Source organism: Modicisalibacter luteus DSM 23508 (genome assembly GCF_000378505.1).
Lineage (GTDB): Bacteria > Pseudomonadota > Gammaproteobacteria > Pseudomonadales > Halomonadaceae > Modicisalibacter > Modicisalibacter luteus.
The window spans coordinates 1-57,070 of record NZ_KB899998.1; the positions used below are offsets into that span (position 1 = coordinate 1).

Annotated in this window: 55 protein-coding genes, 1 tRNA gene and 1 rRNA gene (1 of these 57 cut by a window edge); 33 read left to right on the plus strand and 24 right to left on the minus strand. The window is 60.9% G+C overall.

Translation table 11 applies throughout. The features are described from left to right. Nucleotides 1-133: 133 nt before the first annotated feature. Nucleotides 134-249, plus strand: a 5S ribosomal RNA gene (gene rrf, locus F568_RS0114700). Nucleotides 250-397: 148 nt separating this feature from the next. On the opposite strand, the gene F568_RS0114705 is transcribed toward rrf, so the two are convergent. The 4 genes from F568_RS0114705 to F568_RS0114720 all read right to left on the minus strand — a co-directional run bounded on the left by F568_RS0114705 (nt 398) and on the right by F568_RS0114720 (nt 5,038). Beyond that, nucleotides 398-1,987 (minus strand): ABC-F family ATPase, encoded by a 1,590-nt coding sequence (locus F568_RS0114705; RefSeq protein WP_019019510.1) that lies wholly within the window; start codon nt 1,985-1,987, stop codon nt 398-400. Nucleotides 1,988-2,212: 225 nt separating this feature from the next. Beyond that, complete coding sequence (locus F568_RS0114710) at nt 2,213-3,037, minus strand: Tim44 domain-containing protein (protein ID WP_019019511.1); 825 nt, start codon at nt 3,035-3,037, stop codon at nt 2,213-2,215. A gap of 92 nt (nt 3,038-3,129) precedes the next feature. Then, complete coding sequence (gene yaaA / locus F568_RS0114715) at nt 3,130-3,912, minus strand: peroxide stress protein YaaA (protein WP_019019512.1); 783 nt, start codon at nt 3,910-3,912, stop codon at nt 3,130-3,132. A gap of 94 nt (nt 3,913-4,006) precedes the next feature. Next, complete coding sequence (locus F568_RS0114720; protein ID WP_019019513.1) at nt 4,007-5,038, minus strand: NADP(H)-dependent aldo-keto reductase; 1,032 nt, start codon at nt 5,036-5,038, stop codon at nt 4,007-4,009. Between the two features lie 223 nt (nt 5,039-5,261). Here F568_RS0114720 and F568_RS0114725 point away from each other — a divergent pair, with 223 nt between their 5' ends. Further along, entirely contained in the window at nt 5,262-5,765 is a 504-nt protein-coding gene (locus F568_RS0114725) for a tetratricopeptide repeat protein (RefSeq protein ID WP_019019514.1), read from the plus strand. Between the two features lie 130 nt (nt 5,766-5,895). Beyond that, the gene (locus F568_RS0114730) at nt 5,896-6,396 is read left to right on the plus strand and encodes a 3'-5' exonuclease family protein (protein WP_019019515.1); all 501 of its coding nucleotides are present in this window, start codon (nt 5,896-5,898) and stop codon (nt 6,394-6,396) included. Between the two features lie 14 nt (nt 6,397-6,410). On the opposite strand, the gene F568_RS0114735 is transcribed toward F568_RS0114730, so the two are convergent. The 8 genes from F568_RS0114735 to F568_RS0114770 all read right to left on the minus strand — a co-directional run bounded on the left by F568_RS0114735 (nt 6,411) and on the right by F568_RS0114770 (nt 11,163). Beyond that, the gene (locus tag F568_RS0114735) at nt 6,411-7,382 is read right to left on the minus strand and encodes an NAD(P)H-quinone oxidoreductase (RefSeq protein WP_019019516.1); all 972 of its coding nucleotides are present in this window, start codon (nt 7,380-7,382) and stop codon (nt 6,411-6,413) included. A 26-nt stretch (nt 7,383-7,408) separates the two neighbouring features. Next, nucleotides 7,409-7,960, minus strand: a complete 552-nt coding sequence (locus F568_RS0114740) for an LOG family protein (protein WP_019019517.1) — start codon at nt 7,958-7,960, stop codon at nt 7,409-7,411. 91 nt (nt 7,961-8,051) lie between these two features. After that, complete coding sequence (locus F568_RS0114745; RefSeq protein ID WP_019019518.1) at nt 8,052-8,573, minus strand: DUF501 domain-containing protein; 522 nt, start codon at nt 8,571-8,573, stop codon at nt 8,052-8,054. Further along, nucleotides 8,542-8,874 carry a hypothetical protein gene (locus F568_RS0114750; protein ID WP_019019519.1) on the minus strand — a complete coding sequence of 111 codons (333 nt, stop codon included), beginning with the start codon at nt 8,872-8,874 and terminating at the stop codon, nt 8,542-8,544. Before F568_RS0114750 ends, F568_RS0114745 begins: the two co-directional genes overlap by 32 nt. Nucleotides 8,875-8,930: 56 nt before the next feature. Then, nucleotides 8,931-9,398 carry a Cys-tRNA(Pro) deacylase gene (ybaK, locus tag F568_RS0114755; protein ID WP_019019520.1) on the minus strand — a complete coding sequence of 156 codons (468 nt, stop codon included), beginning with the start codon at nt 9,396-9,398 and terminating at the stop codon, nt 8,931-8,933. Then, nucleotides 9,395-9,805 (minus strand): acyl-CoA thioesterase, encoded by a 411-nt coding sequence (locus tag F568_RS0114760; protein WP_019019521.1) that lies wholly within the window; start codon nt 9,803-9,805, stop codon nt 9,395-9,397. Before F568_RS0114760 ends, ybaK begins: the two co-directional genes overlap by 4 nt. A gap of 52 nt (nt 9,806-9,857) precedes the next feature. After that, entirely contained in the window at nt 9,858-10,673 is an 816-nt protein-coding gene (locus tag F568_RS0114765; RefSeq protein ID WP_019019522.1) for a hypothetical protein, read from the minus strand. 64 nt (nt 10,674-10,737) lie between these two features. Next, the gene (locus F568_RS0114770; protein WP_019019523.1) at nt 10,738-11,163 is read right to left on the minus strand and encodes a hypothetical protein; all 426 of its coding nucleotides are present in this window, start codon (nt 11,161-11,163) and stop codon (nt 10,738-10,740) included. Between the two features lie 41 nt (nt 11,164-11,204). Here F568_RS0114770 and F568_RS0114775 point away from each other — a divergent pair, with 41 nt between their 5' ends. Next, a complete protein-coding gene (locus tag F568_RS0114775) occupies nt 11,205-12,356 on the plus strand; it encodes a MalY/PatB family protein (protein WP_019019524.1) in 1,152 nt (383 codons plus the stop codon). Between the two features lie 52 nt (nt 12,357-12,408). On the opposite strand, the gene F568_RS0114780 is transcribed toward F568_RS0114775, so the two are convergent. Continuing rightward, a complete protein-coding gene (locus tag F568_RS0114780; RefSeq protein WP_371827862.1) occupies nt 12,409-13,233 on the minus strand; it encodes a tetratricopeptide repeat protein in 825 nt (274 codons plus the stop codon). A gap of 197 nt (nt 13,234-13,430) precedes the next feature. Here F568_RS0114780 and F568_RS22970 point away from each other — a divergent pair, with 197 nt between their 5' ends. Further along, the gene (locus tag F568_RS22970) at nt 13,431-14,246 is read left to right on the plus strand and encodes a DUF3750 domain-containing protein (protein WP_019019526.1); all 816 of its coding nucleotides are present in this window, start codon (nt 13,431-13,433) and stop codon (nt 14,244-14,246) included. Between the two features lie 65 nt (nt 14,247-14,311). Here the strand turns inward: F568_RS22970 and F568_RS0114790 are convergent. Next, nucleotides 14,312-14,388 (minus strand) — tRNA-Met (locus F568_RS0114790). A 160-nt stretch (nt 14,389-14,548) separates the two neighbouring features. On the opposite strand from F568_RS0114790, the gene phbB reads away from it, so the two are divergent. After that, nucleotides 14,549-15,295, plus strand: coding sequence for an acetoacetyl-CoA reductase (gene phbB, locus F568_RS0114795; RefSeq protein WP_019019527.1), 747 nt, complete (start codon nt 14,549-14,551; stop codon nt 15,293-15,295). A gap of 63 nt (nt 15,296-15,358) precedes the next feature. On the opposite strand, the gene F568_RS0114800 is transcribed toward phbB, so the two are convergent. Beyond that, nucleotides 15,359-18,127, minus strand: coding sequence for a DUF349 domain-containing protein (locus F568_RS0114800; protein WP_019019528.1), 2,769 nt, complete (start codon nt 18,125-18,127; stop codon nt 15,359-15,361). A gap of 232 nt (nt 18,128-18,359) precedes the next feature. Here F568_RS0114800 and minC point away from each other — a divergent pair, with 232 nt between their 5' ends. From minC to sbcB, 4 genes are read left to right on the plus strand one after another with little or no spacing between them, the layout of a single operon-like run. Beyond that, nucleotides 18,360-19,097 carry a septum site-determining protein MinC gene (gene minC, locus F568_RS0114805; protein WP_019019529.1) on the plus strand — a complete coding sequence of 246 codons (738 nt, stop codon included), beginning with the start codon at nt 18,360-18,362 and terminating at the stop codon, nt 19,095-19,097. A gap of 45 nt (nt 19,098-19,142) precedes the next feature. Next, entirely contained in the window at nt 19,143-19,961 is an 819-nt protein-coding gene (gene minD, locus F568_RS0114810; protein WP_019019530.1) for a septum site-determining protein MinD, read from the plus strand. Continuing rightward, on the plus strand, nt 19,958-20,212 hold the full coding sequence (minE, locus tag F568_RS0114815) for a cell division topological specificity factor MinE (RefSeq protein WP_019019531.1): 255 nt from the start codon (nt 19,958-19,960) through the stop codon (nt 20,210-20,212). The genes minD and minE overlap by 4 nt, the downstream gene beginning before the upstream one ends. 55 nt (nt 20,213-20,267) lie before the next feature. After that, nucleotides 20,268-21,758, plus strand: a complete 1,491-nt coding sequence (gene sbcB, locus F568_RS0114820) for an exodeoxyribonuclease I (RefSeq protein WP_019019532.1) — start codon at nt 20,268-20,270, stop codon at nt 21,756-21,758. Between the two features lie 92 nt (nt 21,759-21,850). Here sbcB and F568_RS0114825 read toward each other — a convergent pair whose 3' ends face one another. After that, nucleotides 21,851-24,679, minus strand: a complete 2,829-nt coding sequence (locus F568_RS0114825) for an insulinase family protein (RefSeq protein WP_019019533.1) — start codon at nt 24,677-24,679, stop codon at nt 21,851-21,853. Then, entirely contained in the window at nt 24,679-25,365 is a 687-nt protein-coding gene (locus F568_RS0114830; RefSeq protein ID WP_019019534.1) for an SOS response-associated peptidase, read from the minus strand. The genes F568_RS0114825 and F568_RS0114830 overlap by 1 nt, the downstream gene beginning before the upstream one ends. Before the next feature lie 194 nt (nt 25,366-25,559). On the opposite strand from F568_RS0114830, the gene F568_RS0114835 reads away from it, so the two are divergent. Together F568_RS0114835 and F568_RS0114840 are read left to right on the plus strand one after the other, a co-directional pair. Then, a complete protein-coding gene (locus tag F568_RS0114835) occupies nt 25,560-26,177 on the plus strand; it encodes a TetR/AcrR family transcriptional regulator (RefSeq protein ID WP_019019535.1) in 618 nt (205 codons plus the stop codon). A 4-nt stretch (nt 26,178-26,181) separates the two neighbouring features. After that, nucleotides 26,182-28,053, plus strand: coding sequence for an MFS transporter (locus F568_RS0114840; RefSeq protein ID WP_019019536.1), 1,872 nt, complete (start codon nt 26,182-26,184; stop codon nt 28,051-28,053). A 38-nt stretch (nt 28,054-28,091) separates the two neighbouring features. On the opposite strand, the gene F568_RS0114845 is transcribed toward F568_RS0114840, so the two are convergent. Beyond that, nucleotides 28,092-29,372, minus strand: coding sequence for an HlyC/CorC family transporter (locus F568_RS0114845; RefSeq protein WP_019019537.1), 1,281 nt, complete (start codon nt 29,370-29,372; stop codon nt 28,092-28,094). 87 nt (nt 29,373-29,459) lie between these two features. Next, complete coding sequence (locus F568_RS0114850; protein WP_026300569.1) at nt 29,460-30,260, minus strand: cytochrome C assembly family protein; 801 nt, start codon at nt 30,258-30,260, stop codon at nt 29,460-29,462. Between the two features lie 231 nt (nt 30,261-30,491). On the opposite strand from F568_RS0114850, the gene ffh reads away from it, so the two are divergent. From ffh to recJ, 10 genes are all read left to right on the plus strand, one after another. Beyond that, a complete protein-coding gene (ffh, locus tag F568_RS0114855) occupies nt 30,492-31,934 on the plus strand; it encodes a signal recognition particle protein (protein WP_019019539.1) in 1,443 nt (480 codons plus the stop codon). 163 nt (nt 31,935-32,097) lie between these two features. Beyond that, nucleotides 32,098-32,349: a 30S ribosomal protein S16 gene (rpsP, locus tag F568_RS0114860; RefSeq protein WP_019019540.1), complete on the plus strand. Its 252-nt coding sequence runs from the start codon at nt 32,098-32,100 to the stop codon at nt 32,347-32,349. Nucleotides 32,350-32,364: 15 nt separating this feature from the next. Further along, nucleotides 32,365-32,922 (plus strand): ribosome maturation factor RimM, encoded by a 558-nt coding sequence (gene rimM / locus F568_RS0114865; RefSeq protein WP_019019541.1) that lies wholly within the window; start codon nt 32,365-32,367, stop codon nt 32,920-32,922. Between the two features lie 64 nt (nt 32,923-32,986). Then, nucleotides 32,987-33,802: a tRNA (guanosine(37)-N1)-methyltransferase TrmD gene (gene trmD, locus F568_RS22975; protein ID WP_019019542.1), complete on the plus strand. Its 816-nt coding sequence runs from the start codon at nt 32,987-32,989 to the stop codon at nt 33,800-33,802. Between the two features lie 141 nt (nt 33,803-33,943). Next, entirely contained in the window at nt 33,944-34,300 is a 357-nt protein-coding gene (rplS, locus tag F568_RS0114875; RefSeq protein WP_019019543.1) for a 50S ribosomal protein L19, read from the plus strand. Between the two features lie 115 nt (nt 34,301-34,415). Further along, nucleotides 34,416-35,318 (plus strand): site-specific tyrosine recombinase XerD, encoded by a 903-nt coding sequence (gene xerD / locus F568_RS0114880; RefSeq protein ID WP_019019544.1) that lies wholly within the window; start codon nt 34,416-34,418, stop codon nt 35,316-35,318. After that, the gene (locus F568_RS0114885; RefSeq protein ID WP_019019545.1) at nt 35,319-36,065 is read left to right on the plus strand and encodes a DsbC family protein; all 747 of its coding nucleotides are present in this window, start codon (nt 35,319-35,321) and stop codon (nt 36,063-36,065) included. 120 nt (nt 36,066-36,185) lie between these two features. Beyond that, nucleotides 36,186-37,502 (plus strand): homoserine dehydrogenase, encoded by a 1,317-nt coding sequence (locus F568_RS0114890; RefSeq protein ID WP_026300570.1) that lies wholly within the window; start codon nt 36,186-36,188, stop codon nt 37,500-37,502. Between the two features lie 109 nt (nt 37,503-37,611). Next, nucleotides 37,612-39,000: a threonine synthase gene (gene thrC / locus F568_RS0114895; RefSeq protein WP_019019547.1), complete on the plus strand. Its 1,389-nt coding sequence runs from the start codon at nt 37,612-37,614 to the stop codon at nt 38,998-39,000. A 109-nt stretch (nt 39,001-39,109) separates the two neighbouring features. Beyond that, a complete protein-coding gene (recJ, locus tag F568_RS0114900; RefSeq protein ID WP_051087981.1) occupies nt 39,110-40,876 on the plus strand; it encodes a single-stranded-DNA-specific exonuclease RecJ in 1,767 nt (588 codons plus the stop codon). A gap of 165 nt (nt 40,877-41,041) precedes the next feature. On the opposite strand, the gene F568_RS0114905 is transcribed toward recJ, so the two are convergent. From F568_RS0114905 to F568_RS0114920, 3 genes are all read right to left on the minus strand, one after another. Beyond that, nucleotides 41,042-41,461 carry a VOC family protein gene (locus F568_RS0114905; protein WP_019019549.1) on the minus strand — a complete coding sequence of 140 codons (420 nt, stop codon included), beginning with the start codon at nt 41,459-41,461 and terminating at the stop codon, nt 41,042-41,044. A gap of 172 nt (nt 41,462-41,633) precedes the next feature. After that, complete coding sequence (locus tag F568_RS0114915) at nt 41,634-44,183, minus strand: heavy metal translocating P-type ATPase (RefSeq protein ID WP_040476434.1); 2,550 nt, start codon at nt 44,181-44,183, stop codon at nt 41,634-41,636. Between the two features lie 251 nt (nt 44,184-44,434). Beyond that, nucleotides 44,435-44,881, minus strand: a complete 447-nt coding sequence (locus F568_RS0114920) for a MerR family transcriptional regulator (protein WP_019019552.1) — start codon at nt 44,879-44,881, stop codon at nt 44,435-44,437. A gap of 276 nt (nt 44,882-45,157) precedes the next feature. On the opposite strand from F568_RS0114920, the gene F568_RS0114925 reads away from it, so the two are divergent. The 8 genes from F568_RS0114925 to rimI all read left to right on the plus strand — a co-directional run bounded on the left by F568_RS0114925 (nt 45,158) and on the right by rimI (nt 52,978). Next, nucleotides 45,158-46,429 (plus strand): OmpP1/FadL family transporter, encoded by a 1,272-nt coding sequence (locus F568_RS0114925; protein ID WP_019019553.1) that lies wholly within the window; start codon nt 45,158-45,160, stop codon nt 46,427-46,429. Between the two features lie 200 nt (nt 46,430-46,629). Continuing rightward, nucleotides 46,630-47,728, plus strand: a protein-coding gene (gene prfB / locus F568_RS24995) for a peptide chain release factor 2 (protein ID WP_156817458.1) whose coding sequence is annotated in 2 segments (ribosomal slippage) — nt 46,630-46,704 and nt 46,706-47,728 — 1,098 coding nt in all. Because the reading frame shifts where the segments join, the coding sequence is not laid out codon by codon here. Between the two features lie 179 nt (nt 47,729-47,907). After that, nucleotides 47,908-49,410 (plus strand): lysine--tRNA ligase, encoded by a 1,503-nt coding sequence (gene lysS, locus F568_RS0114935; protein WP_019019555.1) that lies wholly within the window; start codon nt 47,908-47,910, stop codon nt 49,408-49,410. A gap of 74 nt (nt 49,411-49,484) precedes the next feature. Next, nucleotides 49,485-49,871 carry a hypothetical protein gene (locus F568_RS0114940; protein ID WP_019019556.1) on the plus strand — a complete coding sequence of 129 codons (387 nt, stop codon included), beginning with the start codon at nt 49,485-49,487 and terminating at the stop codon, nt 49,869-49,871. A gap of 64 nt (nt 49,872-49,935) precedes the next feature. Further along, entirely contained in the window at nt 49,936-51,318 is a 1,383-nt protein-coding gene (locus tag F568_RS0114945; protein ID WP_019019557.1) for an MFS transporter, read from the plus strand. A gap of 63 nt (nt 51,319-51,381) precedes the next feature. After that, complete coding sequence (locus F568_RS0114950; protein WP_019019558.1) at nt 51,382-51,693, plus strand: BolA family protein; 312 nt, start codon at nt 51,382-51,384, stop codon at nt 51,691-51,693. Further along, nucleotides 51,694-52,533 carry a hypothetical protein gene (locus tag F568_RS22980; protein ID WP_019019559.1) on the plus strand — a complete coding sequence of 280 codons (840 nt, stop codon included), beginning with the start codon at nt 51,694-51,696 and terminating at the stop codon, nt 52,531-52,533. Beyond that, complete coding sequence (gene rimI / locus F568_RS0114960; protein WP_229804288.1) at nt 52,517-52,978, plus strand: ribosomal protein S18-alanine N-acetyltransferase; 462 nt, start codon at nt 52,517-52,519, stop codon at nt 52,976-52,978. Before F568_RS22980 ends, rimI begins: the two co-directional genes overlap by 17 nt. Nucleotides 52,979-53,017: 39 nt before the next feature. Here the strand turns inward: rimI and F568_RS0114965 are convergent, their stop codons facing one another. Together F568_RS0114965 and rsmD are read right to left on the minus strand one after the other, a co-directional pair. After that, entirely contained in the window at nt 53,018-53,218 is a 201-nt protein-coding gene (locus F568_RS0114965) for a cell division protein ZapB (protein ID WP_019019561.1), read from the minus strand. 70 nt (nt 53,219-53,288) lie between these two features. After that, nucleotides 53,289-53,918, minus strand: coding sequence for a 16S rRNA (guanine(966)-N(2))-methyltransferase RsmD (rsmD, locus tag F568_RS0114970; RefSeq protein WP_019019562.1), 630 nt, complete (start codon nt 53,916-53,918; stop codon nt 53,289-53,291). A gap of 92 nt (nt 53,919-54,010) precedes the next feature. On the opposite strand from rsmD, the gene ftsY reads away from it, so the two are divergent. The 3 genes in view from ftsY to ftsX are tightly spaced (each overlapping or abutting the next) and all read left to right on the plus strand, a layout consistent with a single transcriptional unit that may run on beyond the window. Further along, complete coding sequence (gene ftsY / locus F568_RS0114975) at nt 54,011-55,540, plus strand: signal recognition particle-docking protein FtsY (protein WP_019019563.1); 1,530 nt, start codon at nt 54,011-54,013, stop codon at nt 55,538-55,540. Then, nucleotides 55,537-56,217 carry a cell division ATP-binding protein FtsE gene (ftsE, locus tag F568_RS0114980; RefSeq protein ID WP_019019564.1) on the plus strand — a complete coding sequence of 227 codons (681 nt, stop codon included), beginning with the start codon at nt 55,537-55,539 and terminating at the stop codon, nt 56,215-56,217. Before ftsY ends, ftsE begins: the two co-directional genes overlap by 4 nt. Next, nucleotides 56,214-57,070, plus strand: partial view of a permease-like cell division protein FtsX gene (ftsX, locus tag F568_RS0114985; protein ID WP_019019565.1) — the 5' portion only. The gene runs 151 nt beyond the window's last position; only the first 857 of its 1,008 coding nucleotides appear in the window; the start codon lies at nt 56,214-56,216; its stop codon lies beyond the right edge, outside the window. The genes ftsE and ftsX overlap by 4 nt, the downstream gene beginning before the upstream one ends.

Here is a 57,070-nt window from a genome sequence, read left to right on the forward strand (position 1 = left end):
AGGGGCCTTGAGAGGCCCGGGTAGTGGTCGCCACGACATACGGATACGCGAGTCGTATCGCCAGTCAGCTTGATCACGTTGTAAAGTGCACCGTTTCCGGGTGCTGCGCCACGCGCAGCATGCCACAGTTACGCCTGACGACCATAGCGAGCGGGTCCCACCTGACCCCATGCCGAACTCAGCAGTGAAACCGCTCAGCGCCGATGGTAGTGTGGGGCCTCCCCATGCGAGAGTAGGTCATCGTCAGGCATCTTTTCGAAAACCCCAGCCAGCCGGCTGGGGTTTTTTCGTTGGGGCGGGAAAAACAGACACGTACAGGCGCTGCAACAGTCCAGCGTGATAAAGCCAAGCCGTGCTCAGCACGGCTTGGCCATTGATGAAGATCTGCGAATCGACGTTACCCGTGAATTCCTTGGCTTCTCAGATAGTCGTCATAGCTCCCACTGAAGTCGACGATACCGTCAGGCTTCATCTCAATGATGCGTGTAGCTAGTGAGCCAACGAACTCACGATCATGGCTGACAAAGATCAAGGTGCCAGGATAGTTATCCAGCGCCAGGTTGAGCGCCTCGATAGACTCCATGTCGAGGTGATTGGTGGGCTCGTCCATCACCAGAACGTTGGGCTTCTGCAGCGTCAACTTGCCGAACAGCATACGGCCCTGCTCGCCGCCGGAAATCACTTTTACCGACTTACCGATGTCATCGTGTGAGAACAGCATGCGCCCGAGCGCAGCGCGGATGGCCTGCTCCCCATTTGTCGTCCACTGGCTCATCCACTCGAACAGCGTCTCCCCACCTGCAAAGTCGGCGGCATGATCCTGGGCGAAGTAACCGACCTCGGCGCTGTCGGTCCATTTCACCTCGCCGCCATCGGGGAGCATGGTACCGACCAGGCAGTTGAGCAGGGTAGTCTTGCCGATCCCGTTGGGACCGATGATGGCGACGCGCTCGCCGGCCTCGATCTGCATGCCGAAGCGCGCAAACAGCACGTTGTCGCCATACGCCTTGGTAATATTGTCGACAGTCAGCGCATGGCGGTGGATCTTTTTGTTCTGCTCGAAACGGATGAAGGGGCTGACACGGCTAGACGGCTTGACCTCCTCGAGCTGGATCTTGTCGATCTTGCGCTGTCGCGAGGTAGCCTGCTTGGCCTTGGAGGCGTTGGCCGAGAAGCGGCTGACGAAGGTCTGAAGCTCGGCGATCTCAGCCTTCTTCTTGGCGTTGTCGGCCTGCAGACGCTCACGGGCCTGGGTGGCGGCGATCATATACTCGTCGTAGTTGCCGGGGAACAGCTTGAGCTCCCCGTAGTCGAGGTCCGCCATGTGGGTGCAGACGCTGTTCAGGAAATGACGGTCGTGAGAGATAATGATCATCGTTGAGCTGCGCGCCTTGAGCACCTCTTCCAGCCAGCGGATGGTATTGATGTCCAGGTGGTTGGTCGGCTCGTCGAGCAGCAGCACGTCAGGGTCACTGAACAGCGCCTGGGCGAGCAGTACACGCAGCTTCCAGCCGGGGGAGACAGCGCTCATGGGGCCGGTATGCTGCTCGAGAGGAATACCCAGCCCGAGCAGCAGCTCGCCGGCGCGCGACTCGGCGGTGTAACCATCAAGTTCGGCGAACTGGGTCTCCAACTCGGCCACCGCCATGCCGTCCTCCTCGCTTATCTCTGCCTGAGCGTAGATTCGCTCGCGCTCGGCGGCGACGCGCCACAAATCGGCGTGCCCCATGATCACGGTGTCAATGACGCGCTCGTTCTCGAATGCGAACTGATCCTGGCGCAGCTTGCCGAGGCGCAGGTTCTGTTCGATCATCACCTGGCCGCTTGAGGGCTCGAGATCACCGCCGAGGATCTTCATAAAGGTCGATTTGCCACAGCCGTTGGCACCGATAAGGCCGTAACGGTGGCCGTTGCCAAATTTGACGGAAACATTTTCGAACAGGGGTTTGGCCCCGAACTGCATGGTGATGTTGGCGGTGGCGATCAATGCGGGCTCCAATGCATCGACTGATGCCTGGCGGCGTCAGCGATGAGTGTGAACGGGTGGGAAAAGGGCGCGATTGTAGCGGGTCCGGCGAGGAAATGGCAGACAGTGCGCAGGTTTCATGCGGCTTGCCGCCGAGCATGAGAACCCTACTGCTGGCACGAAAAGAGCCGGGCCCTTGGGCCCGGCTCTTTATTTTATTGTATTGCTACGACGTTTGAAATGAGCTCAGGAAGCCGTGTTCTGCTCGATACCTTGAACGTACCACGGCGCACCATCACGCAGATCACGCACCAAGTGCCAAGTCTCGTTGAACTCATTCTGCTCGCCATTTTCATCTATGAGGCCGTGGAATAGCACCGTGGCTTCAGCCTGGCGGCCGACCTCACGAACATCGCCTAGTTCTGCGAACACGCGCAGGACTTCGGTGCGGTTATTCGCTGGCTGGTTGGCGCGTTCTTCGCGCAGCAGATTGTAAAGCTCAGGCGTCACGTATTCCTGAATACTGCTGAGGTCATTGTTGTCCCAGGCGCGCTGCAGGGTCATGAAGTGCTCCTTGGCCCCGCCCAAGAAACGCTCCTTATCGAACCAGGCAGGAGACGCTGCGGCACCGCCGCCGAGGCTGCTTGCCGTGAAGGCCTGTGTCGAGTTGTCGGTACGGGTCTGCGGTTGGTGGTCGTGAGCCTGGGGACCACCGGCCGGTGCAGGCTGGCGACGCTTGCGGAACAGACGGAAGGCCAGCCAGATGGCGCCTGCAATTAGCAGCATATCCACTAGGCGCAGCTCATCGAAGGCGCCGCCGAAGAACAGCGAAGCCAGTAGACCGCCGGCTAGAAGGCCTGCGAAGGGCCCGGCAAAGCGTGACAGACCTTTGGATGGCTGGCGAGAAGGCGTTGCAGTGGCCGTGCGGTTAGGCGCAGCGTCTGTGCTGTTCGCTGAGCGCGAGTAGGTGCCGAAGCTCTTGCCGCCGCCCATTCGCTTGGCCTCGGCGTGGTCGACAGCGAGGCCGAAGCCGAGCAGACCGACCAATAGCATGACAAACAGGTTTCGCATGTGGTGTTGTCTCCCGAAGGGTAATGAAAAGGCTGGGAGCAGTTTAACCCCCAGCCTTCGTCCCTGTCCCTATTCCTGCACGATAAGACATCTCAAGCGGGACTTTGTTCCTCGCGGGTAAATATCCAGGTATCACCCTGGGAGAGCGTGGGGTTGAAACGATAGCCGTCGACATCGAAGTCCTTGAGACCTTCCGGGGCATCGACCCGCTGTTGAATCATCCATGCACTCATCAGGCCGCGAGCCTTCTTGGCATAGAAGCTGATGATCTTGTATTGGCCGTTCTTGGCATCCTTGAAGACCGGAGTAATGACCCGAGCCGACAGGCGTTTGGCGTCGATGGCCTTGTAATACTCGTTCGAGGCGAGGTTGACCAGAACGGGCGTGCCGCTTTTGGCGATGGCAGTGTCCAGGTCCTGGGTAAGCTGCGCTTTCCAGAAAGCGTAAAGATCCTTGCCGGCATTATTGGGCAGACGAGTCCCCATCTCCAGCCGGTAGGGCTGGATCAGATCGAGTGGGCGCAGCAGGCCATACAGGCCGGAAAGGATACGCAGGTGGTCCTGGGCGAAGGCATTGTCCTGTTCACTGAAGGAGGCGGCATTCAGCCCTACATAAACATCACCCTGAAAAGCCTGAATGGCCTGTTTGGCGTTCTCGAGGTCGAAAGGCGGGGCCCATTCGGCAAAACGTGCGGCATTGAGGCCGGCCAGCTTATCGCTGATGCCCATCAGTTCGGCAATCCGCTGCGGTGAGTAATCGCGCAGGATGTCTATGAGCGCCTGGCTCTGTTCCAGGTAGTCGGGCTGGGTGTGGGTTCGAGTGGTCGGAGGCGTTTCGAAATCCAGCGTCTTGGCCGGGGAGATCACGCTCAGCATGTAAGAGGGCTCCTGCGTCTTGTGTCATGGCAGGCAAGAGTATACCAAGCGGCGTAGCGAGGGCCGATGCAGCCCCCGCTATCACGCTCATAGTTCAAGGACTGGGATTGGAAAGTCGGCGATGCACCGCGTCGATTTCCTCGAGTACGGTCTGGTCGAGCGACAAGTTCTCGCTGGCCAGGTTACTTTCCAATTGCTCCATGGTGGTGGCGCCAATGATATTGCTGGTCAGGAACGGGCGCGAGTTGACGAACGCCAACGCCATCTGCGCTGGATCAAGCTCGTGCCGGCGCGCGATATCGACATAGGCGCGGGTGGCTTCATTGGCCACGTCCGAGGTATAGCGCTTGAAGCGTTCGTACAGGGTTAGACGACCCTTGGGTGGCTGAGCGCCATCGAGATACTTGCCAGACAGTACCCCAAAGGCCAAGGGGGAATAGGCGAGCAGGCCAACTTGCTCGCGATGAGCGATTTCAGCCAGGCCGACCTCGAAGCTGCGATTAAGCAGGTTATAGGGGTTCTGTACGCTGGCGACGCGCGGCACGCCGATCGTGTCGGCGAGGTGCAGGCTGTGCATGACGCCCCAGGGTGTCTCGTTGGACAAACCGATGGCGCGTACCTTGCCGGCGTCGACCAGCTCTTTGAGAGCCGATAATGTCTCGGTCAGGGGCGTGGCAGCCTCTTCCGGGTCAGGCTCATAACCAAGCTTGCCGAAGAAGTTGGTGCTGCGGTCCGGCCAGTGCAATTGATAAAGGTCGATGTAATCGGTCTGCAGACGCTCGAGACTGGCATCGATCGCCTGATGGAGATGTTCGCGGGTCAGACGCGGTCCGCCGCGGATATGTTCCATACCCGGTCCGGCCGCCTTGGTGGCAATCACTAGGTCGTCACGCTTGCCACGTGCCTTGAGCCAAGTGCCGATATAGGCCTCGGTACGCCCTTGAGTCTCGCCCTTGGGCGGGACCGGATACATCTCGGCGGTGTCGATAAAATTGATGCCGAAATCGACGGCGCGATCGAGCTGCTCGTGAGCCTCGGCTTCGGTGTTTTGTTCACCGTATGTCATGGTCCCCAGGCAGAGTCGAGTGACATCGATCCCCGTCCGGCCAAGTGGTCGTTTCTGCATCCTGCAGGCTCCAACTATGTTAGGGAAACAGGCATGGTAGCGGGGGCTGGAGAAAGCGGCAAACGAGGGTTGAGTCGGGCTTGCGGGGGGCGTATGCTTGCCCACCGTTGATCCGGCAGAGTCCGGATAATTGGCAGTAAGGAGATGGAACGTGGAATGGCTCTGGATAGGGGCTATATTCGACGTTGTCACCCTAGGCAAACTGGATTGAAGGTTCTTAGCCATGCCGCAGGCATCTTCCCTGTTTACCCGGCTTGAGTATCGACTGGCTGAGCAGTTGTTCCAGACTCGCTGGCTGCCGCGCTCGCCGCGTACTCAGCGTCTGACCATGCATCTCTTTCATCGCTGTGCCGAAGCCGGGCACACAGCGGCGCTTTCGGTGTATGGCAACATGCTGTTCCATCGTGGGATTACGCCGCAGGATAAGGCGCGTGGTGCCCGCTATGTATTGCAGGCGGCTCAGAGTGGTGATGCTGAGGCCCAATACCAGGCTGCGCTGATCTATGAGCATGGCTGCGCTCAGTATCCGCGACGCCACGATCATGCCGTGACTTGGTACGCGCGTGCCGGAGAGGCTGGCCATCGTCTAGCAGCCAAACGCCTGGCCCAGGCCTACCAGCTGGGCGAGCTCGACCTGATTGTCGATACGCACCGTGCCGCGCACTGGCAGGCACTCGCCGAGCAGCCGAACTATAACACCGAGGTACGCGATCCACAGATGCACTGAGCGCCGTGTCAGGCCCTGTGGCTGCGTTTAATCCGACGCCAGGCAAATCCGGGCATTAGCCCGGATTTCATGTTTTCATAAGCAGGGTCTACAGCCGAATCGTCTAGCCCGAACCAGATAGGAATGTGATGTGACGCTGCCCATCCTGCTCGATATCGAAGCGTCCGGTTTTGGCCGGGGCAGCTATCCCATAGAGGTTGGCTTGGCGAGAAGCGATGGCACTACCTGCGCCTTTCTGATTCAGCCGATCGCGGAATGGACTCACTGGGACCCCAAGGCCGAATTGCTGCACGGGATCTCACGAGGGCGTTTGCAGCGCGAGGGGTACCCCATCATCGAAGTGGCTCGCTGGCTCAACGACGAACTCAGCGAGGCCGGGATCGCCTACAGTGACAGCTGGGGCTACGACAACACATGGCTTTCATTACTGTTTCATCATGCCGGAATGCTGCCGCGTTTTCGCCTTGAGGCCCTGCGCCGGCTGCTCAGCGACACGCAGCTTGCTCTCTGGAAGCGCACCAAGGAAGCCTTGATCGAAGAGCGTGGAATCCGTCGCCACCGGGCCGGTGAAGATGCCCGGTTGCTGCAGTTGACCTACCTGCGGACTCTCGACTCGGCAACGTGCCGCTAGCCTCATCCGGTCGGCTATCCCTCGCCGCTTACCGATAGTAAAACCTTGCCGATACTGGCATTGCTTTCCAGATAAGCCATGGCGTGTTCGGCGTCCTGAATTGGCCATTCGCGATCAATCAACGGACTAAGTTCGCCGCGTGCCAGACGTGGCCAGACATGGGCAAACAGTGCATCAAGTATGGCCCCCTTGGCCTGTGGCGTCTTGCTGCGCAGTGTCGAGCCTATCAGGCGTTGACGTTTCATCAACATGCGACCCATATCCAGCTCGGCGGTGCGCCCGCCCATCAGGCCGATCAGGACCAGGCGCCCGTCCATGTTGAGGACCTGTTGATTGTCAGCCAGGTAGCTGGCTCCGACCGGGTCGAGGATCATGTCGGCGCCGCCCCAGTCCTTCACAGCCTGAACGAAGCTTCCTTGATGCCGGTTCCAGCCGGCATCGGCACCCAGGGATAGGCACTTCTCCAACTTGTCGTCGCTTCCCACGGTCACGAAGCAGGGATGCCCGAAGGCACGACAGAGCTGGATGGCTGTCGTTCCCACACCACTTGCCCCGGCATGCAGCAACACGCGCTCTCCCTGCCGCAGCGCCCCCTCCATGAATAGATTGAGCCAGGCCGTGGCGAACACCTCGGGTAGCGCCGCTGCCTCGCGCAGCCCATAACCTTGGGGCAGCGATAGCACCTGAGCCTGGTGCACGACGACGTCTTCGGCGTAACCGCCACCGGCGAGCAGCGCGCAAACCTGCTGGCCGACATCGAACCCATCGACCCTTGCCCCTTTTTCGACGATCGTGCCGCTGACCTCCAGTCCGAGAATCTCAGAAGCGCCGGGAGGCGGGGGATACTGCCCCGCACGTTGCATCAGGTCGGCCCGGTTCATTCCGGCCCAGGCGACCTTGATGCGCACCTCATCGGGGCCAGGAGCAGGCAGAGGCGGGTGTTCCGTCCAATGGAGCGATTGTTCGTCGAACGTGATGGCGTACATGGCATCTCCTTGTGCCGTGAATTTCCTCAGGCCGGCTTGAGGTGGGCTTCGAGGCTCTCTAGCAGAGACTCGGATGTGCGGGCATGCCGGAGCTGGGCTCGCGTCCGCGCCGCGAGGAAGCCGGCGTCGACGGCATTGTCCAGAAAGCTTAGCAGGGGCTGATAGAAGCCAGCGACATCGAGCAGGCCCACCGGCTTGTCGTGCAAGCCGAGATACTGCCAAGTCCACACTTCAAATAGCTCTTCCAGCGTACCGATCCCGCCAGGCAGCGCCACAAAGGCGTCGGCATGTGCAGCCATGCTGGCCTTGCGTTCGTGCATGTTGTCGACACGAATCAGTTCGCTCAGGCCAAGGTGGGCCATCTCTCGATCGACGAGGTGATGCGGCATGACGCCGATAACCTCGCCACCGGCCTCCAGGGCAGCATCGGCGACGGCGCCCATCAGGCCGATGCGGGCACCGCCGTAGACCAGGCCCAGGCCTCGCTCGGCAAGGCCGCGCCCCAGCGCAACGGCGGATTCACGAAAGCGGGGATCGTTGCCTTCGCGCGATCCCAGGTAGACACAGACTCTCGGCATGGGGTCTCTCCTTGCGAAAGGGCTGATCTTAGCATTGCCTGCAACGAAAACGGGCGCCGCAAAGGGCGCCCGTATTATCGACCGGCACGGATCAGGGCAGGCAATCGATGAGGCCGTATTCGGCATCCAGCCACTGCCCGATGACATTATCACCGCAGAGATGGTGGGCATACTGGGTATGAAGGCAGCGTACCTGATCCCAGTTGGCGATCCCACCGATGCCTCGCTCGTGGAACAGCGAGGTATAGCCTTGGCGTTCGGCCTGATCACGATGAGCCTCGCTCATGTGATGCCAACGCTGGGCAACGTAGTCCTCATGACTGCGATGGTAGGCGGCCAGGAACTCGGGATCGTCCTGCAGGCGAGCCTCGAGTTGCTTGATCACGCCGCTGGCCTCGATGCGCGATAGCTCGACCTTGAGTAGCCCGGAAGTCAGCCAGTACAGCGTGGGGAAAGGCTTGTCGTCGACGATGGACTCCATGCGCAGCACCAGAGGTATGCCTTGGCCATCGGTGGCGGTCACTGCCTGGATGCCGCGCGGGGCTCTGCCAAGCTGTTCGGCAATGATCGCCAGTTGTGTGTCAGTGGGCGTCTGGTCGGTCTGGATCAACATCGTTTCCGGGGTCCCGCAGAAATTTGTTGGAGTGCGCCACACCGCGGAAAAATGCCTGATTGAGCTGAATCGGGGTGGGCACATAGCCCCACTCACGCTCGCAGTAATCATTGGCGCGCGCGATCAGGACGTCGTATAGGCGATTGAACGGGGCATCATAATCGTAAGGATCATCGCCGAACAAGCGGATATGCGGGTAGTCCGCAAAGCGCGCAATGAAATAACGTTCCAGATCGGCCTCGACGGCTCGGTGACGTTCGATATTGTCTGGCGAAATCCACAGATCGTAGCGAATGGCCATGCATCGGCTCCGGCTGGACGGCGATATATGTTTGACAACGAGGAAGGATAAAAGGCTCAACGGCGTGCCAGTGGTGCCAGGCGTGCCTGGGTGAGCCGTTGTAGAACCGTCGGAGCGAGAGCGATCTCCAGGCCGCGCCGACCAGCACTCACGTGTATGCAAGCCAGGTCAGCGGCACTATCGTCGATAAAGGTCGCCAAGCGTTGTTTCTGGCCCAAGGGACTAATGCCACCTACTACATAACCCGTGGCGCGTTCGGCCTCAGCGGTATCGGCCATGACGGCCTTTCTGCCATTTGCCGCCCGGGCCAGCGCCTTCAGGTCGAGCATACCCGAGACCGGCACGACGGCGACCGCGAGCTTTCCGTCGATCTTCGCCAGGAGTGTCTTGAAAACGGTATGTGGCGCCAGGCCGAGCAGGCGGGCGGCTTCCTCGCCATAGGCGGCGCTCGCGGGATCATGCGGATATTCGTGCAGCTCGAAGGTGACCTTGGCACGCTTGAGCGCCTGCACAGCCGGTGTCATGCGCCGGCCTCAGCCGTCTCGACGAGATGTGCTGCCAAGGCATGGCGTATCTCATCAGGCAAGGGCGCAGCACGCTTGTTCTCATGATCGTAGTGCACCAGCACGGTATTGCCGCGCGCGCCCGGGCGGCCTTTCTGCCAGGCTTCCTGAGTCACTGTGAACGAGCTGTTGCCGAGTCGCGAGATCCAGGTACGGATCTCGATATTTTCGCCATAGAATAGTTCCGCCAGGAACTCGACGTCGAGTCGGGCCATGATTAGCGCCCACTTGCGCGGGTCGAGGTCGGGAGTGAACAAGCGAAACAGATCGTTGCGGGCCAGTTCGAACCAAGCCGGCAAGCGTGTGTTGTTGATGTGGCCCAAGGCGTCGGTATCGTAAAAGGCGGGCTCCAGAGTGCGGGTGAACATCGCGAATCCTTGTCGAATGGCACCTCAGAATGCCGCCCGATCAAACGCTAGGTCAAGCGTTGGCGGGTAGGCGCGAACGCTGCCAGTAGGCCTGCAGCCGCGTCCACAGCAACAACCATACGGTGGCCACGGCAAAGCCTGCCAGCGTACCCAGCGTCAATCCCAGCGTGGGGTATGTCAGCGATACGCATAGTGCGTAGCAGAGCAGAGAACCGAGGCCGGCCGGATAGTGCTTGATGACTGTGGCGACCGGTGCCGGGCCATGCGTTAGATGCAGAATCACCAGAAAGGGGTACATGGTGACCGGAAATGCTGCCAGCAGCCCTGCCCAGGCTGAGGGTAGGACATGTGCCAGGCCGGTAATCGTAAAGATGATCGCCGCCGCCAAAAGGGCGCGGAACAGCACGCTGGTCCATGAGGCGCGCCCGCGGGTGCCGGTGCGACGGTCGGGGACTTGACGGTAGAGCCAGGTAAATATCCCGATGGCCACCAGTGTGGTCAGTGTGCCACCTAGACGGTCGAACTCGATCGTGGCCAATACGGTGCTTGCCGCAAGCCAGCAGGCCAAGCCGCCCAAGGTACCGGTCAAGACACCTGGCAGGCCTGCACGTCGCCCGCATAGCAGGTATCCACCTCCCAGGGCCAAGGTCGCGGTGAATCCTGCCAGCGTGTGAACGGCGCTGTCGGCAGCAAAGCCGGGCGAAATCTCTAGCCCGATGAAAAACAGAGCAATGGCTGTGCCCAGCGGATAACCGGACAGCAGACCGGCAACGCGCGGACTCAGGCGTTCGGCAATGGCCGCCAGACCAAGCACGACACCGATCGAGACCACCAGCTTGGCGACCTGCCAGGCAAAGGGAACGTCCAAGAACGACTCCAGGGCAGAAACGGATAGGCCCCGCCATAGGATCATGCCCAGGCGGCTAGCCCGACTATATCAGACGTTGAGACTGCTGGTCGGCCCAAGCCTGCTCAAGCGCGGGCGTCAGGGGTTCATGCAGATGATCTGGCAGGGCCTCGCGCGCCTGCTCGAAAGTTTCGAAGCTGCGGTTGCGCAGCCAGCAGTAGGCCCAGGCACAGGCTTCCAGCTCATCCTGCGGTACCGGCCGGGACGGTATTTGCACCAGCAGAAACAGCGCGCTGCGCATGGCCCACTGCGGCGGTTGGGCATCGCTGCTCCACGCCGCCAGGGTCGCTCCGCTGGGCGTATCGTCGGGTTCGCCCAGGTTGGCCAGGCGGGCCGTATCGGCGAGTATTTGTGCCAGGCGGTCGGGATCGGCCTGGCCGACGAACATCCAGTGTCCAACCAGACGAGGTCCACCGCGCATGGCCTTGGCATAAAAGGGGCTTTCAGGCATGTTCTTCCTCAGGAATAACAGAGTTTCGACATGGAGAGACCATGCGTTTCGATTTTGCCACGTCTATCGACCGCCGCCAGTACCCATCTCAGAAATGGCAGCGCTATGCAGCGGATGTCTTGCCACTGTGGGTTGCCGACATGGATTTCGTGTCACCGCCGGCCGTGGTCGACGCCTTGAGCGAGCGAGTCGCGCATGGTGTGTTCGGGTATGGTAGAACGCCGGACAGTTTGCGCCATGTACTGTGCGAATGGAGCCGGCAACATTATCACTGGCCAATTGACCCTGCCTGGCAACTGTGGCTGCCGGGCGTCGTACCGGCATTGCATCTGGCCAGTCTGGCCTTGACCGAGCCGGGCGAGGGGGTATTGACCGTCACGCCCATCTATCCGCCGTTCCTCAAGGTGGCCGAACGTACGGGGCGGCTGCCGCAGACCGCGAACCTGGCCGAGCCGATCTCCGGTGACGAGACCTGGCGGCTTGACCGCGACGCCCTGGAGGCAGCCATCACGCCAGAGACCCGGCTGCTACTGTGGTGCCACCCGCACAACCCGACCGGACGTGTCTGGCATCATGAGGAACTGGCAATTCTCGCCGAGTTGGCCGAACGCCACGATCTGATCGTTGTTTCAGATGAGCTGCACTGTGATCTGATACTAGATGGCGAGCGGCACCGCCCCTTGGCGGCAGCGTTTCCCGAGTTGGCCAAAAGGGTCATCACGCTCTGGGCACCCTCGAAGACGTTCAATCTGGCCGGCCTGACCTGTGCCTGCGCCGTGGTTCCCGATGGCAAGCTGCGGCGCCGGTTGCAGGAGGCCATGCGTGGCCTGATGCCGGATATCAACGTGCTTGGCCTGTTAGCCGGTGAGGTGGCCTACCGTGAGGGTGAGCCGTGGCGCCAGGCGCTGCTCAAGGTATTGCGAGACAACCGCCGTTGTCTCGGCGAGCACGTGGCACAATGGCCGGGTGTCACCTACCGCGAGCCGGAATCCACCTACCTGGCCTGGCTGGACCTGCGAGAAACGGGACTGGGCGAGTCGCCCCAGCGGGTACTGCTCGACCGTGCCAAAGTCGCCTTGTCGGATGGTGCCGACTTCGGCTGGCCCGGTTTCGTACGTCTGAATTTCGGGACACCCATGGCCCAGTTGCAGCAGGCGTTGGAGCGCCTCGATACGGTGCTTCGCGGGGCATGACGAGGAACGGCGGGCCTGGGCCCGCCGTTCGAAAATTGCCACCGTTGTCGTATCAGTACAGCAGGGCAAATAGCCTGCGCCGGTAGGCGACTGTCAACGGATGATCGGCGCCAAGAGCATCGAAAACACGCAACAAGGTCTTGCGTGCCGCATCGTCGCCATAGGTACGGTCGCTTTTCATCAGCGCCAGTAACGCGTCCAGGCCGGTTTCGTATTGTCCGTCGGCTACTTGCCGCAAGGCACGGCGATACTGGGCTTCGCTATCGTCGCGCCCCTCCAGGGTAGCCATCTCTTCGGCGTCGGGGGCTTCTTCGCCGAACTCGATGCGGGCACGCACGCCACGTGCCTTGGCACTGTCGCGATGCTCGGGGGGCAGGTTGTCAAGAATCGCCCGGGCTTCCTCGGGGTTGCCCTCAGCCAACACCGCACCAGCCAACCCGATCTGGTAATCGTGATGGTCGGGGTATTCTTGGCTCAGCTGTTGATAGATGGTGCGTGCTGTTGCCGCATCGCCAGCAGCGAGCGCGGCCTCGGCCTGCTCTTCGGGGCTGGCTGGCGCATCCTGGGGAGCTTCGATGTACTGGGCCAGCCATTCACGGATCTGCCGCTCGGGCAGGGCGCCCTGAAACTGATCGTATAATTGACCCTGCATGATCAGTTTGACGTCGGGAACCGAGCGAATCCCGAGCTGTGCTGCAATCTGTTGATGCTCCTCGATATTGAGTTTGGCGAGAACGAACGCACCGGCATACTCGTGAGCGAGCTTCTCCAGTATCGGCATCAGGTTCTTGCAGGGTTCGCACCACGGGGCCCAGCAGTCGAGAAGTACGGGGGTCTTGACCGAGCCTTCCAGCACGACCTGCTGAAAATTGGACATGTCGACGTCGACAATGTAGCTCGATGGGTCGGCCTGCGTGGCGCTCGGTTGTTGCGAAGCCTCGGGCGTGCTAAGCGGGGCTCCAGTATGGGGATCGACAATCGGCATAACGCTTGGCTCTATTGAGAGTGGGTATATCTCTCCAGATGCGGGCCGACAAGCAAGGATTCAAGGGGAGGGCACCCATGAAGGGTTTAATGAACCTCTGTCTGCGCAGCCTTGCCGTGCTGGGGCTAGTCGGAATTTTAATGCTGGGCGGGCCACTGGTCATGCTGGCTGGCCCGACTATTGACCTGAACAGCCACTGGTCGACCGCGGATCGCTCGGTGGCGGGGTTGGCCCCAACTCCCGAAGAAGCCCACGAAGCCGTGGTACAGGTGTATGCGGCGCGCGCTTTCAATTGGCGAGGCGCTTTCGGCGTCCATACCTGGATTGCCACCAAGGCTGAAGGCGACACGTTCTACCGTGTCTACGAAGTGACCCGCTGGCGTGGGGCGGTGCATGTTTCCCGCCAGCGGAGCCCCGATCGGGCCTGGTATGGCAACCCACCACAACTTCTGGCCAGCTATTATGGCGACGCAGCGGCACGGCTGATTTTGCCTATCGAAGCGGCGGCCGCTGCCTACCCGCGTGCCGGTCAGTACCGTATCTGGCCCGGGCCCAACAGCAACACCTTTACGGCCTGGATAATCCGTCAGGTACCCGGTTTACGGGTGCACCTTCCACCTACGGCGATCGGCAAGGATTACCTGATTGATGGCTGGGCCACGACGGCGCCCAGCGAGAGCGGCTATCAGATTGCGTTGGGTGGCCTCGTCGGGATTCTGGTAGCGCGTGATGAAGGCGTAGAGATCAACCTGCTGGGGCTGGTCTTCGGTATCGATTATGCCGTGCCGGCGCTCAAGTTCCCTGGCATTGGTCGCCTGGGATTCGAGTCGCCAGCTCTGGGGCGCTCGGGAGATGGCCAAACAGGTAGCAGCGTTGAATCGACAGCAGCATTAAGTGCACGATGACATATTGTGCATACTGAGGAAACGGCAAAGAAAAAGCCGACCCTATTGGATCGGCTTTCAATATTTGGTAGCGGGGACCGGATTTGAACCGATGACCTTCGGGTTATGAGCCCGACGAGCTACCAGACTGCTCCACCCCGCATCAGACTGTGGAGCGTATTCTACGGATTTTTTGCCTTGGGTCAAGTATTCAATACTCGCACAGCCCAGTAAAACTCGACCATACTTTGTTGGAGGGAGGCCGGACGGCTAATGCGCCTCTCGTTCTCCATAACAATCGTCATGACTCAGGGGGAGAATATATGACACAAACAGCATCCGTGGCGTGGGTAACCGGCGGTACCGGCGGTATTGGTTCGGCCATTTGCCGCGAGCTGGCCAAGGAGGGCTATCTGGTCGTGGCGGGTTACCACAATCCCGATAAGGCAAAAGCCTGGCTTGAAGGCCAGCGCGCCGATGGTTACGAGAACATCGTCCTGTCCGGCACCAACCTGATCGACTATGAGGATTGCGAGGCCGGCGTGCGCGAGATTCGCGAGAAGTACGGACCCGTTAGCGTTCTCGTCAATTGCGCAGGTATCACCCGGGATACCACACTCAAGAAGATGAGTCCCGAACAGTGGCGTGAAGTCATCGATACCAACCTCAACAGCGTGTTCAATACCTGCCGCTGCGTGATCGAGGACATGCTTGGGGAGGGCTACGGGAGAATCGTCAATATTTCCTCGATCAATGGGCGTAAGGGCCAGTTCGGCCAGGCCAACTATGCCGCCGCCAAGGCGGGTATGCATGGGCTGACCATGTCATTGGCCCTGGAGACCGCCACCAAGGGAATTACCGTCAATACCCTGTCGCCTGGCTATATTGCCACCGACATGATCATGAAGATTCCCGAGAAGATTCGAGAGTCGATTCGCGAGACGATTCCCGTCAAGCGCTATGGCACCCCAGAAGAAGTGGCCCGTGCCGTGGCGTTTCTGGCACATCGCGACTCCGGCTACATCACGGGGGCCAATCTGGACATCAACGGTGGGCAGTTCATGGGCTAAACGGACAGTCGCCCTGCAAGCCAAAAAGAGCAAGCCGTTCGGCCTCGCTCTTTTTGCATTTGGCTAGGATGAAGGCAGGCGGGCCAGTTGGCTGAGATGGTTGTCGAGCTCACCCGCCTCACGGGACCATAGCGAGGGGGCGACTGGCCCTGTGGCCAGGATACCGCACAGGATGTCGTGCAGTTCCCCAGCCTTGGAGAGTTCACGCTCACGAGATTCGTTGAGTCGCTCTACTTGAATGGCCAAGCGGAGCGGCTCGTCGGCGCGTTCGACTCGTGCCCCGGCCAACAGGGCGAGATGGACACGCAGGCGGCCAAGCTGCTCCGCGACCTGCTCCGCCGGGAGTGGCGCCTTGCGTGCAGCATTGCGCTGCTCGTGGGCAGCCAGCATATCGCGGTCAAGCCCGGGCATGGCCTCGACCACCATCGCCTCGTGGCCTTCCAGTTGCTGGGCGTCAGCCTCCAGGTGCCGGTCCAGTAACGGGCGAAGTTGCTGCCAGCGTTGAGCTTCTTCGCTAAGCGATAGCCGCAACAGTTGTTCTCGGCGCGCGCGAATAATGCCATTCCAACGCCGGCGCATGCCTTCACTGCGCCGGCCGGCGGGGAGTGGTTCGAAGCTTTCGGCCTCGTTAATGGCCTGTTCCAGCACGTTTGCGTCCTGGCTGGTGGTTGGTTGCCAGGCATCGATTCGCTCGATCAAAGCCTGCATGGCGTCGAGATGTTCTCGGGCGCGTTGAGCTCGGTCGTCTCGTTCACTCTCGCGCGCGGCGAAGATGTTGTCGCATAGGCTGCGGAATTCACGCCATAACGCCTGCTCTTCACCTTTTGGGGCGCGGCCTAGTTCGCGCCAGCGTCGCTGCAGTCCCTTGGCATGTTCGGCGCGCTGGGCGGCCGTACCTGTGTCGTTCTGCAGCTGCCGGGCCTCCTCGACCAAGGCGCGCTTGGCGGCGGCGATTTCCTGGGCGCGCTGATCGATTAGGGTCTGCAGCGCGTGACGGATGTGGCCGAAACGCTGCCCCACCTGCTCGGCTTGATCGCGTGGAACGGGAGAAAAACGGCGCCACTGCTCCCTGGCACGATCGCGAATCTGTCGTAGAACATCGGGGTCAGCGCTGGGGTCAGGGTTGTCGACCAGGGCTTCCAGCTGCTCGCACAGACCTTCGCGAGCCTGCAGGTTGTGTTGACGCTCTTCATCGCGCGCTTGGCGCCAGGGCCCCAGGCGCTCATGAATACGGTCAGAGGCAGCGCGGAAGCGATTGGAAAGCTCTCGTTCGGCAGCGGCATCGCCAAGGTTCTTCCAGTCCTTGACCAGCTGACGATGGCGACGATCCAGTTCGGCATCGAGCAGTGTCGTGTCCTCGGCCAGTTCTTCGATAGCCGAGCACAGTTGGTTGCGCTTGGGGCCTGCCACAAAGCCCCGCCAGTCACGAAGTTCGGCCAGCTGTGCCCCAAGGCGCTTGAGTGTCGGCTGTATCGATTGGCGCTGATTGGCTGGCAAGGCATCGAAGCGCTGGCGCAGGCTCTGATGGAGACGGCTGGCCCGTTTGAATGCGCCCTGCTCAAGCAGTTTCTCCAACTCGGCCAGATCCTGACTGACGCGCTCCGCCTGTGGCGGGGTGGAAGTCTCGGCAAGACGCTGGGTCAGCTGGTTTTTCACGCGTCGTAGCAGTGGCGACGGCGGAAGGTCGCTTGGCCAGTCAATGCCATCCAGCACATGGCGCAGGTGGTCGTTGTCCTGTTGCTCGATGCCTTCACGCAGCGCATCGGTCTTCTGTTCCAGGCGTTCCCAAGCCAGGCGGATTCGCTCGTGTTCTTCCAGTACAGCCGTGTAGCGCTCACTCAGTGCTTGGCTAGGCACGTGTTGTTCGGACAACGTCTGCCAGCGGTTGGCCTGCAGGCGCTTGTGGGCGAGCAGGCTATCGATGTCCTGTTGGGTAATTGCATCGCCCTGACGTAATCCGGCCACCGACTCTTCGAGCGCCTCGACCAATGCCTGCCGCTCTGCTTCCGCATCGTTGCGCTGCTGGTCTGCCGTCTCGATTGCCTGGTGCTGTGCTTCATGATCGGTGATCACCTTGCGACAGCGCAGACTGGCTTCTTGGTAACGGTGCTCCTGCTCGGATGTCGGGAGGTCGGAAAGGCGCTCCCATTCACGCTTAAGGTGTCGATAGCGACCGGCATAGAGCGGTTCCCAGGCGTGCTGGGCATGCTGTTCCAAGGCCTCCAGGATGCGCTCACGTTCGATGCGCTGCGCCTCGGCCTGGGAGGCATCCTCACGTAACCGGTTGAGCCGATCGCGGGCCAGGCGCGTCACATGCTTGTCACGCCGGGCCTGGCGGGCCAGCTGGGTCAGGCCCTCCTCGGACGTGACCCGCTCGGCCGCGGCATGGCGTACGGCAGCGATGCTATTCTCGCAAGCCTGGTGGATCAGGGCGGGTTCATCATCCAGGCGAGCCAGTGCCGATAGACGTAGCTCCTGATTATCGCCCTGCATTGCCAGTTCGGCGAAAAGTGCCGGATCGTCGATGCGATCGAGCAGGGCCAAGCGCTCGCCCAATGGCACGTTGCCGACCTGCCCGGTCAACACTGCCTTCAGGTGGGCGCGGAGCTCAGGAGAGTCCTGGTTGGCGCGCAATGCCAGAAGACGAGCAGGGTCGCCGAGCCGAGCCAGCGCCGCCTGGCGTACGCCGGGGTCGCTGTCGCTCGCCAGCTTCTCCAGGCGCTGGAGATCACGGGGCTGTCCTGCATCGAGGCGCTCGATGGCCTGGCGTCGAACCGAGGGGTCCCGGTGTTGCCAGCGAGGACCGAATAAGCGTTCAAAAATTCCTGACATGAGAGAACAGGCATCCCTGAAAAGATATAAATAAAGAAAGAGTGGTTGTTGTCGCGCTCCGGTGTCCTACCGACAGGCGCATCCTGCTATCTAAGCATGTGCATCGCCGAGGGAAAAGCCTGGGCGTCTGCGTCCAGCGACACTGACAAGTCGGTGGGGCTGGGCGTATCATCAGTTGCAGCCAGGCAGCCCCTCGCTTAGCTTAGTGACATTACCGACGCGGAGACCGGCAATGAGCCTCAACGTGGACAGGGCAGGTACGGCCTTTTCTTTCAAGGGTGGCATGCTGCCCATGACGGTCATGGAACTGACCAGTGCAGATCCCGAGCAGATACGCGAGCAACTGGCCGGCAAGGTCAGCCAGTCGCCAGCCTTCTTCCAGCATACCCCAGTGGTGTTGAGCGTGGAAAAGCTCTCCGAACCTCACCTGGCGCTGGAGCGGATCTGTGCCGTCTGCCGTTCACACAAGCTGTTGCCGGTTGCCGTGCGTGGCGGGGCGGATCCCATCAAGCAATCAGCCTGGGCCTTGGGCCTTGGCTGGTTTCCGCCCCAGGAAGAGCGTGTGCGCAACCTCGAGAGCGTATCGCAATCACTGCCCGAGGAGGCATTGCCGAGTCCGGCGCCGGCCGGTACTGCCCCGGTTACCAATCGCATCCATCGCGGTACGGTTCGTTCCGGCCAGCAGGTCAGTGCGGCGGAAGGCGACCTGATCGTGCTCGGCTCGGTCAATGCTGGCGCCGAGGTGCTGGCTGGGGGTAACGTCCATGTCTATGGGGCGCTGCGTGGCCGCGCCCTGGCCGGGATTCACGGCGACCGCGAAGCGGGAATATTCTGTCATGAATTACATGCCGAGTTGCTTTCCCTGGCCGGGAATTACAAGCGTCTTGAGGACATCGATCCTCAATTGCTCGGCAAAGCGGTTCAGGTGCGTCTCAACGACGACCAGTTGACCATAGCACCGCTCGTTTGAACGAACGCTCAATGATCATCAGAAACTAGCAACAGGAAGCTTACCTTGGCCAAGATTATTGTAGTGACCTCCGGCAAGGGCGGGGTCGGCAAGACGACCAGTGCAGCAGCCATCGCCACCGGGCTGGCACTGCGCGGCAAGAAAACAGTGGTGATCGATTTCGATGTGGGTCTGCGCAACCTGGACCTGATCATGGGCTGCGAACGTCGCGTGGTCTACGACCTCATCAACGTGATCCAGGGCGAGGCGGGGCTCAACCAGGCCATGATCCGCGACAAGCGGGTGGATAACCTGCACATCCTGCCTGCGTCCCAGACTCGCGACAAGGATGCCTTGTCTGCCGAGGGCGTCGAGAAGATCCTCGACGCTCTGTCCAAAGATTTCGACTATGTGGTTTGTGACTCGCCGGCAGGTATCGAGCGCGGCGCTCAACTGGCCATGTACTATGCTGATGAGGCCGTGGTTGTGACCAACCCCGAAGTTTCGTCGGTGCGCGACTCGGACCGGATCCTGGGTTTGCTGGGGTCGAAAACCCGGCGTGCCGAACAAGGGCAAGATCCGGTCAAGGAGCATCTATTGATCACACGTTACGATCCGGAGCGGGTCAATCATGGCGATATGCTGAATCTGGAGGACATCCAGGAGATCCTGTCGATTCACCTGATTGGCTTGATCCCTGAATCCGAGGCGGTGTTGCGGGCCTCGAACCAGGGCGTGCCAGTCACCCACGACCAGAAGAGCGATGCCGGCCAGGCGTATGTCGACACCGTTTCGCGCCTGCTTGGTGAGGACATCCCGCTGCGCTTTCATGAATACCAGAAGAAGAGCCTGCTCTCACGCGTATTCGGAGGAGGTCGTCGGTGAAGTTACTCGAATTCCTGAAGCGTGAACGCAAGAAGTCAGCGTCCGTCGCCAAGGAGCGTCTGCAGATTATCGTGGCTCATCAGCGCAGCCAGCGTGATCAGCCCGATTACATGCCGATGCTCGAGCGCGAACTGCTGGAAGTTATCCGTCGCTACGTCAATGTCGATCAGGACGCCATCAATATCAGCCTCGATCGTGAGGATGATTGTTCCGTTCTCGAACTCAACGTAACGCTCCCGCGTAGCGGCTGAGCGTCGGCTCCAGCTGTGCTAGTCTGGTCGCTTTCGATTGGTGTGGAGAGCGGTCATGGCGCAGCTTGGCGCGACACAGCGAACATTTCTCTGGCACGACTACGAAACCTTCGGGGCCGATCCGCGGCGTGATCGGCCTGTGCAGTTCGCAGCCATTCGCACCGATGCCGACTTCAACGAGATCGGCGAGCCTCTGACCCTTTACTGCAAGCCGGCCGACGACTTCCTTCCGCATCCTCAAGCCTGTCTGATTACAGGTATCACACCGCAGACAGCGCGGCGGCGCGGACTGCCCGAGGTCGAGTTCGCGGCGCGAATCAATGCCGAGATGAGCGTTCCCGGTACCTGTGTGCTGGGCTACAACAGTCTGCGCTTCGATGATGAAGTGACGCGCCACCTGCTGTATCGCAACTTTTTCGATCCTTATGCCCGGGAATGGCAGAACGGCAATTCGCGCTGGGACCTCATCGATGTAGTGCGTACCTTTCATGCCCTGCGTCCGGAGGGCATCGAGTGGCCGCAACGGGAGGACGGTTCGCCGAGCTTTCGCCTCGAGGAGCTGACCGCTGCCAACGGTATCGAACACGCCGGCGCGCACGATGCCTTGGCCGATGTACGGGCCACCATCGCCTTGGCAAGACTGCTGCGCTCTCGAAATGCCAAGCTGTTCGATTATCTTCTGGGGCTACGCAACAAGCGCGACGTGGCTGCGATGCTCGACATTCCCGGACGCAAGCCCATGCTGCACATCTCACGGCGCTATCCTGCCAGCCGTGGCTGCAGTGCGCTGGTCATGCCGCTCGCCAAACACCCATCCAATTCCAATGGCATCGTCGTCTACGACCTTTCGGTGGATCCGGCGCCACTGTTCGAACTGTCCGTTGAGGAGATACGCGCAAGGGTCTTTGCCAGCGCGGATGAACTGGCCGAGGGCGAGTCGAGGATTCCGCTCAAAGTGATTCATATCAACCGAAGCCCGGTTGTCATGCCGGCCACGTTCCTCAAGGATGTCAGTGGGCCTCACAAGGGTGAATATGGCGTCATTGTCGAACGCTTGGGGCTCGACGTGGTGGCCTGTCGCCAGCACTGGAAGGCGCTGTGCGCGCATCCCGAGGCAGCCCGCAAGGCGGCGGCGGTATTTGCCGAAGGGCCGGCCCAGGGGCCGCAGGACCCTGACCTGATGCTGTACAGCGGTGGCTTCTTCTCGCCGGCGGATCGTCAGGAGATGCAGCGGGTGTTGGATACGGCGCCCGACGCGCTGGGAGAAACGGCCTTTGCGTTTCAGGATCCACGCCTCGAGGAGATGCTGTTCCGGTTACGGGCGCGCAACTATCCGGACACGTTAACCAGCGAGGAGCAAGCGCAATGGGAAGCCTACCGTTGGTCACGGATGAATGATGCCACGCTGGGCGTACTGACCCTGCAGGCGTTTGCCCGTGAAATCGAAAGGTTGAATCAGGCCCCATTGAGCGATCGTGAGCGGCAGGTGCTGGAGGAGCTGGTCATGCATGTCGAGGCCATGATGCCACCACAGGCGTTTGGTTGAAATCAAGCTTGGGGCAGTTGGGAGTAGGGCCAGCCGGTCAACACCGCCCGTGCCGACAGTAACGGCGCGGGCGGTGTCGTTTCACAGTGCGCTCAGCGTGCCTCGGGCAAGGGCTGATAATCCTTGGTTAGCGCTGAGACATCGCTGGGTGACATTCCGCTGGTATAGGTGATCACTTGGGCTGGTGCGGCACGCAGCGACTGCCACGCTTGGCGCAGGGTGGCGGCATCCAGTTGCGAGACGCGCTCGGCCAACCGCTCGCGCCGGTCGAACTCGGTATGGCCATACGCCAGCTCGTACCACAGACGATTGGTCAGGCTGGAGAGCGACGGGTCACGTTGGAGCAAGCGGTCGCGCACGGCGTCGCGATACGGGGTGATCGTCTCGTCATCGACCTGGGCGATGCGGGCGTCGAATGTTATCAGGAAGGCATCGATTCGCGACTGTATCTTGTCGATATCGGCGCTTGGCGACTGGATCAGCAAGTTGATGCCTGGGGCATCGAGCAGTGGCTGATAGCCGGCGCTGACGATATAGCCCAGCTGTTCCTCGGTGCGCAGCTGCGCATAGAACGGGGTGTCGATCATCTGGCCGAGCACGGCTAGAGCCGCCTGGCTATCCAATGAGCGGTCAGGGCCTTGAAGATAGCGCAACACGGCGACATCGTTGCGGGTCGAGTGTGGATGCAGGGCCGGTGCCGAGCTCGGCACATCGAGGGGCTTCAGCTCTGGAATAGCCGTATCTTCCAGCCGGGGTGCCAGGGCGTTGGCCACCGTTAGCCCCTTGCGGCGTGCTTGCTCAGGGGTCAGGTTGCCGACTGCCATGCTCTCGATGTACAGCCGATTGAGGAAGTGTGTACGGAATTCACGCAGGTCCTCGACACCGAGCGGGGCGATGGCATCAAGTAGTGCGGCATCGCTCCACTGTGGGCGAATCAATGCGGCCCCCAGCGTGCTCTGCATCTGTTCGTAGAGGGGCGACTGCGGCGCGTTGCGCCATTCTCTTTCCAGTCCCATCTTGACCCGGGCGAAAGCGTCGCTGGCAATATCGCCCCTCTGCAATTGTTCCACGGCCCGACGCAGCACCAGTTCCTGCTGGTCACGCCAACCCGACAGGGACAGCGTAATGCCGCGGGCATGGGCATAGGCGGAAAAATCCTGGCCAGCCAGGCGGGCGGGATACAGGGTTTCATTGAGGCTGTCGCTCAGCCAGCCGGCTAGCAATCGGGCCAGGGCGGCATCGCGAGCGCTGCTCGAGGCGTCGGGGTTCTGGAGACTGAACCGCCACTCGACGCGTGGCGTGCCAAACTCGCTATCAGGCCGATACCACAGTGAGTAATGCTCGCCATCAATCAGTGCTACAGGATCGCGGGTTTCGAGGTCGAGCAGTTCGAGGCTCTCCGCGATATACGGATTGCGCTCGGGAAGGGCCAGATCCGGTAGCGGCTCGGCTTGGGGCCAATGCTGGATCGCCGTTAGCGTATAGGGTGCGTCGAACCACTGGCTGCGTTGCTCGCCTTCCACGTCAGGACCGCTGTAGACGCGCAATAATGACTCCGGTGTGAGCGAGGAGAGCAGCTCCCTGACCTTGCCCGGATCGAGCCCTTCCATGCGGTAACTGCCGTATTGCACGTCTTCGAGGGGGTAGTGAGCCATGTTCATGGCCAGTCGGCTGGCGAGGTGGATAGGCTCGCCGCGCTGCTGGAAGCGGAACTGCTGCTCCGAGAGGCTCGCTTGTTCTTCATAGCGCCAATCCTCGATGCCCTGTTGGCGAATGCGCGCGATCATGTCGAACAGGCTGGCCTGGATGCGGTCGAGATGCCGGGCTCCCTCGGGGGTCAGGCTGACGCTCACTGCAAACAGGGCGTCATCACCGTCGCCACGCATGCTGCCGGCAGACAGGCCATCGGCCCAGCCCTGTTTCCGCAGAGCGGCTAGCAGGCTGCCTTCCCCCTCATGGCCCAACAGGCCAGCCAGATAATCCAGCGACTTGTGGCGGTAGTCCTCGATCGGATCTTGGGTGGGAAAGAGAAAGTGCACTTGGCGTCGATTTTCCAGACTCTGTACTCGCATCTTTGCCGGGACGAGGTCTGGCGTGAGCAGGTTTTCGGGAATTTCTGGGTGGGTCAGGTTGCGATCTGGAATGGCACTGAAGTCCTCACGTACCCATTTCTCCAGCGTTTCCAGTGGCTGTGGCGCTACCACTGCCAGGTTCATGACATTGGCGCCGTAATGATTCCGGTAGAAATCGATCAGGACGTCACGCAGCGGTTTCTCGCCGTCTCGTAGGGTCTCGAGACTGCCCACTGAGAAGCTGGTGCTCGGGTGGTCGGGGTTGAGTGCCTGATCCATGGCCTCGTTCAAGCGACGCGCATCGTCGCGCAGGCGGGCCTGATACTCCGAATGGACGGCATTGCGTTCGCGGTCGACGTATTCGGAATTGAACAGTGGAGCGATAAAGAACTGGCTGAATCGGTCGAGTGCGCCGGGAAGTGCACCTGGCTCGATGGAAAAGAAGTAATTGGTGTCCTGGCTAGCGGTGAAGGCATTGTGGCTACCGCCGTGCTGGCTGATGTACTGCTGGTAGCTGTCCGCCTCGGGATAGCGCTCGGTGCCCAGAAACAGCATATGTTCAAGAAAATGCGCTAGGCCGGGAATCGATTCGGGATTCTGGGCGCTGCCCACCGAGACATTCATCGAGGCGGCCGCCTTGTCGGCATCGGGATCGCTGACCAGTAGCACCTGTAGGCCGTTATCCAGCGTCAGGGCGCGATAGTCTCGATCATCGTTGGGGCTGATAATCGGCGCGTCGGCACGGTTGGCAGCGGTGGTTTCGCTGTCACTCATGGCTTGGTCTGCAAGCGCCAGGCCAAGCCAGCACAGGCCCAGCCCGAGGGCACGGCGGGGTCGCGGTAGTCGCATCATGTCTCCTGTTCGCTATGCCAGCGGACCATATTGCCGGTCGGGCGACCGCAGGCCCAGTCCTGGTAAGAGGGATCGTTTACTCGTCTTGATACAGGAAAAATGCCCAACAGTTCCAAGGGAGCCGGCGAAAGGAGCGCGCGGGCGCGTTCCTGGGGCGTATCCGGAGACAGCCACCGGTCTGCGTTTTCGGGGGAGATGATGGCGGGAAACCGATCGGTGAGCGGAGCCAGCAGTTGATTCACGGGAACGGTAATCAGTGCCGTGGAATCGTTATAGTGGGTCAGCGTCGTGTGGTATCTGCACCACAAGCCGGCCAGCAGCAACGGTCCGCGGTCAGCACGGGTCACCAGGAAAGGCTGCTTCATGCGCGGCTGGGGCTTCCAGACATAGACACCGCTGACCGGAAGCAGGCAGCGGCGAGCGGTAAAGGCATCACGGAACATGGCGCGTTCGTCGAGTGACTCGGCCCGCGCGCAGTGCGGTGCGTGGTCCAGGACCTTGAGCCAGGGTGGGGTCAGTCCCCAGAATGCCGTGGCCAGGCACGGCGTTCCCTGTTCGTGACGAATGATCGAGACTGGGGTGCGGGGCGCCCGGTTGGGGCTGGTAATCAACGGCTGGGTAGCCTTGAGCCCCGGCAACAGACCGTCGAGGGGTAAAGCGGCAATATGCAGGCGTCCGGCCATGGTCGGTCTCTTGGCTGGTGAGTCATTGTGCGGTTTCCCAGGATATCGCTGCCCTGGGTTGGCAGCCATTGGCAGTCATGGTACGCGTTCGGGACTTGCGTTTACGTGCGGTGTCGATATGCTGAGCGAAAACAGTGTTCGATCATTGTCGCTTCCGAGCGCGCATGGAAGCGATTTGCGAAACGAGGTTAACGATGGCACGTCCCCGACAGCACGCGCCCGAGGCATTGCATGCCCAGGTGATGGCCGCATGTGATGCATGGCTGCGGGAGAATCCTGTGCATACACTTTCTCTGCGTGCCTTGGCGCGCGAGATTGGTTGCGCGCCCAGTACGCTGCTCAAGCTTTATGGCAGCTTCAACAACCTGCTTCAGTACGTCAACATCGAAACGCTCGATAGGTTGCGTGCTGCAGTCGAAGGTCTGAGTGGGGCCACGCCCGAACCGCAGCTCAAGGCATTGGCAACGGCTTATTGGCAGTTTGCGCAGGAGGATCCCTTCCGCTGGCAACTGCTTTTCGACTATCCCTTGGCGCAAGAAGGTGAGCTGGACCAGCGGCAGAGCAGCATGATCGAGGCATTGTTCACACGTGTCGAGGCGACGCTCAAGGAGTATCAGCCAGCACTCGGTGAGCTCGAGGCGCGGCGCATGGCACGTACCTTGTGGGGTAGTGTGCATGGCCTGGTGCAGCTGGGACTTAACGAGCGCCTTGGTTACTGGCAAGGGCAGGCTCTTGAGGTCGGGGAATTGCTCGATCAGTTATTGACCACAATCCTGGCCGGCCTCAGGTCGTCATCCAACCAGAGTGAGTGAGTCATTGCTGACGCAGCGCCGCTTTGCCCCGTTCTTCTGGTCCCAGGCCTTGGGCGCCTTCAATGACAACTTGTTCAAGAATGTTCTGCTGCTGTTGCTGACTTTCGTGGCCGTGCCTCGGCACGGCTGGGATACGGGGTTGCTCAACAATCTGGCTGCAGGGTTGTTCATCCTGCCCTTCCTGTTGTTTTCCGCCTGGGGGGGGGCGTTGGCCGATCGTCTCGACAAGCAGCGCCTGATTCGCCGCCTCAAGCTGCTCGAGCTGGCTACGATGTGTGCGGCAGCGGCAGCGGTCTGGTTCGAGCAGTTTGCCGTACTTCTGGGGCTGCTGTTCATGATGGGCACGCAGTCGGCGCTTTTCGGGCCGGTCAAATACGCTATTCTGCCGCAGCATCTGCGCCCCACCGAACTGGTGCGCGGCAACGCCTGGGTCAACTTGGGAACCTTCGTCTCGATCCTGCTGGGAACGCTGCTGGCCGGGGTGCTGGCTTCTCTGGAGGGCAGTTGGTCACGGGCTGCGATTGCCTTAACGCTGGTGGGTGTCGCCCTGGCTGGGTACTTGGTCAGCCTGGGGGTTCCCATTGCGCCTTCCAGTGCGCCGGGGCCCGTGGCATGGCGGCCATTGTCGGGCAGTGTTCAGATATTGCGCGATAGCTGGCGGCATCCGCGTATCTTCCGGGGGCTGCTGGGAATCAGCGTGTTCTGGTTCCTGGGCGCCAGCTACCTGACGCAGTTACCGGCCTGGGTGCGCGATGTAGTGCATGCAGACGAGACCGCCGTAAGCGCCCTGCTGGCGGCGTTCGCGCTGGGTGTAGGTGGCGGGGCGCTATTGTGCGCTCGGTTGTCCGGAGGGCGACTGGAAGTGGGGCTGATTCCTCTGGGCGCGCTGATTATTGGCGCCGCCGGGCTCGATCTGGCTCTACAGCCGGCTATCGTTGGCGAGCAGTTGAGCTTGGTGGCGCTTTTGGCGGTGCCTGGCTTCTGGCGCATGGCGCTGGACCTGGCATTGATCGGCGTTGGCGGCGGACTGTATATCGTTCCTCTGTATACCCTGGTCCAGCTAGCCAGCCATGACGAACATCGTGCGAGGATGATTGCCGCCAACAATCTGCTTAACGCTCTGTTCATGATACTCGCCGCCGTTTTCGGCATCGTGGTGCTGAGCGTGTTTGGCGCTTCGCTGCACGTCTTCTTCGCCGGGCTGGCGGGCATCGCCCTGGCAACGGGCATCTATGTGCTGATGGCCAACCCTCGCTCGGTACTGCGATTGGCCATCTTTGCGCTGACGCATGTGCTGTATCGCCTGCGGTTCACGGGGCGCAACCACATTCCCGCCGAAGGGCCGGCACTGGTGGTTTGCAATCATGTCAGCTTCATGGATGCCTTGATACTGGGGGGTGGCAGTCCGCGCCCGTTGCGCTTTCTGATGGACCGCCCAATCTACGAATCGCCGTGGCTGAACTGGTTCTTCCGTATTGCCGGGGCGATACCCGTGGACTCGGAACGCCGAGATCCAGGGGGGATTCGACGTGCGCTGGAACAGGTCAGCCTGGCCTTGCGCAGCGGCGAGGTTGTCATGCTTTTCCCTGAAGGGCGGCTGACCCCGGATGGTGATGTGCATCGCTTCCGGCGCGGCGTGGACATGATCCTGTCGCGCGATGCTGTACCTGTCGTGCCGGCAGCATTGGCCGGGCTATGGGGTTCGTGGACCTCGAATCGAGAAGGCCCGGCACTAGCCAAGCGCCCACGCCGTTTTCGCGCCAAGGTGGCGCTGGTATTTGGTGAGCCGATGGCGCCTGAGGCTACAAACAGTACCAGTCTTGAGGCCAAGGTGCGCGAACTCAAGACCGCTGCCGAGCGACGCATTCTCGACTAAGCAGCGGCAGGGTGTTCCGGTGGCAAGGGGAGGTGGGATCAGGTGAGGCGCGAGCGGCGCACCTGCTGCCAGCAGCGTGCCGCTGTGATCAGGTTGTCCTTGACCTGGAGGATCTCCATGCGCGTAGAGCCCAGTTGCAGGCACGCTGGAGCATCGGGGAAGGACTCGAGGTGTTCGAGGATTAGCCCGTTGAGTGTCTTGGGTCCGTCAGTGGGCAATTGCCAGCCCAGCATCTTATTGATCTCGCGAATATTCGCCGTACCTTCAATGACGTAGCTGCCATCGTCCTGCAGGTGTATCTCCTGATGCATGCCGGCAACGTCGGTGGTGAATTCGCCGACAATCTCCTCGAGTATATCCTCCAACGTGACTAGACCCTCCACATCGCCATACTCATCGACCACGATGCCGATACGCCGCTTCTGCTGCTGAAAGTTCAACAACTGGGTGTGCAACGGAGTCGATTCGGGAATGAAGTAGGGCTCGCGCGCTTCTTGAACGATTGCTGCCTTGGTGACCTCGGGCTTGGACAAAAAGCGTGCTGCATTGCGCAGATGGAGGATTCCGATAATGTTGTTGATATCCCCCTTGTATACTGGCACACGCGTGTGCTGACTGGCGCGAATCTGAGCCAGAATGTTATCCAGATCATCATCCAGATCGATGCCCGATACCTCATGGCGGGGCACCATGATGTCATTGACGGTAACGTTCTCGAGATCGAGGATCGACAACAGCATGGCCTGGTGGCGACGCGGGATCATTGTGCCGGCCTCGTGCACCACAGTGCGTAGCTCGTCCCGTGTCAGGTTGTCCGCACCGCCCTCGATGTCGCGCACCCCGAGTAGACGCAGCAGACCGTTGGAAATGGCATTGACCATCCACACCAGCGGGTAAAGCACCTTGAGCATCGGCTCAAGGGCCAGCGACGACGGGTAGGCAATACGTTCGGGCTTGATCGCAGCGTAAGTCTTGGGCGTTACTTCGGCGAAGATGAGCACCACGATGGTAAGCACCAGGGTGGCAACGGCCGGCCCCGACACTTCACCGAAGAAATGGATGGCAATAATGGTGGCAATCGATGCTGCCAGGTTGTTTACGAAATTATTGCCGATAAGGATGACGCCGATCAGGCGGTCGGGGCGGGCAAGCAAGCGCATTACCCGCTTGGCGGCACGGTCGCCGCTATTGGCCTGATGGCTCAGACGGTAGCGGTTGATAGACATCATGCCGGTCTCGGAGCTGGAGAAATAAGCGGACAGGCAGATGAGAAGAAACAGCAGGCCGAACAGCAGTCCCAAAGGGATGTCGTCGTTCAAGGTCTGGGAATCCTAAATTGCATAACAGGCTCGTTTGTAGGGAATAGGCCACCCCGGTGTCAAGGCAGGGTGGCGATACGGGGCAGCTCAGGGCCGGCCAAACACGATTTCCAGGGCGAACTTGCTACCAAAGTAGGCCAACAGAAGTAGGGCGCAGCCACCCAGAGTCCAGCGCACAGCCTTGGCTCCACGCCAGCCGAAGACATGGTGTCCGGCCAGCAGCAGGGCGAAGATGATCCAGGCGGCAAAGGAAAGTACTGTCTTGTGGACGAGGTGCTGAGCGAAGAGGTTGTCGAGGAAGATCATGCCGCTGATGATCGATGCCGTGAGCAGGAACATGCCTGCCCAGATCAGTTCGAACAGCAAGCGTTCCATGGTAACCAGTGGCGGTAGTACCTGGACGATGCCGCGCGTGTGATGCTTGCGCAGGGACTGGTTCTGACGAGCCAGTAGCATCGCTTGTACGGCGGCAATGGCGAACAGGGAAAAAGCCAGAGTCGAGGTGAGAACATGAATGGCAATGCCTGGGGGCAGTCCTTCGCGATGGCCATGCTCAGGTAGGCCCACGACCAGTAACAGGGCCAGGGCCGCCAGGGGGAATAGGCCGACGGCTGCGCTCAACACGGGCTTGACGAAGCTCACACCCAGAAGCAGTAGGGCAATCAGCCAGCTGAACAGCGATGCGCTGTTGGAAAGGCCGAGGTTGAGTGAGTCGGTACTATCCAGCGTAATGAAGACCACTACGCTATGGCAGGCCACGGCCAGCAGGCCAACGCCTCTGACCAGGGCCGGACGTGCGGGAACGCGGCGTAGTAGCGTCAGGCCCTGCCAGGAGCCGGCGCCCAGGTAAAAAATGATGGCAAGTAATGCGAAGGGAAGCGCCTGCATGGTTAGGCTCTGCTGACCTCGGAAGGTGTGCCATGGCAAAAGAGAATCGATTGCAGCGCCACTATACCGAATCGTGGCCGTCTCGCCCAGCCACTGCATCGCAGTGAGAGGGCGTAGCCACAGCCACATGGAGACTGACGCCACGAAGGCGTATAATTCTGCACCAAACAGCGGATGTGATCTCGCCCGACGGCGAAGCAGACATCCAGGCATCCCTGCATGGAGAGCCCCATGTTCGAAAATCTCTCGGAGCGTCTATCGCAGACGCTCAAGTCGGTTACCGGTCAGGCCAAGCTGACCGAAGACAACATCAAGGATACGCTGCGCGAGGTGCGCCGCGCTCTGCTCGAGGCCGATGTCGCACTGCCGGTGGTCAAAGACTTCATCGAGCGGGTACGCGAGCGTGCTGTTGGTCAGGAAGTCTCTCGCAGCCTGTCGCCGGGCCAGCAGTTCGTCAAGATCGTCCAGCAAGAGCTGGAAGCTATCATGGGCGAGACCAACGAAGGGTTGGCGCTAAAGGGCAGCCCGTCTGTAGTACTGATGGCCGGCCTTCAGGGGGCAGGTAAGACCACTTCCGTGGCCAAGCTTGCGCGTTACCTGCGTGAGCGCGAAAAGAAAAAGGTGCTGGTAGTGTCCACCGACGTCTATCGTCCGGCGGCCATCGATCAGCTCGAGACCCTGGCGCGTGAAGTCGAGGTCGATTTCTTCCCGTCGACCAGCGACCAGCGTCCGGTCGATATCGCTGAAGCGGCCCTTAAGCACGCCAAGATTCAGTTCCACGACGTTGTGCTGGTCGATACGGCAGGCCGACTGCATGTCGACAGCGACATGATGGACGAGATTCAGGCGCTGCATCAGGCGACCCAGCCCCAGGAAACCCTGTTCGTCGTCGATGCGATGACCGGTCAGGATGCTGCCAATACGGCCAAGGCCTTTCACGAGGCGCTGCCTCTTACCGGGGTAATCCTGACCAAGGCCGATGGTGATGCCCGTGGCGGTGCCGCTCTGTCAGTGCGCCATATCACCGGTAAGCCGATCAAGTTCATGGGGGTGGGTGAGAAGGTCGATGCGCTGGAGCCCTTCCACCCGGACCGTGTCGCGTCGCGCATTCTGGGCATGGGCGATATGCTGTCGCTCATCGAGGAGGCCGAGCGCACCGTCGACAAGAGCAAGGCGGATAAGCTTGCCAAGAAGGTCAAGAAGGGCGAGGGCTTCGACCTCGAGGACTTCCGCGATCAGCTACAACAGCTCAAGAAGATGGGCGGCATGGGCGGCATGATGTCCAAGCTGCCGGGCATGGGACAATTCGCCGAGATGGCGCAGGGGCCGGGGCCCGAGAAGGAACTGGGCAAGCTCGAGGCGCTGATCAACTCCATGACACCCAAGGAGCGGCGCAAGCCGGAAATCATTAACGGCTCGCGCAAGCGACGTATCGCGACTGGGGCCGGCCTGCAGGTGCCCGACCTGAATCGTCTGCTCAAGCAGCACAAGCAGATGCAGAAGATGATGAAGAAGGTCGGCAAGAAAGGTGGCATGCAAAAGATGATGCGCGGCATGGGGGGTATGCTGCCGCCCGGCATGGGTGGCGGTCCCGGCGGTCCCGGCGGTCCCGGCGGTCCTGGTGGCATGGGTGGGCCGGGCGGCTTCGGCGGCGGGGGCTTCCCGCGGCGCTAAGCCACGGCGTGGCGGAGCGAGGAAAAAGGTTTCCAACGTCCGTCGTTTTCCGTAGAATGCTGCGTCTTCGTGGCAGGCTGCGTGTGTACGTAGCTGACGACTGCGACCGCAGTCATGAATCTGTGGCGTAAATACTGAACTCAACCGAAGGATTGTTAACGCAATGGTTACCATTCGTCTGGCACGTGGTGGCGCCAAGAAGCGTCCCTTCTACCACCTGACCGTGAGCGACTCCCGCAAGTCACGCGACGGCCGTTTCATCGAGCGTGTTGGCTTCTTCAATCCGGTCGCCCGTGGCCAGGAAGAGCGCCTGCGTGTCGATCTCGACCGTATCAGTCACTGGCAGAGCCAGGGTGCGCAGGTCTCCGACCGCGTTGCCGAGCTGGTCAAAGAAGCGCGCAAGCAGCAGGCGTAAGCCTAGCCCCGTCTCATGCCGAATAACGTATCGAGCGAGCCGCAAGCCGGCCAGTCGGACGAGTACGTGGTGCTGGGTAAGCTGACCAGCCCCTACGGCGTGAAAGGGTGGCTCAAGGTGTATTCGTACACCAGCCCGATGGAGGGCATCCTCGACTACGCCGAATGGGTGATCGAGCAGCGCGGAGTACGTACGACCCGCCGCCTCGCCCAGGCGCGTCGTCAGGGTAAAGGCCTCGTGGCCTGTCTCGAGGGTATCGACTCACGAGAGCAGGCGGAGCAGCTTGCCGGGGCGGACATTCTTCTGCCCAAGCAGGCACTACCCGAACTCGAGGCGGGTGATTATTATTGGTATCAACTGGAAGGGCTGCGGGTCATGACGCTGCAAGGCGTCGACCTGGGGCGTGTCGACTACCTGTTCGAAACTGGCGCCAACGATGTTTTGGTCGTCAAGGGTGATGCGCAGAGCATCGACGACAGGGAGCGCTTGCTTCCCTTCCTGCCCGATGAAGTGATTCGCGACACGGATCTGATAACCGGTACATTGACGGTGGACTGGGATCCTGAGTTCTGACGCGACGCCGGGTCGGGCGCTGACACGACGGGCTGGTTATGATTCCGGCTCCAAGGGATCTGCCGTGTGGATTGGTGTTGTCTCCCTGTTCCCGGAAATGTTCGATGCCCTGACCGGTTACGGGGTGGTTGGGCGAGCGGTCAAGCAGGGGTTGCTGGAAATCGACTTCTGGAACCCTCGGGATTACGCCACGGATCGACACCGCACGGTGGATGATCGTCCTTATGGCGGTGGGCCGGGTATGCTGATGAAGGTCGATACCCTGCGCCGTGCTATTCATGAGGCGCGAGCGAGTGGTGAGCGGCGATACGGCACGCCTCCCAAGGTGATTTATCTGTCGCCTCAGGGGCGACCTCTGGATCAACGTGGCGTGCAGGAGCTGGCGTCCGGTGGGCCCTTTGTCGTAGTGGCTGGTCGCTATGAAGGTATCGACGAGCGCGTCGTGGAAAGTGACATCGATGAAGAGTGGTCGATCGGCGACTATGTGCTGAGCGGGGGTGAACTGCCGGCCATGGTGCTTATCGATGCAGCAGCAAGACTGGTTCCTGGCGTGCTGGGCCATCAAGCTTCGGCGGTCGAGGATTCGTTTGCCGACGGTCTACTGGATTGCCCGCATTATACGCGGCCTGAGGTCATCGATGATCGGCGCGTGCCGGATGTCTTGCTCAGTGGCAACCATGCCGCGATCCGACGCTGGCGCCTCAAGCAGTCCCTGGGACGCACCTGGCTCAGGCGTCCCGAGTTGTTAAAGAGCCGAACACTGAGCGATGAGCAGCGCAAGCTGCTCGATGAGTTCATTGAGGAATACGCCAACCCGGCGGAGGAGTGTGGCGAGCCGGTAAAGCCCGGTGCCGATCAGTCCCGCAGTGAGGATCGGTAGGCCCACGTCACCCATATTGTCGTTCCCGCGTTATCGAACGTCGGGATCACATGCCAGGCAGGCGCGTCTCGAGAATCGCCATTAGCGATATCGAGAGAATACAGCGAGCCCGCGTGGCCAAAACAGTCAAGGAGTTGCATCATGAGTAGCAAGAACAAGGTGATCCAGGCGATCGAAGCCGAACAGATGAGCAAGAACGTGCCGGCTTTCGCACCGGGCGATACAGTTGTCGTCCAGGTAAAAGTTGTCGAAGGCAACCGTGAGCGTCTGCAGGCCTTCGAAGGCGTGGTGATCGGCAAGCGCAACCGCGGGCTGAACTCCGCCTTTACCGTACGCAAGATTTCTCACGGTGTCGGCGTCGAGCGTACCTTCCAGACCTACAGCCCGCTAGTCGACTCCATCGACGTCAAGCGTCGCGGCGACGTGCGCCAGGCCAAGCTGTACTATCTCCGCGAGCGCAGCGGCAAGGCAGCGCGCATCAAGGAAAAGCTGGCCTAAGCGATTGGCTGATGGCGGCGAGGCATCCCTTGCCGCCACCTCACGAAACCCCGTCGCCGCGAATGCGGGGCGGGGTTTCGTTGCATCTGTGTGTTGCTTGCGAAGATAATGCGCCATGGCCGAGTCACATGACGATAGTGGGCTGATCGAGGCGTACCTTGATGCCTTGTGGTTGGAGCGGGGAGCCAGCGAGCATACGCTCTCGGGCTACCGGCGGGACCTTGAAGCCTGGCGCGCCCATATCCTTGAGAGCGGCAGTCGGTTGCTCTCTCCCGATCCTGAGGTGTTGCCTCGCTGGCTGGAAGCGCGACGCGCCGCGGGATATCAACTGCGTAGTAATGCACGGCTGCTGTCGAGTCTGCGCGGCTTTTATCGCTGGCTGCTTGAACTGGGGCGTGTGGAGGGCGATCCTCTCGGTGACGTCCGCTTGCCACCAGTGCGAGCCAGCCTGCCCAACACCCTGGATGAAGACGAGGTCGAGCGCCTACTCGTCGCACCGGACGATACGACGGCATTGGGGCTGAGGGATCGTGCCATGCTAGAAGTATTATATGGTTGCGGTTTGCGTGTCTCTGAACTGATCGGCTTGCGTCTGGACAGTATCAACCTGCGCCAGGGCGTGGTGCGCGTCGTCGGCAAGGGCGACAAGGAAAGGCTGGTGCCGCTGGGCGAAGAAGCTCATGCATGGGTGGAGCGCTACTTGCGTACCGGTCGCAGTGAGTTGATGTCCGATATTCGGCGTCCGCCCTTGTTTCCTGGGCGCAGTGATGCGTTCATGACGCGCCAGACGTTCTGGTATCGCATCAAGCATTACGCCCGGCTTGCCGGTATCGACAAGCCATTATCACCGCATACTCTGCGCCATGCATTTGCGACGCACCTATTGAATCATGGCGCCAATCTGCGTGTCGTGCAAATGTTGCTGGGACATAGCGACCTGTCGACTACGCAGATTTATACCCATGTAGCCCAGGCGCGGCTGGAGACGCTGCATGCCGAACACCATCCTCGAGGTTGAATGATGATTCGTGGTTTAAAGACGCTGTCGAGCGCACTGTTCGCAATACTGACACTCACTTCCAGTCTGGCGCTGGCCGCGCCGGCGGCGGAAACGCTCGCCGAGCGACTGGCCGTGAACGGTGAGCCGATGCCGGTGGAGAGCGTGAGCGAGACGCCGATGGACGACATCTACGAAGTTCGTCTGAAAAGCGGCGAAACGTTCTATAGCAACGCTGATGGAAGCCACTTTATCGTGGGGGATCTGTTCGCCAACGGCGAAAATGGGCTGGTTAACCTGACCCAGCAGACACGTAATGCCGAACGCGCCGAGCGTCTGGCCCAGGTGCCGATGGATCAGCGCATCATTTACCGCGGCAAGGAGACACCTCAGGCAACGATTCAGGTCTTTACCGACGTGACTTGTCCTTACTGCCGCAAGTTCCACGAGGAGGTGCCGCGCCTCAATGACATGGGCATTGAGGTGCAGTACCTGTCATTTCCGCGCAGCGGCCTGGGCTCCGAAGGAGCGCGTTATCTCGCTCAGGTATGGTGTGCAGATAACCCGGGCGAAGCCTTGAGCGCCGCCAAGCGTGGCGAGAGCCTGAAGAATGCACCGGACTGCGACAACCCGGTCATCGATCAGTATCATCTGGGGCTTGAGCTCGGCGTACAGGGTACACCGGCTATTGTATTGCCAGATGGGCGTATGGTGCCGGGCTACGTGCCGGCCGAAAGGCTGGCCGGCATGCTCGGCATCGAGGAGTGAAGCTGCCTTTCGCAAGGCCGCTGGACATACGTTTGACACCCCGGTAGAGGGTTTTACCTTGTCGTTCTGATCAAAATTTGATCAGTCTGTAAATCGAACGAATAGGAAGGGAGCACGACGTTGAAACCGGTGAGAGTGGGGATCTGTGGTTTAGGAACCGTCGGTAGCGGTACCTTCAATGTGCTGACACGCAATGCCGACGAAATTGCCCGTCGGGCGGGGCGGCCGATTGTCATCGAGCAGGTCGGCGCCCGGCGTGAAAATCCCGACTGTGATACCACCGGTGTCAAGGTCACGGCCGATATCTTCGAGGTGGCACGCAATCCTAATGTCGACGTACTGGTAGAGCTGGTAGGCGGCTACGATGTCGCACGCGAGCTGGTGTTGACCGCCATCGAGAACGGCAAGCACGTAGTAACTGCCAACAAGGCGTTGATTGCGGTCTATGGTAATGAAATCTTCAAGGCGGCTCACGACAAGGGAGTGATCGTTGCCTTCGAGGCGGCTGTTGCCGGCGGCATCCCGGTGATCAAGTCGCTGCGTGAGGGCCTGGGCGCCAACCGTATTCAATGGCTGGCCGGCATCATCAACGGCACCGGCAACTATATCCTCACTCATATGCGTGACGAAGGCCGGGCGTTCGAGGATGTCCTCGCCGAAGCCCAGGCGCTGGGTTATGCCGAGGCTGACCCGACCTTTGATGTCGAAGGCATTGATGCCGCACACAAGCTGACCATCCTGGCTTCCATCGCCTACGGTGTTCCCTTGCAGTTCGACAAGGCCTACACCGAAGGCATCTCGCGGATCACTGCGGAGGATGTCGAGCAGGCCGATAACCTAGGGTACATCATCAAGCACCTGGGTATTTCCAAGCGTACCGAGGCCGGACTGGAGCTGCGCGTTCATCCCACGCTGATACCCAAGGAACGCCTGCTGGCCAGCGTGCATGGCGTCAAGAATGCCATCGCGGTAATGGGCGATGCCGTGGGCCCCACGCTCTATTACGGTGCGGGTGCCGGTTCCGAGCCGACGGCCTCGGCGGTGGTTGCGGACCTGCTCGATGTGGCTCGCGACATTACCACCGACCATCACTACCGTGTGCCCTACCTGGCCTTCAGTGGCATCGTCGAGGGCGGCAATAGCCTGCCGATTCTGCCCATGGAGGATATCGTCACTGCCTATTACTTGCGCCTGCTGGCTGTCGATCGCCCCGGGGTGCTGGCGCGCGTGGCGACCATTCTCTCCGAGCAGGGCATTTCCATCGAGGCCATCATTCAGAAAGAAGCCACCGAAGGCGAGCTGGTCCCGATCATCCTGCTGACACATCGCACCCGCGAGAAGAACATGAACGACGCTATTCGTCAGCTCGAGTCGTTAGCCGATATCGCCGGGCCGATTACGCGTATCCGCGTTGAGTGCCTCGACGAAGGGGAATGAGTCCTGGCGCTAAGCCGTAAGCGCCAAGCGATCATGCGCCTTGGCTTCAATCTTCGGGTGGACACCAGGTCGCCGGTTATCCACGGCCGGTGGCGATAGGGGAAACATCATGCGTTATATCAGTACGCGCGGGCAGGCGCCGGCGCTGAATTTCGAAGATGTGGTGCTGACCGGCATGGCCAGCGATGGCGGTCTTTACGTGCCAGAAACCGTGCCGCAGCTATCGCGAGACGAACTGGCGGCAATGGCAGGGCTGTCCTATGCCGAGATCGCCTTTCGAGTAATGAAGCCGTTCGTCGACGGCGAGATTGATGACGACACCTTTCGCAACATCGTTCATGAGGCTTACGCCACCTTCAGCCACGAGGCGGTCGTACCGCTCAACCAGCTCGGGGCCAACCATTTCCTGCTTGAGCTGTTCCACGGGCCCACGCTGGCCTTCAAGGATGTCGCCCTGCAACTGCTCGGCCGATTGCTGGATCACTTTCTGAAGAAGCGCGGTGAGCGCGCGGTGATCATGGGGGCGACTTCCGGGGATACCGGATCGGCTGCGATCGAGGGCTGCCGCCACTGCGATAATCTCGATATCTTTATCCTGCACCCGCACAACCGGGTTTCCGAGGTACAGCGCCGGCAGATGACCTCGGTGCTGGCCGACAACGTGTTCAATATCGCTATTGAAGGCAACTTCGATGACGCCCAGGCAATGGTCAAGGCCAGCTTCGCCGACCAGTCGTTTCTCGACGGTACGCGACTCGTGGCGGTCAATTCGATCAACTGGGCCCGCATCATGGCTCAGATCGTCTACTATGTTGCCGCCGGCGTAGCGCTAGGCGCACCGCACCGCCAGATCAGTTTCTGCGTTCCCTCAGCCAACTTCGGCAACGTATTCGCCGGCTACATGGCCTACAAGATGGGCCTGCCGGTCGAGCGCTTCGTCATTGCCACCAACGCCAACGACATTCTGCACCGTACGCTAGCCGACAACGACTTTTCCAAGCGTGACCTCGAGGCGACACTGGCACCGTCAATGGACATCGTGGTGTCTTCGAACTTCGAGCGGCTGCTGTTCGATGCCTATGAGCGTGACGGCGATGCCGTGCGTGCGCTGCTCGAGCGTTTTCAAAACGAGCCGACGGCGCTTGCCGACGCCCCCCTGGCCAAGCTTCGGGAACGCTTTGCCAGTCATAGCGTCGACGATGCGACACTCCTCGAGGTGATCCGCGAGGCACACCATCGCACCAAGGAACTGCTCGATCCGCATACGGCTACCGGCTACCGTGCCGCCGAAGTGTGCCGGGGCGACGCCGGCACGCCGATGATCACTCTAGCCACTGCGCATCCCGCCAAGTTCGCCGAGGCAGTGGTCAAGGCCGGTTTCCCCGGTGTGCCGTTGCCTGCTCACATGGAAGACCTGCTCGAGCGTGAGGAACGCTACAGTGTGTTGCCTGCGGACCTGAAGGCTGTGCAGTCTTTCGTAGCCGAACACCGTCGCTGACTGTCCATCGTTTCAATTCGTTGCCTTTCCGCGCCCGGCCTGCCGGGCGCGATGCCTCTTAGGAGTGCCCGTGGATACCGAGATTGCGCAGCGCCCTCTGGCAGAACTCATGCGCCGGCGCATCATGCCGCGCCAGCGCGACGAGGCGTTGTACCAGCGCTGCCTGGCGGCGGGACTGTCCGAACTCCAGGCACGTATCCTGGCTGGACGTCTGAGCGGCTACAGCGGCGAGCTCGATCCGTTGGTCACGCCCGGTCTTCGGCACCTGGCGCACCCCGAGAAGCTGAAGGATTCACGACGCGCCGCCGAGCGCATCGCCCGGGCGGTGACCGAGGGTGAACACATCGGCATCCTTACCGACTATGACGTCGATGGCATCACTTCGCATGTGGTGATCCTGCGTACCCTCAACGAACTGTTCGGCGTACCCGCGCAGAAGCTACATAGTCTGATCGGTCACCGCATCAATGATGGCTACGGTATCAGCCTGCCATTGGTGGAGCGCACGCTAGCGCTGAAGCCGCGCCCCAGCTTGGTGATCACCGCCGACTGCGGCTCGTCGGATGAGCCGCGCATCGCGCGATTGCGCGATGCCGGCATTGAAGTCATCGTCACCGATCATCACGCGTTACCACTGGAGGGGCCGCCAGTCTCGGCCTATGCCACGGTCAATCCGACCCGTAACGACTGTGAATTCCCCGATCATACTATTGCCGGTTGTATGGTGGCCTGGTTGGTAATGTCACTGGCCCGAGCTGTGCTGATCGAGTTCGGGGCGCTGTCGCCGTCCACGCCCAAGTTGTCGCCATGGCTCTCTTACGTGGCGCTGGGTACCGTGGCCGACTGCGTATCGTTGGGCGGCAGTGCCATCAACCGTGCGGTGGTGACCCAGGGGCTGACGCTCATAAACCGCATGGAAGCCGCCTGCTGGAGGGCGATGGCGGAACGCTTGGGGGCCGATAGCGTGCCCTTCGACGCCGAGACGTTAGCTTTCCAGATGGGGCCGAGAATCAACGCCCGGTCGCGTCTCGATGACCCCTACGCAGCGTTGCACTTCATGCTGGCAGCCGATGAACACACTGCACGCCGGCATCTCGAGGTACTCGATCAGGATAACCAGTCGCGCAAGGCCATTGAGGCCGACATGACCGAGACGGCACGCGCCCTGGCCTTGCAACAGCTGGCCGAGGGTGCCCAAGTGCTGGTTGTCTATCTTGAGGATGGCCATGCCGGGGTGCAGGGTATTGTCGCTTCACGGCTGGTTCAGGCCTTCGGGCGGCCGGCACTGGTACTGACGCGTGCAGCTGCGCCAGGCATGCTCACTGGCTCGGGACGTTCCATCGAGGCGCTGCATCTGCGTGACGCCCTGCAGCGTGCCCATGATCTCGCCCCGCAGGCGCTGCCTCGTTTCGGTGGCCACCGCGGGGCGGCGGGCATCGGCCTTCCGGTCGAGCAATTGGAGACCTTTACGAATGCATTGCGTCAGGCCGTTAACGAGCAGCTTGGCGTATGTGAACTGTATCCCTGCGTCTTTACCGATGGCGAATTGACCGCCCCACAGCTCTGCCTGGCGACCCTCGACGAGTTGGAGCGCCTCGCGCCCTATGGCCGAGAGTTCGATGCACCGTTGTTCGACGGCGAGTTTTTGGTCGAGAACCTGCGCGTGGTTGGCGCCGACGGCTGCCACCTGATGCTCGAGCTGTCGTGCGGTGGGGTGACGGCGCGAGCCATCTGGTTCCGTGCCCTGACGCCGGGCGAAGTGCCGGCCTTCGGCCTGGGTGCGCGCTTGCGCTGCGCCTACAAGCTGTCGCGCAACCGGTGGAAGGGGAGGGAGTCGTTGCAGTTGATGATCGAGCACGCCGAACAGGTATACTGAAGCACTTAGCACGTTTTTGCTTCGTACAGCACTTCCAGTGAGCCAGAGAAACTTGGCAAACGAAGTCATGCTAGGCAAAAAGCAGCGAGAAAAGCGGAGTTTACTGATGTAAATGAGCATTTTTAAGCTGCTTTTAGCGACGCATGACCGAGTGCAGCAAGTTTGCTAATAGTTCGGCCAGACCCCCGGTGTAGCCAGCTCCAGCAGGTGGCCATCCGGGTCGCGAAAATACAAGCTTTCGCCGCCTTTGGGCCAGTGCGTGCGGCCTTCGATCTCGACTCCGTGCTCGGTCAGTTGGGCTTCCCAGGCGTCGAGTTGGTCGGCGGGAATAGCGAGCGCCATATGGACTGGCCCCTGCCCATCGTGGGGTGGAATGGTACCCATGTCGCGGGGCAAGGTGACAGTCTCCAGCGTCGCGCCCTTGAGAAACAGTAACAGCACCGTACCACGCCCGGCATCGTAGGCTGTGAACCGGTGATCGGCAGTGAACGGCTCAAGACTCATTACCTCCTCGAAGAAAGCCCGAGCGCGCCCCATGTCTTCTACGTAAAGTGCCGTTTCCAGCACGCCGTCGAGCGTTGGCATGGTGGCTCCCGTGTTAGATGTTTTCTCCAGCATAGAGGGGCCTGCGAGTACCTAGCCAATGCTGAGGCTCGCTAGGCACTCTTCCTTGAGCGATTGCCCTTCAGCCGGGCCCCCCAGAACCACCAGACGATCAGCGCGATCAGCGTGATGCCACCGAGGTTGACTAGCCAGCTCATACACTTGCCTCCTTCAGGGGCGCCTTGGTAGTGCGGCGAGTGGCGCGCTGCGCGGCACTTGGGCGAAACAGCCGCAGTCGGTTGGCGTTGCTGACGACCGTCACCGATGACAACGACATGGCGATGCCTGCAATCACCGGGGACAGTAATAGGCCGGTAAAAGGATAAAGCACGCCGGCAGCGATCGGGATGCCCAGGCTGTTGTAGCCGAAGGCGCCCCACAGGTTCTGCTTGATGTTGCTTAGTGTAGCCCGGCTAATCTCGATGGCATCGGCAATGCCGTGCAGCGAGCCGCGCATCAACGTAATTCCCGCGCTTTCGATGGCGACATCAGTTCCCTGACCGATGGCAAAGCCAACATCGGCTTGAGCCAGGGCGGGGGCATCGTTGATCCCATCACCGGTCATGCCGACGATCTCGCCGGCACGCTGCAGACGCTGAACCTCAGCGTGCTTGTCCTCGGGCATCAGCCCGGCGCGGTAATCGTCGATACCCACTTCACGGGCCACGGCGGCAGCGGTATGGGCATTGTCGCCCGTCAGCATGATTACTCTTAGTCCATCGGCCTGCAGGCGGCGTACGGCCTCGATACTATCGGCACGTAGCGGATCGCTGATACCGAACAGCGCTACCAGGGAATCATCCACAGCGAGGTAGACGACGGTGCGCGCCTCGGCTTCAAGCTCTCGGGCCCGGCGCTCAGCCTGGCCCAGCGTAATGTCGGCTTCGTCGAGCAACGTGGCATTGCCCAGTCGCAGCCGTTCCCCATGGGGGCCAATGGCGGTGACACCACGTCCGGTTACGGAGACGAAATCCCGTATCGTGACAGGCTCGATGTTCCTCTCCTCGGCATAACCCAGCAGGGCTGCTGCCAGCGGGTGTTCGGAGCCACGCTCCAGCGCGGCTACCAGACCCAGCACATCGCGTTCCTCGCCAGCGAGTACCTCTGCATCGGTGACTCGCGGCTTGCCTTCGGTGAGTGTGCCGGTCTTGTCGACGATCAAGGTGGTCAGGTGGCTGGCGGTCTGCAGGGCCTGGCCGTCACGGATCAGGATGCCATGCTCGGCGGCCTTGCCCACGCCGATCATGGTCGAGATTGGCGTCGCCAGGCCCAAGGCGCAGGGGCAAGCAATGATCAGCACCGTAGTGGCGGCAACCAGCATATGAATTATCTGTGGCTCGGGACCGAAGTTATACCAGGCCAATGCGGTGATGACGGCAACGATCATGACGCTAGGCACGAAGATCGCCGAAACCTGGTCGGCCAGTTCGCCGATCGGCGGACGTGAATTCTGTGCCTTGGCAACTTGGTCGATGATACGGCCCAGGCGCGTGTCGGCGCCCACATGCGTGGCACGGTAGACCAGCCCTCCGCGGCCGTTGACGGTGCCGGCACTGACTTCGTCGCCGGGCTGCTTGGCCACCGGCAGGGGTTCGCCGGTGAGCATCGACTCATCGATGTGGCTGCTGCCTTCCTCGACCTCGCCATCCACTGGCAGGCGTTCACCGGGGCGCACGCGGATACGGTCGCCGGCGCGCACCTCGTCGATGCCGACCTCGCGTTCCTGCCCGTCCCGGATGACCCTTGCGCTACGCGTCTGCAGATCGAGCAGCCGCTTGAGCGCTTGGCTGGTGCGACCGCGTGCCTTGAGCTCCAGGCCTTGGCCGAAGCTGATCAGGCCGATGATCATTGCGGCCGCCTCGAAGTAGAGCCCGCGCGCCGCGACGGGAATCGCCTCGGGAAACAGGACCACGATCATCGAGTAGATCCAGGCGGTACCCGTCCCCACGGCGATCAGCGTGTCCATGTTGGCCTGATGATGACGAAATGCCTTCCAGGCATTGACGAAGAATCGCCGCCCGGCGGTGGCCAGTACCCCAAGGGTTACCAGACCGACTACCAGCCATAGCCAGCGCTCGCTGCCGGCCAGATGCGGATGGTGAAAGAACATGCTGAACATCAGCGGAATGCCGACACCCAAGCCCAGTGCGGTGTCGCGCAGGCGTTGGCGATATTCACGAGCCTCATTGACTTCACGGGTCTGTTCGGCCTGCCGTAGGTCCTCGATCACTTCGGCGCCGTAGCCGGCTTCGACCACCGAGCGGATCAGCTGGGTCGCATTGGCGTCGCCATAGACCTGGGCGGTACGCGAGCCGAAGTTGACCTCGGCGCGGCGCACGCCGGGCGTATCGTCGAGTGCCTGCTGGATAGTACGCACACAACCGGCGCAGGTGATCCCCGTCAGCGACAGGCGAATCATATCGTCTTCCGCTGTTTTGTCCTGTGTTTCCTGCGATGTGTCAACTTGTGACGGAGCGGGGGGCTCAGGGGGCGTATCACTGTGTGTGCTCGTATCGCTGACGGAACTCAGGGGCGTTTCGCTGGGCGGGTAACCAGCCTCGCGGAGCACGTCGTCGAGCGTATCACCGTCAAGCACGGTAGTGACGTCGAGGCGTTTCTCGGTGGGTGTGCCCACGACCTCGGCCTCGGCATCGCGGGCTTCTATAGCGCGACGCATCTTGCTGACACAGCCTTGGCAGCTCATGCCCTCGATGTGACGTAGATGGTGGGTGCTGTTCGGCTTGTCTTCCGGTGACGGCGGATAACCTGCCTCATGCAACACAGCGTCCAAGGAATGCTCATCGAGCACGGTAGTCACATCGAGGCGCTTCTCGGCGGGCGTGCCCACGACCTCGGCCTCAGCATCATGGGCCAGGATGGCGCGGCGCATATTACTCACACACCCTTGGCAACTCATGTTGTCGATATGTCGTGAGAGATGATTGGCTGGCGCGGTCATTGGCAGCCTCCTGTAGGGGTTCGCGGCCCGGCACACTCGCCGTCGGGAAGGTTCTCGATCAGACGGCAGAGGCTATGCCCATCCGGCACGCCGTCGGGCATGTCTCGCCAAGTATCCAGGGCCTGTTCCATGCGGGCAGCCAAGGCCTCGAGTTCGGCAATACGCTGGCGGATCGTGGGTAGGCGCTGGGCCAAAAGATCACGTACCAGAGGGCAGGGAGAGTCGCCCTGATCGGCATGCTCGAGGATGTCGCTAATCTCCTTGACACTGAAGCCCAGCGTTCTTGCGCGCTGAATGAAGCGCAGGCGATTGAGATCGCCTCTGTCGTAAAGTTGATAGCCATTGTCTGGGTTACGGCTAGGTGACAACAGACCTTCGCGTGTGTAGTGACGTACTGTTTCGGCCGTAACGCCGGCCGCCCTGGCCAATTCACCGACTTTCATGGCTGACCTCCTGCTCGAGATAGTCTCAGTGTAGAACCTGGGGGTAACACCTAGGTCAATGAAGCAGGTCAAGGAATAAAGCAGCCAGCCGATAAACCGGGCATGCCTGAGCCCCGATAACGCGGAAGGCTGCGCTGATAATGCGTCTACTACTAATGGATGGGTGTTCAACCGATTAAAACGGTCGTTTGTTCTTGACTTGATATTGTTCATCAGCCAAAACGGTTAGGCAGACTGCCGTTGCGTATGAGCAGATCGGTTATAACGACTAGCCTCATGGGAACAGATTTCGAGAAAACTATGCACAATAAGATTAACAATCTCACCGTGGCCATCGCTGTTGCCGCAGCAGGAATGTCCGGTCAAGCCGTGGCTGGTGCCTTCCAGCTCAACGAACAGAGTGTCAGTGCCCAGGGAAATGCCTTCGCCGGAAGAACTTCCAACGTCCAAGATGCTTCCATCGTCTTTGGCAACCCGGCGGGCATGTCATTCCTGGATAGGGCGCAGGTGACAGCGGGCGCGACCTATCTGGATGTAAATACTGACATTAGTAATGCCTCAGGAACTGCCGAAGGGACAAATGAAGGAGATATGGTGCCGGGGAGTACGATTCCCTTCGGCTACTATGTCCAGCCAATCAATGACAACTTGCACTTCGGTCTTGGTGTCTACGCTCCTTTCGGGGTAATCACCGATTACGAAGACAGCTTCGAGGGGCGCTACTTTGGCAACTACAGTGAAGTCGAAGTGGTCACTGTCCAGCCGACACTGTCGATCAAGTTCAGCGATCAGGTCTCGGCAGGGTTCGGAATTACATATAACCGCATAAAAGGTGAACTTGAGAGCGCAACTCCAGACCCAACCACATCAGGTGTCCTGGGAGAGGGGAGGATCAATGTGCAGGGCGACGATGAAGCTTATGGTTTCACCTTCGGTATGATGTATAGGCCGATCGAATCGACAATTTTAGGTGTGACCTATCGCTCGGATGTCGATTATGAACTTGAAGGTGATCTTGGTACCACGAATGTCTTAGGCGGTTTGGTGCCTAACGGATCTTATGACGCATCATTAGATATTTCATTGCCAGAAACCATCGACTTTTCATTGACTCATAATCTCAATGACCGCTGGACAGTGATGGCGGGTGCAGCGCTGGTTAAATGGAGTAGCTTTGATCGTCTGACGGCCGAGAATAATATTCTGCCGATAGACGAGCCTCAGGACTACGAGGATGCGTGGCAATATGCGCTAGGATTGTCCTACCACGTCAACCCGGCGCTTACGCTACGCACTGGAGTTGCCTACGATGAGTCGCCGATCAGCGATGAAGTCCGCACCGTACGTGTGCCGTCCGGGGATCGCACCATCTTCTCGCTGGGTGCCGGCTGGACACCCACGCCGAACCTGACGCTGGACGTCGCCTACACTTATCTGACTGAAGATACCGCGCCGGTCAGCATGTCCGATCCGAGTCGCGGCACCTATGAGGCCGACTACGAGAACGAGGCTCACGGCTTTGGCGCCCAGGCGACCTACCGTTTCTGATCTGCCTCGCTATACCATCGACCCGGTCTCACGGCCGGGTTTTTTTGTGTCGATTCCTGTATGGGACTTCGCTACCTGTCATGCTAGGGCCTGTTGGTGCGGGATGGTCGCTGGTGATCACTTTCGCTACAATAAACGCCCTTTGCCGGTACCACGTACCGGCCTCGAATACTTCCCGCAGGACGCCAAACAGGACGACCATGCAAGAGATCAATCCGATCAACAACCTCATCAAGGACCTGTCCGAACGGACAGACGTCCTGAGGGGGTATCTTTGACTATGCCGAGAAGAAGGATCGGCTAGAAGAAGTCTCCCGCGAGCTCGAAAACCCCAACGTCTGGAATGATCCCGACTATGCCCAGAAGCTGGGCAAGGAACGCGCCTCTCTGGAGGCCGTCGTCGAGACCATCGATGCCTTGGATCGTGGCCTGGTGGACAACCAGGAGCTGCTCGAGCTGGCGGTGATGGAAGAGGACGATGCAACCGTCGATGAGGTCCGGAAAGAACTCGCGCACCTGGACACGCTGCTCGAAAAGCTCGAGTTTCGGCGCATGTTCTCTGGCGAGATGGATGCCAATAACGCCTATCTCGACATTCAGTCCGGCTCTGGCGGCACCGAGGCCCAGGACTGGGCCAACATACTGCTGCGCATGTACCTGCGCTGGTGCGAGCATCATGGTTTCAAGACGGAAATCGTTGAGATTTCCGGCGGAGAGGTGGCTGGCATCAAGTCGGCGACACTCCATGTTCAGGGTGATCATGCATTCGGCTGGCTGCGCACAGAGACCGGTGTTCATCGCCTGGTGCGCAAGAGCCCGTTCGATTCCGGTGGTCGCCGTCACACCTCGTTTGCCTCCGTGTTTCTGTCACCGGAAATCGATGACGACTTCGAAGTCGAGATCAATCCGGCCGACCTGCGTGTCGATACCTACCGTTCCAGCGGGGCCGGTGGTCAGCACGTCAACACGACCGACTCTGCCGTGCGTATTACCCACGAGCCGACTGGCGTGGTGGTGTCGTGCCAGACCCAGCGCAGCCAGCATGCCAACCGCGACTTCGCCATGAAGCAGCTCAAGGCGAAGCTGTGGGAGCTGGAAATGCAGAAGCGCAATGCCGCCAAGCAGGAAGCCGAGGACAGCAAGGCTGACATCGGCTGGGGTAGCCAGATCCGCTCCTATGTGCTCGATGACCAACGCATCAAGGATCTGCGTACCGGCGTGCAGACCAGCAACTGTGAGAAGGTGCTGGATGGGGATTTGGATCAGTTTATCGTGGCCAGCCTCAAGCAGGGGCTCTAAGCCGGCGCAATTGCGCTCGCCGAGGCGGTGTTATGAAGCGGCTCACCATGCTCATTGACACACAAGTCAACTGCGCTGGCTTGCCGCTTCATGCCTAGCCTCGGCATCGCTCATGACGCGCCTCGGCTGGGCGTTAACCGCTCCAAGTTACGACGATTTTTTTATTCATAGGCAGAGCAATGGCGAACCAGGATTCTCCCCAGCACGATGAAAACCACCTGATTGCGGAGCGTCGCGCCAAGCTGGCAACGCGTCGCGAAATGGCCGCGGAGCATGGTGGTAGTGCGTTCCCTAACGATTTTCGACGCGATAGCCTAGCGGCAGAGCTGCAGGCCGAGCTGGGCGGGCTCGACAAGGCCGAGCTGGAAAGCCATGGCCGCCAGGCCGCAGTGGCGGGGCGCATCATGCGCAAGCGCGGGCCGTTCATCGTTATCCAGGACGTCTCCGGCCAGATTCAGCTCTATGTGGATAAGAAAGGCCTGCCCGAAGAGGTCCTTGAAGACATCAAGGGTTGGGATATCGGTGATATCGTCGGCGCGCGCGGGCCGGTACACAAGTCCGGCAAGGGCGATCTGTACGTGATGATGGTCGAGGCCAAGCTGCTGACCAAGAGCCTGCGCCCGCTACCCGATAAATTCCATGGCTTGACTGACATGGAGGCGCGTTACCGTCAGCGCTACGTTGATCTGATCATGAATCCCGAGTCGCGGCGGGCCTTCGAGGTGCGCGCCGGGGTAATCGCCTCGATCCGGCGTTTCTTCGAAGCGCGTGGCTTCATGGAAGTCGAGACGCCGATGCTGCAGCCGATCCCCGGTGGGGCCACGGCGCGCCCGTTCATTACCCACCACAATGCGCTGGACATCGACATGTACCTGCGCATTGCGCCCGAGCTGTATCTCAAGCGCCTGGTGGTGGGCGGCTTCGAGCGGGTCTTCGAAATCAACCGCAACTTCCGCAACGAAGGGCTTTCGACGCGTCACAACCCTGAATTCACCATGCTTGAGTTCTACTGGGCCTACGCTGATTACAAGGACCTGCTCGATCTGACCGAGGAGATGATCCGCAACGCTGCTCAGGAAGTGCTGGGAACCACCGTACTCACCTATCAAGGCACCGAGTACGATCTGGGTAAGCCGTTCCGCCGCCTGACGCTGCGTGAGGCTATCCTCAAGCATGGCGACGACATCGCCGACGCCGATATCGATACCCTCGAGGCAGCCCGCGATACGGCCATGAGGCTGGGGCTTCAGGTCAAGGAGGGTTGGGGGCTCGGCAAGCTGCAGACCGAGATCTTCGAAGAGGTTGCCGAGCATCAGCTCGACCAGCCGACCTTCATCATCGAGTACCCGGCTGAGGTCAGCCCGCTGGCACGGCGCAACGATGCTAACCCGTTCGTCACCGACCGCTTCGAGTTCTTCGTCGGCGGCCGTGAGATCGCCAACGGTTTCTCTGAGCTCAACGATGCCGAGGACCAGGCTGAGCGCTTCGCTGCCCAGGTGGCCGAGAAAGACGCCGGGGATCTCGAGGCGATGTACTACGATGCCGATTATGTTCGCGCGCTGGAGTACGGCTTGCCTCCGACGGCGGGTGAGGGTATCGGGATCGACCGGCTGGTGATGCTGTTCACGGACAGCCCTTCGATTCGCGATGTGTTGCTTTTCCCGGCGATGCGACCGGAATAGTTGGTAAGTCGTGCGGCGAGCGACCATAATGGTCAGCGTTTCGATGCCGAGACCGCATGTCGAGGAGACTCCCGATGAAACTGCTCAACCGTTCCGCGCTGAGCGTCAAGCCAACCCAGGCGTTCGTCGACTGGATCAACTCGCTGGAGCCGATGGTCGGCAACGATGACCTGACCATCGATGACATCGATCGCGAGAACACCGTCTATCTCATTCCCGAGATGGATACCGAGGAAGCGCTCGACGCTTGGGTGCGTGAGCGTTACATGGATATCCTCGAGAATGAATTGCGCGCCTGGGAGGAGGACGAACGGCAGTGGCCCGAGTCCATCGATTGGGCGTTGTTCCAGCGTTTCCTGTCGGTCGAACATAGCTATCTTGCCATCGACCTTGACGATGAGGCGCCGCTGGAGATCGCCGACTTCGACGATGCGATACTGCTGGAAACCGATGAAGAGTAAACAGCGCTAGTCTGCATTCATCCCGTGAAATGATTCGATCTGCCCGGCTTTGCCGGGTTTTCTTATGCTATTAAGACGACTTTTCGAGACGCGTCCCGGCGACGATGGCTTGCCGGGGCCGCAGCGCAAGCTTGCCTTGTTGGTACTGGTCATGGGAACGCTCATGGCTGTGCTGGATGGCGGCATCGTCAACATTGCCCTGCCTACGATGGCTCGCGAGTTGCAGGTCGCCGAGTCGCGCATCGTCTGGGTGACCAATGCCTATCAGCTGGTGACGGCGGCGTCGTTACTGACCTTTGCAGCCCTGAGCCGTCGAGTCGGCCGACACCGGGTGTATATGGGTGGGCTGGCGGTGTTCTCGCTGGCCTCGTTGTTCTGCGCACTTTCCGAGTCTCTGAATACGCTGCTGATGTCACGTATCCTGCAGGGGATCGGCGCTGCGGCCATGCTCAGCATCGGGCCTTCCATGTACCGGGTCATCTTCCCGTCTCGTCTGTTGGGTTCCGCTATCGGGCTGGGGGCATTGGTCGTGGCGTTCGGCATTGCTTCAGGGCCGTCGCTCGGTGGCCTGCTGCTGGCGGTGGCCAGCTGGCCGTGGTTGTTTGCCATCAATGTGCCGGTTGGGTTGGTCGCATTGTGGCTGGCGAGCAGGGCGTTGCCGCGTGAGGCGGCGCAGCCGGGACGCCTCGATTGGCAGGGGGCCGTGCTGTCGGCCGGCATGCTGGGCAGCTTTGTGTATGGTATCGATCGGCTGGGCCATGGTGCGCCTGCCGTCGAGGTTGTGGCCCTGCTGGCGACGAGCATCGTGTTGGCGAGTTTATTCGTTTGGCGCCTTCGCCGTGCGCCGCGTCCTCTGGTGCCACCGGCGCTGTTCGCCGAGCCACGCTTTTCCTACGCAGCGGTCATCTCCATGTTGGCGTTTACAGCCAACGGGGCCGCATTCGTTGGCTTGCCGTTTTTCTACCAGAACCTGATGGGACTATCTCCGTGGCAGGCAGCGCTAATGTTTACGCCGTGGCCATTGGCGCTGATGTTTGCCGGTCCCATGGCCGGGCGGCTGGCGGATCGGGTCAATCCCACCAAATTATCATCGCTGGGGCTGGGCATCTTCCTGATGGGCATGCTGTCATTGGCTCTGATGCCTGATACGGCAGCGCCGCTGGACGTAATCTGGCGTACGCTATTATGCGGGCTGGGGTATGGGCTGTTCCAGGCACCCAATAACCGCGAAATGATCGGTAGCGTACCGCTGGAACTGAGCGCCAATGCCTCGGGGGTGCTCGCCTCGGTGCGCACCTTCGGTCAGTCACTAGGTACCGCACTGGTCGGTATCGTCTTGGCATTATCGTTCGGTTCGCTGCAGATGGCCCTTTGGTTGGGCTGCGTTTTTGTGGTGGTCGCGCTGTCGTTGAGCCTTTGGCGCATCCCACTGGCAGCTCGCCACTGAACATATCGTCCGACCCGGACGACACGTTACAATGATTGCTTCGCCACAGGAGGCCAAACAGGCATGAGCATCCAGGCACAGATCGAAACCAAGTTGCAGGCCCTCGAGCCCGTCTACCTGGCCGTGGAGAACGAGAGTCATATGCACCACGTGCCGCCCAACTCTGAAACACATTTCAAGGTGACTCTGGTGTCGTCCCGCTTCGAGGGGTTGATGCCGGTGAAGCGTCACCAGCAGGTCTATGCCATTCTGGCCGACGAAAAGGCTGGCCCGGTCCACGCCCTGGCACTGCATCTCTACACACCTGAAGAGTGGGAAGTGCGTGGTGGGGCGCGCCCGGACTCGCCCAACTGCCGGGGCGGTGGCGACCGCTGAATGACCACTGAACCGCAGCGCTCGCAGTATCTCGAGGCCATGGGGCTGACCGCCTGGGTCAGCCGCTATCGCCTGCCGAACGCGGCCGAAACGCCGGCTTGCGAATGGCTTGAGCCCGAGGTGCCTGCCGAGCGGCCACCAGCGCAACGCCTGCATGCGTTGCTCGATACGCCGGTCGAAGCGCCTCCGCGTTCGCCAGCGGAAGCGGCACCCGCTGCGCCCCAACGGCAGCGTAAGCGGGCTCGGGGATTGCTCGAGTCCGAGGGGTTGGTGGAGGTTACCGAACAGACACCGTCTACAGCGCCGGCTTCGGAGGCGGTGCCGGCCGAGGCCAACAAGGCCCGCCCGCAGGAGTCGCTGCGTTTCACGCTGCAGATCGCTGCCCTGGACGGGCGTTGGCTGGTAATAGTGCCGCATCGTCAGTCGCTGGATGAGACGAGTCGTCGTTTGCTTGACAACCTGCTTCAGGCGGCCGGCATCTTACCCAGGAATCCGCCGAGCTTTCAGGAGTTCCGTTGGCCGGTCGTGGACGGGGCGCCTGTCGAGTCGCCGCTTGACGAGGCATGCGATGGGTTGCGGGCATTCGTGGAAGGTCAAAGCCGGCGTGGCTGGCGTCCTGAGCGCGTCCTGGTCTTCGGCGAGGACACAGCTCTCACGCCCGTCCTGGCGTTGATGGAAGGACGCTGTGGCCTGCTGGGAATCGATGGTTGGCAAGGGCCGGCGCTGAAGGAGTTGGCACAGTCACCCGCCGCCAAGCGAAGGCTTTGGCGTACCTTGGTCAATTGGCGCCATGCCTGGCATGAGGCGAAAGATGGTGAGCCCGGTGACGCAACGTCCTGAACGGCTGACGCTTGATGATCTGCCAGGCTTGGTGGCGCTGGAGCGCGAAGGTCAGTCCCATCCATGGTCGGAAGCCCTGCTACACGAGGCTTTTGTCGACGAGCGGGCCCAAGTCTGGGGCCTAAAAATGACCGACGGTCTGAAGGGGTTCGCCGTTTTCTATCGGCTGCCTTTCGACGCCGAGTTGCAAGCGATTACCGTCGCTCCCCGGATGCGTCGTCAGGGGTTTGCCACAACCTTGTTGGAAACGGGAATTGCCCAAGCGAATGCGTGGGGCAGTGAGCGTTTGCTGCTCGAAGTCCGCGCCTCGAACCAGGCTGCCATCGACATGTATCGGCGAGCGGGGTTCCTGCGCGACGGGGTGCGACGTGGATATTACGATAGCAAGGAAGGGCGCGAGGACGCGTGGCTCATGTCGTTGAGGCTAGCTGCCGGCAAGGCGTGAGCCCAGCCGGCGCAGAACAGCAGGAGCGCTTACTTGTATTCAGGAGACGCTGGTTTCGCTGCTTTCTAGCTCACGGAACTTTTCCAGCAAGCCATTGAGACGACGCTCCCATTCCTGATGCTCCTGCTTGAGACGGGCATTCTCCTCGCGGAGCTCCTCGGCCTCCATTTTTAGCATTTCTAGCGATTCGACCGCATTGGCGACTTTCTGCTCGAGCTGATTGAAGAGTTCGATACTCATCCTATTCTCCTGATGTCTTGCGTAGTCTGGCACGACTGGCCAGCCGCCAGCGTACGCTGCGTCCTGCCGCTCAGCAAGCGTCTCCAGAGGCTGACGGCGAGCGCCGATAGAGCCTACCATGGCTATCGCCCGCCTTGACTTCTCGGTGCAGCGTCCAGCGTCCCGGCACTTGGGGTGGCAGGCTTGACTCGGTCTCGACGTAAATCAGCGCATCGTCGTCCAGCCAGCCGCGGCGTTCGAGCAAATCGCAGGCCGGTCCCGCCAGGTCCTGGCGAAACGGTGGATCAAGAAACACAACGTCAAATGGCGTGGCGGGTTCGTCCAGGAAGTCGAGCGCATCTCGCACTACGACCTGGCCGGTAGCGCCCAGCGTGGCCAGGTTGGTCTCGATCAGGCGTGCAACCTCGGCATCGGTTTCGACGAAGTGCGCCTGACTGGCACCGCGCGACAGGGCCTCCAGGCCGAGTGCGCCAGTGCCGGCGAAGAGATCCAGAACGCGATGACCGGCCAGGTCGAAGGCCAGCCAGTTGAACAGGGTCTCACGGACCCGGTCGGGCGTGGGGCGCAGGCCGGGCCTGTCTGCCACCGGCAGCAGTCGGCGGCGGAAGCGGCCGCCTATGATGCGTAGCTTGCCGCGCGGCCGATCCGAAGCGGACGCCGTAGGGCGATAGCGATTGCGGGAAGAACGTTGTCGGGTCATGGTCGCTGGATTGTACGTGTGCCTTATCCACAGTGGTAGTGCACAGTGATAGGATGGATCGATTCCCAGTCTCTACAGTATAGAATTCGCCCATGTTCGGTTTTTTCAAGCGCAAGAAGAAGCAGGAATCAGATCAGCAGGAAGCGCTCGAGCGGCAACAGGCCACTGAGGCAGAGGCGCGCACTGTCGACGAGGAGAGTGCCGCGGAAGCGGCGGTGCATGAGCACGATCCAGAAACCCGGCAGGCGACGGAGTATCGCCCCGACGAGCTCGAACGGGATGCGTCCCGGGAGGCGCTGGATGGTGATCTGGCCACGGGCGAGGCCCACACTGCCCTCGATGAAGAGCCGGTGGAGACGCCCTACGAGTCACTGGCCGAGGAAGTAAAGCGCCCCGAGGCCGACATCACGAATCGTGAATCGCCGAGCGATGAGGCACTGACGGAGGATGAGGCATCAGCGACGGAGGTGGAACCGCTGGCCCCAGAGCCTGAAACCCCGACGGTAGGTACCAGCGATACTCGGGATGGCGATACCAAGGTAGACACCCTGGCGCAGGCCACCGAGGAAGCTCAAGAGGAAGTGCGCCGCCAGGCGGGTGATATCGAGGGCGATAGCACGGCCGAGGTACCCCACGAAACGTCAGCGGCTACGGCTGGGCGCGACAAGCCCAAGAGCGAGAAGCGTGGTTGGTTGGCTCGTATCAAGGCCGGTCTGGGCAAGACCCGGGCCAATTTGACCGATGGCTTGGCCAACCTGTTCCTGGGCAAGAAGCAGATCGATGACGAGCTCATGGAGGATCTCGAGACCCAGCTCTTGATGGCCGATGTCGGCATCGAGGCGACAACCGAGATCATCGACAAGCTTTCGGCCCGGGTCTCGCGCAAGGAGCTCGGCGATCCACAGGCCCTCTACCGGGCGCTGCAGGAGGAACTCGCCGAGTTGCTCGCCCCGGTCGCCACGCCGCTATCACTCCCCCCCAAGGGTGAGGGCCCGTTCGTGATTCTCATGGTCGGTGTCAACGGGGTCGGCAAGACTACTACTATCGGCAAGCTGACCAAGCGTTTTCAGGCCGAGGGTCGCAGTGTCATGCTCGCTGCCGGTGATACCTTCCGTGCTGCTGCAGTGGAGCAGCTCAAGGTCTGGGGCGAGCGCAATCGGGTACCGGTCGTCGCCCAGCATACCGGGGCCGACAGCGCCTCGGTGATCTACGATGCCTTGGCGGCGGCCAAAGCGCGCAAGGTCGATGTGCTGATTGCCGATACCGCTGGTCGACTGCACAACAAGGGCCACCTGATGGAGGAGCTCAAGAAAGTGCGCCGGGTAATGGCCAAGCTCGACGAGGCAGCGCCTCACGAAGTGATGCTGGTTCTCGATGCCGGCACCGGCCAGAACGCTTTGGCACAGGCGAGTACCTTCAACGAGGCGGTTCCGGTCACGGGTATCACCCTGACCAAACTCGATGGTACTGCCAAGGGTGGGATCATCTTCGCCCTGGCCAAGCAACTGGGCACCCCTATCCGCTTTATCGGGGTCGGTGAAACCTTGGATGATCTGCGTCCCTTCGCGGCGGATGACTTCGTCAACGCACTGTTCTCGCAGGATGAAGAGAACGCGGGATGATCGCTTTCGAGCATGTGGGCAAGCGTTACGGTGGGCGCTTCGAGGCGCTCGCCGACATCAATTTCTCCGTGCAGCGCGGCGAGATGGTCTTCCTCACCGGCCATTCCGGGGCCGGCAAGAGCTCTCTGCTGCGCCTGATCATGCGTCTCGAGCGACCCTCCCGCGGGCGTATTCTGGTGGCTGGCTACGATATCGACCGTCTGCATTACAGTCAGGTCCCGTTTTACCGTCGTCAGATCGGCGTCGTCTTTCAGGATCACCAACTGCTTTCCGATCGTGACGTATTCTCCAACGTGGCGTTACCACTCGAAATCCAGGGCGTCGAACCCCACGAGGCGGCCCGTCGCGTACGGGCCGCGCTCGACAAGGTCGGCCTGCTGCATCGCGAGAAGGCGTTGCCGATCGAGCTTTCCGGTGGCGAGCAGCAGCGGATCGGCATTGCACGCGCTGTGGTTAACAAGCCGGCGTTGCTGCTGGCCGACGAGCCTACAGGCAACCTTGATCCTCAGTTATCGGCGGATATCATGCGTCTGTTCGAGGACTTCAACCGCATCGGCACCACGGTGATGATCGCCAGCCACGACCTGGCGCTGATTGCCCGCTTGCGCCATCGGGTGTTACGGCTGCGTGAAGGGCGCTTGATCGCCGATGAGCACGCCGCACGGGAGGTCGTATGACCTCCGGGGCTTCCAGGCGCAGCGAGAAACGAGTCCCTGAGGCCGCCGCGCCGCGCCGAGGCGCACGTGTCCAGCGCACCGGACTGGACAGTCGAGTTCGCGCCTGGAGTCGTCATCATCGGGCCATGGCTCGTGACAGTGCGTTTCGGCTGGCACGTCGCCCACTCGGCAGCTTGCTGACCATGGTGGCCATTGCTATCGCCCTGATCCTGCCCTGTGCCCTGTGGCTGGTCATGGACAGCGCCAAGGTGCTGGATACCGAGCTCGACGAGAGTGCCACGTTGACGGTTTACCTGTCGGCCTCGCTCGGTGAACGTCAGGCCATGGACATAGCAGAGACGTTACGTGCCCAGCCTGGCGTGGCCGGTGCCCGCTTGGTCACGGCGGCCGAAGGCATGGCCGAGTTTCAGCAGGCACTGGGACTTGAGGATGCCTTGAGCGAGTTGGAGGAGAATCCGCTGCCTGCGAGTATCATCGTCTCGCCCCGTGACGTGTCTCCGCAGGCCGTGAATGGCCTGGGTGAACAACTGGACGAGGTCGAGGGCGTCGACGAGGTACGCCTAGACCTGGCTTGGCTCGAGCGCCTCAATCGCCTGGCTGAGCTGGGTCAACGGCTAACCCTGGCGCTAGGTGTACTGTTTGGTCTCGGGGTATTGCTGATCGTCGGCAACACCATCCGGTTGGCGGTGGAGAGTCGTCGACAGGAGATCGAAGTGGTGACGCTGATCGGGGCCACTCATGCTTTCGTTCGCCGGCCCTTCCTGTACAGTGGAGCCTGGTACGGCCTGGGCGGGGGGATGCTGGCCTGGGCCATCCTGTCTCTGGGGAGGCAGTGGTTGGCGGCGCCGGTCCA

Coding starts and splice junctions, on each gene's coding strand:
- F568_RS0114710 (WP_019019511.1), bottom strand. CDS start 3,037: ATGCGAAACCTGTTTGTCATGCTATTGGTCGGTCTGCTCGGCTTCGGC.
- yaaA (WP_019019512.1), bottom strand. CDS start 3,912: ATGCTGAGCGTGATCTCCCCGGCCAAGACGCTGGATTTCGAAACGCCT.
- F568_RS0114720 (WP_019019513.1), bottom strand. CDS start 5,038: ATGCAGAAACGACCACTTGGCCGGACGGGGATCGATGTCACTCGACTC.
- F568_RS0114725 (WP_019019514.1), top strand. CDS start 5,262: ATGCCGCAGGCATCTTCCCTGTTTACCCGGCTTGAGTATCGACTGGCT.
- F568_RS0114735 (WP_019019516.1), bottom strand. CDS start 7,382: ATGTACGCCATCACGTTCGACGAACAATCGCTCCATTGGACGGAACAC.
- F568_RS0114740 (WP_019019517.1), bottom strand. CDS start 7,960: ATGCCGAGAGTCTGTGTCTACCTGGGATCGCGCGAAGGCAACGATCCC.
- F568_RS0114745 (WP_019019518.1), bottom strand. CDS start 8,573: ATGTTGATCCAGACCGACCAGACGCCCACTGACACACAACTGGCGATC.
- F568_RS0114750 (WP_019019519.1), bottom strand. CDS start 8,874: ATGGCCATTCGCTACGATCTGTGGATTTCGCCAGACAATATCGAACGT.
- ybaK (WP_019019520.1), bottom strand. CDS start 9,398: ATGACACCGGCTGTGCAGGCGCTCAAGCGTGCCAAGGTCACCTTCGAG.
- F568_RS0114760 (WP_019019521.1), bottom strand. CDS start 9,805: ATGTTCACCCGCACTCTGGAGCCCGCCTTTTACGATACCGACGCCTTG.
- F568_RS0114770 (WP_019019523.1), bottom strand. CDS start 11,163: ATGCCTGAAAGCCCCTTTTATGCCAAGGCCATGCGCGGTGGACCTCGT.
- F568_RS0114775 (WP_019019524.1), top strand. CDS start 11,205: ATGCGTTTCGATTTTGCCACGTCTATCGACCGCCGCCAGTACCCATCT.
- F568_RS0114780 (WP_371827862.1), bottom strand. CDS start 13,233: ATGTCCAATTTTCAGCAGGTCGTGCTGGAAGGCTCGGTCAAGACCCCC.
- F568_RS22970 (WP_019019526.1), top strand. CDS start 13,431: ATGAACCTCTGTCTGCGCAGCCTTGCCGTGCTGGGGCTAGTCGGAATT.
- phbB (WP_019019527.1), top strand. CDS start 14,549: ATGACACAAACAGCATCCGTGGCGTGGGTAACCGGCGGTACCGGCGGT.
- F568_RS0114800 (WP_019019528.1), bottom strand. CDS start 18,127: ATGTCAGGAATTTTTGAACGCTTATTCGGTCCTCGCTGGCAACACCGG.
- minC (WP_019019529.1), top strand. CDS start 18,360: ATGAGCCTCAACGTGGACAGGGCAGGTACGGCCTTTTCTTTCAAGGGT.
- sbcB (WP_019019532.1), top strand. CDS start 20,268: ATGGCGCAGCTTGGCGCGACACAGCGAACATTTCTCTGGCACGACTAC.
- F568_RS0114825 (WP_019019533.1), bottom strand. CDS start 24,679: ATGCGACTACCGCGACCCCGCCGTGCCCTCGGGCTGGGCCTGTGCTGG.
- F568_RS0114830 (WP_019019534.1), bottom strand. CDS start 25,365: ATGGCCGGACGCCTGCATATTGCCGCTTTACCCCTCGACGGTCTGTTG.
- F568_RS0114835 (WP_019019535.1), top strand. CDS start 25,560: ATGGCACGTCCCCGACAGCACGCGCCCGAGGCATTGCATGCCCAGGTG.
- F568_RS0114850 (WP_026300569.1), bottom strand. CDS start 30,260: ATGCAGGCGCTTCCCTTCGCATTACTTGCCATCATTTTTTACCTGGGC.
- ffh (WP_019019539.1), top strand. CDS start 30,492: ATGTTCGAAAATCTCTCGGAGCGTCTATCGCAGACGCTCAAGTCGGTT.
- rpsP (WP_019019540.1), top strand. CDS start 32,098: ATGGTTACCATTCGTCTGGCACGTGGTGGCGCCAAGAAGCGTCCCTTC.
- rimM (WP_019019541.1), top strand. CDS start 32,365: ATGCCGAATAACGTATCGAGCGAGCCGCAAGCCGGCCAGTCGGACGAG.
- rplS (WP_019019543.1), top strand. CDS start 33,944: ATGAGTAGCAAGAACAAGGTGATCCAGGCGATCGAAGCCGAACAGATG.
- xerD (WP_019019544.1), top strand. CDS start 34,416: ATGGCCGAGTCACATGACGATAGTGGGCTGATCGAGGCGTACCTTGAT.
- F568_RS0114885 (WP_019019545.1), top strand. CDS start 35,319: ATGATGATTCGTGGTTTAAAGACGCTGTCGAGCGCACTGTTCGCAATA.
- thrC (WP_019019547.1), top strand. CDS start 37,612: ATGCGTTATATCAGTACGCGCGGGCAGGCGCCGGCGCTGAATTTCGAA.
- recJ (WP_051087981.1), top strand. CDS start 39,110: ATGCGCCGGCGCATCATGCCGCGCCAGCGCGACGAGGCGTTGTACCAG.
- F568_RS0114905 (WP_019019549.1), bottom strand. CDS start 41,461: ATGCCAACGCTCGACGGCGTGCTGGAAACGGCACTTTACGTAGAAGAC.
- F568_RS0114915 (WP_040476434.1), bottom strand. CDS start 44,183: ATGAGCTGCCAAGGCTGTGTCAGCAAGATGCGTCGCGCTATAGAAGCC.
- F568_RS0114920 (WP_019019552.1), bottom strand. CDS start 44,881: ATGAAAGTCGGTGAATTGGCCAGGGCGGCCGGCGTTACGGCCGAAACA.
- F568_RS0114925 (WP_019019553.1), top strand. CDS start 45,158: ATGGGAACAGATTTCGAGAAAACTATGCACAATAAGATTAACAATCTC.
- lysS (WP_019019555.1), top strand. CDS start 47,908: ATGGCGAACCAGGATTCTCCCCAGCACGATGAAAACCACCTGATTGCG.
- F568_RS0114940 (WP_019019556.1), top strand. CDS start 49,485: ATGAAACTGCTCAACCGTTCCGCGCTGAGCGTCAAGCCAACCCAGGCG.
- F568_RS0114945 (WP_019019557.1), top strand. CDS start 49,936: ATGCTATTAAGACGACTTTTCGAGACGCGTCCCGGCGACGATGGCTTG.
- F568_RS0114950 (WP_019019558.1), top strand. CDS start 51,382: ATGAGCATCCAGGCACAGATCGAAACCAAGTTGCAGGCCCTCGAGCCC.
- F568_RS22980 (WP_019019559.1), top strand. CDS start 51,694: ATGACCACTGAACCGCAGCGCTCGCAGTATCTCGAGGCCATGGGGCTG.
- F568_RS0114965 (WP_019019561.1), bottom strand. CDS start 53,218: ATGAGTATCGAACTCTTCAATCAGCTCGAGCAGAAAGTCGCCAATGCG.
- rsmD (WP_019019562.1), bottom strand. CDS start 53,918: ATGACCCGACAACGTTCTTCCCGCAATCGCTATCGCCCTACGGCGTCC.
- ftsY (WP_019019563.1), top strand. CDS start 54,011: ATGTTCGGTTTTTTCAAGCGCAAGAAGAAGCAGGAATCAGATCAGCAG.
- ftsE (WP_019019564.1), top strand. CDS start 55,537: ATGATCGCTTTCGAGCATGTGGGCAAGCGTTACGGTGGGCGCTTCGAG.